The sequence below is a fragment of the Pseudomonas sp. LY-1 genome, assembly GCF_053502595.1.
On record NZ_CP094353.1, the window covers coordinates 172319 to 228763 of the forward strand.

Here is a 56445-nt window from a genome sequence, read left to right on the forward strand (position 1 = left end):
CGGCATCCTGCTCTCCTCGCTGATCGGCGCGGCGCTGTGGTGGACCACGCCGTTCAACCCGTGGCAGTCGTTCCTGATTGCGCTGCTGATCAACTTGCTGGGGTTTGCCGGCGGCATTGTGATGTCGGCGATCAAACGCGACCGTGGCGTGAAGGACTGGGGGCATATGATCGAGGGGCACGGCGGAATGCTCGATCGGCTGGATTCGGTGTGCTTTGCGGCGCCGATTTTCTTCCACCTCGTGCGCTACTGGTGGACCTGACCGACACCGCCCTCAAGCCCGACGAAGATCAACATGTGAGGGCGGGTTTGCTCCCGCACGCTCGGCATTGAGGTGACGTATCGACCTCATCTTTTGTCGCAAAGACGCGTGTAAGATACGCCGCATGTTGGCGCTGATGCCGAGTTGACCCAGTTGCCGAGATTTCACTGACCCAGTCTGACTCCTCGTGAATCATTGTCTGTGCTGGATTTTTACAGGTTTGGAAATGGGGCAGTCTTGCGTCGGCAACCGGGTCAACCCAGGGGCAGCGCCAATACCCTCATGTAGCATGCTTCCATACGGCGGCCGACGAACAGTCCAGTCCTTCACTAGACATCACCGGTGGTTCGCGCCTGGGTAGCCGAATGTGCGCTTTCGGACCAGACGCCACCTCGGTAAGCGTCTTGTTAAGTCGCCTTGATCTAAAGGATTGGCGGTGGCAAATCCAGCGAAGCTGACGTGATCTTTACCCCGGTCTGCCAGCTACGATATCCTTTTAAGCACTCCCTACCGCTCTAAGCCTTCGCCCTACAAGGATGTCTACCAATGCTTTGTTCGTAAGGGTACGACAAAGTCACCTACCCGATCCCAGCGATACCTGCCAGAGCTATGCAAGCTGACTCCAGCAGACGCTTACTCATGAGCTGTCAGGTTCACATATCGGTAGACCGGCTGTGTAACATCGCAAGTTCGGCAGAACAGGGAGTTGATATGGAAAACCCAGACAAACGAATCGTTATTGTCGGTGCAGGAATCGTAGGCGCGTCTCTGGCTTACCACTTGGCAGGTAAAAACGCCAAAGTCACCTTGGTCGAGGCTGAATATATAGCCTCCGGCGTGACTGGGAGCTCGTTTGCATGGATCAATTCTTCACACCCCGAACCAGACCCCATTGCGCAACTGCGCGGTGCTGCAATCGGAGAATACCGCCGGCTCGAGGCGCAACTGCCTGATCTTAAGATTCGCTGGACGGGTGCCTTATCCTATAGCGCCAGGTCAAATGAAATGCCGGCTTCAGGTCACCTGAAGTCGGCACATCTCGTGTCCAGATCGCAGATTCTAGACCTTGAGCCAAATCTCAAAAGTCCCCCTCAGTATGCGTTGTATGCGACAGCAGAAGGCGCGCTGGACGCAGTGGCAGCAACCTTTGCGTTGGTCGCAGGAGCCCAGGAAAATGGGGCGGAAATTCTCACCCACACGCGCGTTCTCGGCTTTACAACCCAGGGCAAAAAAGTCACGGGGATTGAAACCGCGATGGGCATCATCAATGCCGATATTGTCGTACTGGCGGCGGGTACAGGCATCACGAAGCTGACAGATATACTTGGAGTGTCCCTTCCTATAGAGGCCTCACCCGCCATTTTCATCCGTTACAAGTCACAACCCAACCTCGTACACACCTTGATTTCAAGCCCTGAAATGGAAGTCAGGCAAAGTTCGGACGGTGCGTTGCTGGCGGCCGAGGATTACGTGGATGACTCATTGCAAAACCAGCCAGCAGCGGTAGCACTACGAACGGCTAGAGCGATCCAGAACGAACTGCACGGGGCTGTTTCCATTGATCCGGAAATGACCTGCGTCGGCCTCAGACCAATGCCTGAGGATGGCGTCCCCATCATCGGTTATCTGTCAAAAATCGGCGGCGTATACGTTTGCGCCATGCACCCAGGCGTTACCTTGGCGGCAGTAGTGGGCCGTCTTGTCAGCGAGGAAATTATCGACCACAGGGCCTCCTCTGCCCTTGCTCCCTGTCGGCCCGATCGATTCTTCCAAGAGTAGGTGGCCTGATCGCGGATCGGCGCTCTTATTCTTCAAGTATCAGCCTAGTGCGGCAGCAACATGAGTCGAACAATATTGAATCTGCTCCAACTCAAGAGACCGATATGATCCGACCAGCCAAGGCAAACGATGACCCCGAGATCAGAGAGTGTGCCGAACAGGCCTATGCTCGTTATGTTCCAGTGATCGGGCGAAAACCCGCTCCGATGGTCGCAGATTTCAACCCCATGGCGTTCAAAGCCCAGGTCGCCCAGAAAGCGCAATGCGGCAAGGTGTGATTGCCGGACGCTTACCGCCGATAAGCGGAAAGCCCAAAAATAGTGGTTGCGCGGCCATTTTCGGTTAATATTTTCTGAGTGTTTGGCTCACATTTTAAGAAAATCTTGGCACGGTTAAGAAAATCTAGCCAACGACAGGGGAAAGAATGGGAAATCTAGTGGGTTACGCCCATTTGATCAATGCGATGGAGCTGAAGGCTATCAGGGTAAAGAAGCCTGCACTCGTTCAACCCGTCACCCGCATTGAGCAGATCAACGGCGCGCTCGCAGTTCCGCAGGCGGTTGCACCAGAGGCTGGTGATTTTCTCGCCCACATTATCTTTGCGCTCAAACATGAGGGCGTCAACCTCTCTATTTTGGCGCAGGCTTTGCCTCGCATTGAAGGTCGACTCCTTGTAGAGGCCATAACCCAATCTCCCAGCAGCGGCTATCTGCGCAAAGTCTGCTTTCTCTGGGAAGCCTATTCCGACCGTTCACTGGACTATACGGACAAGCCTCGGGGGCCCGGCGTCCTGCTTTTTGATCCAGAGCGGTACATCACGGGCCCATCGGTGCGAAACAACCGCTGGCGCGTGGACTTCAATGGGCTAGGGACACTCCAATATTGCGCGACTGTAGAACGTACGCCTGAGGTCCAGGCCCTGCTTGAATACGACATTTTAGGGCGTTCGAAAGAGTTTATTGCTTCCTTGCCTAAGGAAATGATGGATCGCGCCATCAACTGGGCGTACCTGAGCGAAACAGATTCCTCATTTGCGATTGAAAAGGAAGCACCGAGCCAGCAGAAGTCAGAGCGTTTTGTTCAGTTGCTGCGCCAGGCACATGACCGCCAGCCGCTTACCGAAGACTACTTGGTCTCTCTGCAAAACAATGCGATTTCCCAACCGCTTGAATGGGCGGTGGCCTTCCGGCATGAACAAAACCATCTGACCAACTCCTTTCGAGGAGCGGCGGGGGTCACCTATATCCCCCCTCCTCCAGATATTTGCCGGGAGCTGATGTTCGAACTCATGGCCTTCGCAAACCGTGCACCCTTGGAGCTTGACCCGCTGGTGGCCGCTGGCATTGCCTCGTTCGGGTTTGTCTTCTTGCATCCCTTTATGGATGGTAATGGCCGACTGTCGCGCTTCTTGATACACCAGGCATTGTGCTGCAGCGGTGCGCTGGAGAATGGTTTGTTACTTCCGGTCTCCGTGGCCATGAAACGAGAAGAGCAACGCTATCTTGAAGCTCTGCAGAGCTTCTCGAAACCTGCGCGGCAATTCTGGGACGTTCGTTGGATCGATGCCGACAACATGTCGCTTAACTTCACCGGCGACCCAAGCCTATATCGCTACTGGGATGCGACTGAGTGTGTGGCCTTCACGCTGGAAATGGCCAAGCGGGCATTGGAAGTCGAACTGAGGGAAGAAACCGAGTATTTGCAACGATACGACACGTTGCTCAAGGTGGTTAATGACAACTACGACGTGCGCGGCAGCCTCTTGAGTAAGCTGATTATGCAGTGCTTAGACCAGAATGGGGTCGTATCAAAGGGCCGGCGCAAGCAATACAACGGGTATATCCAAGAAGAGGTTTTCGACTTCCTCGAAGGTCACGCCCAGGCCCTTCTGGCAGAAGCCTACGCAGAGCCTGACGGCCAATAGTCCAGCGACCGTGGCGGTTGAATGGCCGGTGGCATATCCCTTGCCATGCCCATCTCAAAGTGTCCCCACAGGATTTCCTACCCAACACGTTAGCGGATGGTGTAAACAAGATGGATCGGAACGTTCGTAACCCTCAGCGGCTTTCGCAGAGTGCTTTCAACAAGATGCTAGCGATAGCGTAATTCAAATTCGAATTGGAGCTCTGCGTTTGTGGTGGGTGTCCTCGTGGAGACGCACAGTAAGCGTCCGCCAAACACACCTTACGCAATTGGCCGGCTGGGAACATCTTGAATCGTCAACCAAGGCGAATAATCAACGCCTTCGCCTCGGCCTCTCCCCTCTTTGAGGAACCTCTCGATTTTCGATTCGTCGATCTCGTATCTGCGACGCGACATCACTGGCCCTCAGAGCTTGCCGTGTCCTGAAGGGGTTTGACGTCCAGACCTGGACGTCGTGTCACGTACAAACTTTATTCCAAAGCAACAACAGGTGTGGGAGGAAAATAAAGTGTCATCCTAACTACAGGACCCTGCAACGTAGCAATTCCTGCAAAAATCCATTTAAAACAATGACTTATTTCAATTCTGCCATCTGCAAGCGTTTTGTGGGGATGGAGGCCGGAATCATTAAAGTATCATCCTAATTTTCGCTCAACCTTGGAAAATGCTGAGAATCGTAAAAATAAAGTTTCATCCTTTCCGCTACTAGTTCAAGGCTTTCTTCCGGCCGCCGGCAACAACGCTGCTTGGCTGAGGCGATCCACTTGCGCTACCGCTCACTGATCAGATCGAACTTGAACTCGACGAGCAGCCAACCATCAGGCCGAGCGTGATCGCCAAAAAAAACGGATCATGCGAAATCCTTCGTTGAGTTTGGCGCGGGTTTTAGCAAATCAGCTGGCCCGCGATCCGGTTGAGAGTGATCCGAAGCGGTCCTTGACGACCGGCACAAATCGGCCGATTCTGTTGAAAAAGTAGCTTTAGCGGCAGCCTGCCGATCAGGTGTGCCTGCTGTCGAAGTGGCTGCAAGCCACTTCAAGTTGCCTTCCGGCGTTTCACTGAGCGTCCTTGCTCAGGTTTAAGGGTTAATTTGAGGGTTTCTGCTCGTAGCAGGCATACCTATCCCGTCAGCGGTGGCCCTTGAGGCAAAAGCTTGGCCATGCGGCGCAGGTTCTGCACCATCGCAGCCAAGGTGAATTCGTCAGTGGCACCCGTTAGGCCACGCAGTCGTAAACGGTCGAGTTTCATGATCCGTTTGAGGTGGGCGAAAAGCATCTCCACCTTCTTTCGTTCGCAGCGAGAGACGAGGTACTCCGGTGTCTTGGCGATGCGTCGAGCCACGTCGCGGGCAGCCTCATGGATGCTGCGGACGATCTTCCGATTCGGCGTGTTGGGGCAGCATTTCGCTTTCAACGGGCAGGTGGCGCAGTCGGTTTGGCTGGAGCGGTAAATGACGGTTTTGGCCTTAGTTACCCGCGACCTTTGCTGGGTGAAGGCGCGCCATTCACTGCGTAGCGGTTTGCCGGCTGGGCAGCGATATTCATTGGCGTCCTGACTCCAGTGAAAGTCGTTACTGGAGAGGCTGTCGTCCTTGCGCTCGGTCTTGTCCCACACCGGCACATGCGGTTCGATGTCCTTTTCTTCGACCATCCAGGCCAGCATCGGGGCGGTGCCATAAGCGGTATCGCCGATAAGGCGTTCCGGTGTGAGATCGAACTGCGCCTCGACACGCTCGACCATCGTCCTAGTCGAATCGACTTCGGCGGTACGGTGCGCCGGGGTAGCTTCCACGTCCATGATCACACCGTGCTCAGTGTCGATCAGGTAATTCGTGGAGTAGGCAAAAAAGGCCGGGCCACCTGGCGCTGCTGTCCAACGGGACTGAGGATCAGTGAGCGAAATTTTCTTGGGAAGAGCCTCAGCCAGCGCCTCTTCATCAAGGGCTTCGAGGTACTCGCGCACTGCGCGGCTGCTGAGCTTTGGATCGTTCCAATCGACCTCATCTCCCGCCACCCCACGTTGCCGGCTGGCATCCGCCTTAATGATGCTGGCGTCGACGGCGAAACCTTCACCCTTGACTAGGCCGGCTGCCATGCAGCGCCGCAGCACCTCATTGAATAACCAGCGGAATAGATCGCTGTCACGAAAACGCCCATGGCGATTCTTCGAGAAGGTCGAGTGATTGGGGACTTCGTCTTCCAGACCCAACCGGCAGAACCAGCGATAGGCCAGGTTCAGGTGCACCTCTTCGCACAATCGCCGCTCGGAACGAATGCCATAGCAAGTAGCCGACGACCAGCATGCGCACCATCAACTCCGGGTCAATCGAGGGACGCCCGATGGGGCTATAGAAATCTGCCAGGTAGGCACGTAGATCACTGAGATCCAAGCACTGGTCGATGCTGCGCAGGAGATGTTGGGCCGGGACGTGATCTTCCAGATTGAACGAGTAGAACAGGCGCTGCTGTCCTCCCGGTAACTGTCCCATCATGCTGTTCGCCCCCACGCTCGCTGACAAAGCAATTTTGCCAACGGCATGGGGAGGCCGCTACTTTTTCAACAGAATCGGCCGCACACAGCCATTCGGCTCAACAGAACCCTGCCTTTACCCCACCAAACTCCGGAAACTCGCCCGGTAGTCCGTCGGCTTGAGATGCACATGTTGGCTGAGGTCGCCGGGTAGCGTGAACAGGCGCGGACCGTCCCGAAACTGGAACACGCGATACAGATGGAATTGATCGCCCGCCTCCTTGGAGAATTCGAGTTCGTTGTGGCTGACCAAGAAAGACGAGCCTACCCCGCCATTGGTGGTTTTCACCTCGATGAAGCGCTCATGGGCGTCCTCTTCGAACGACAGGATGTCGAACCCCGCACCGTCTCCCTGGGTGTCGGACACCCAATCCAGCCGCTGAAAAAGCTCTGGGTGGCCGAGCTCGGTCAGGCGTTGCTGTTCGTAGCCAATCACCCACTGCTCCCCTGCCCGGCCCAGCTTGCGGTTGGCTTCATCGCGAGCGGCATAATCGAACTTTCGCGGTAGGCGTTGCCGTAGAGATGCCGGGGTACGCACAAGCACTTCACGGGCGGGTGGTTCTACCAAAGCCGCTCGGTAGGTTTTGTCACCCGGAAGTTTTACCTCCTCCAGGGCATCGACAAGAGCGCCGACCGTCTGCTGATGTTCCAGAACGTAGGCGTGTACGGATTTACGCAGCAGCAGTTGGCTGTTGCCGCGTGGCTTGTAGCCGTTGATATAGGGCAGGCCCAGGGCATCGAGTACGGCGCTAATGTTCTGGTGCTTGAGCTCGACTGAAGACTTGCTGCGACCGTTCAGCAGTTGGCGCAGTGCCTGGTTGTGCTCGGACTTGTTGTACGGCTCCCCAGCCGCCTCGGCACGCAGCATGTCGAAATAGTCTTCGACCGTGGCCAGGACCTCTTCTTCGGACCAGTCTTCGCCGATGCGAATGATGCGAAACCCGAGCCGCGTCAGCGCCGGAACGACGGTCGCCTCGCCACCGGAGAAGCTGTCAGCAGTGAGCGGGCCCTGCTCGGGAAATTGCTTGCCGAAGGCCACACCGGCGATGGCCTTGGAATCGCAATCGGTGCCGGTCTTCGGATCACGTACCAGGAAGTCGCGGGACTTGCCGTAGCCGTGGCGCGCCAGGAATTTCGTGCGGCCCAGTTGCACGAACTCATCGATGGCAGCCTGCACGGCGGCGGGGCTTCGAAGCTGGGAGAGTTGAGACACAGGGTCCTTCCTTACTGTCATGGTGTGCCGGGAACCGCCGAGCCACGAGATTATGAGTAGCCCCTGAACAGAAACGTCACGATAAAAGCCGTGAACGCCACCAGGCCCATTAAATCCCTTGCGTATTTGCAGCCCGTGCTGTCCAAACCTGTACCAGGTCCGATCAACACGCTCCAACCATTGAGGTACGAAAACACCGCCTGACCGAACAAAAAATGCGTGATAGCCGCCGCAGCCATGACGCCGGAATCGTCAGACAGGCTGTAGCTGTTGACCATTGCCCTGTACGCCTGCATCTGAAATGGCTATTGCCCTGATGGGAGCCGGCTTTTCAGCCACCGACACCAGCGATGCCGTCAATATTCTTTACCCGATAACCATGACCGTACAAGCTAACAAGGCCTGGCAAGCCAGCGGACTTAAAAAGTCTTTTTTTCTACCATCCCACAAAAAAGTTCGTGGTGGAGAAAAGATAAGCTATGCAAGGCTTTAGGAGACGTGGTTTTTCAGGATGACGAAGAACGATTCGGCGCTAGGTGCAACATAGGTGCATCGCACGAGCGCTAGGAACGGCGAAAAAAGGCGGACGTGGCGAAATCGGTAGACGCAGCAGACTTTAAAATTGGAGTGCCCGCGGGGAAATCCGCGGAGTAGAACCGCTCAAAGTCGGGGAACGCTAACGGGCAATACCCTAAGCCAATCCCGAGCCAAGCCCCTTCGGGGGAAGGTGTAGAGACTGGACGGGCGGCGCCTAAAGCCTTCGGGCAATGGCGAAGGGACAGTCCAGACCACGAACGTCATCAGACGGCGGCGAAAGTCGAGGTGGTACGAAAATCTGCTTCTCTGTGAGAGTACGGGTTCGAGTCCCGTCGTCCGCACCACAAAGCCAAACATCCCTGCGATGATCGACCTCTGGGCGTTTGGTCGTGAGCCCGCCACCCTCGCGCTACGCTTTGCGCAGGCGTCGAAGGCGATCAGGTGCGCCCATCGATTCCGTCGAGCACCATCGCTGCGAGTTCATCGCTGGTGTGTGCACCACTATCGAGAACACGGGTTGTGCATGGAAGCCGTTCCCTTGCGGCCAAGCATCGGGCGACATTCGCTAATCGCCACTCTCGAATCTCCGCATTTCGATTCGGGTCAGGATGCATGGTCTGGTTCGCGATCCGGTGACGCAATAGGTCCTCGTTGAGCGTCAGAAAGATGTGCAGCAGCTGATCGTCGATCCGCCTTACCCCGTCGAGTATCTCAGTCAGATAGTCCGGGTGCACGAGCGTCATTGGGATGATGATGTCCTGCGAGTAATTCCTTCGAATCTCCCTGACCGCCGCGATCGTAAGTCCCCTCCACAAGGGGAGATCCTGATAGTCTCCGCTCGCTGGCATGGGGACCGTTTCTTTCACCACGAACCCGATTTCCTCGGGGTCAAAGATCAGCGATTTGGAACGCCGATCGCGCAGCCGCTTAGCGAGCGTCGTCTTTCCGGCGCCGAAAGGTCCGTTGATCCAGATTATCATTGTCGACGGCCTCTAACCTGAAGGCTCGCAAGAGCGCTCGACGGCCTCGTGCGGAGGCACGATCGGAGTGGTTCCGAAATGCTTCTCAAGATAGGTGACGCCGAACGTCACGATGTCCTGCGCGTCGAACAGGTAGCACTGAGCAAAGCCCACGACACCTTCTCGATGGCGACCGAGCTTCACGTAAGCATTTGCTATAGTTTCAACCGCATCCGGCTTTCCTTCGATAGCAAAGCAATCGAGAATGCCGTTTGAATCGTAATCCGATGCCGTTTTCCAGGCGACTTCACCGTCTCTTCCAAGCATCGGCATCTCATACGTCACCCACCGTTTGTTGGGGATATCGGCAACCGCCTCGGCGTAGTGCAATGCGGTAACGGAGTTTAGCGGCGCACCCAACAGCAGGGCCTTCCCGCCAAGGCGAACGAACCGCTCGACGGGCGATCCTTCCCCCAAGGCGTGACCGAGTTCGTGAGGCTCCGTCAGCGTTTCAGCCAGCGGACCAACCGCGACCATCGATGCATCGGGGTGCGCGCTGCGCCGCGCGCCGGGGGCTTGAACCAGAAATTGATTCAGCAGGCCGAACCCACGGTAAGTCCCGGCTGTTGCGGGATCGAACGGCAGCCAGGTACGGCGGGCTTCGTCATCCAGCCGAGCGCCATTCAGAGTCTCCTCGTAGGGTGATCGGTCCCACGACGCGTATCCCATCACAGTGCCAGTCGGCCCAACCGCGGAGCGTAACGCGGCAACGACCGTCTCCGCTCCTCCTTCGACCGGACCAATCGCTTTAAGTGAGGCATGCACCATCAAGAGGTCACCGGTTTGGACTCCGAGTTTTTGAAGCGCCTCCGTTATTGCCTTCCGCGTATGCATCGCGATATCTCCTCTAAACTGCAAAACACTATACCTATCGAGATATCACTCTACTATACCTATCGAGATATCACTCTACTATACCTATCGAGATATCACTCTACCTCTCGCTGCTTGACCGAGGTGGGGGACCGTCGCCGTTGGTGGCTTTTTGGCCAAGCGTTTATCCGCGTCGTCTCGCCGCCCGCTCCGCCTCCGCGCGAATAGCAAGCAGCGAAGGACCAAGAAGCTCACGCGCATGAGCGACCGTTTCGGCGGATGCCGTGTTTAGCGAGCCGCTGTCAAAAGGAGGCTTGGGATCGTATTCCATGATCAATTGCTGCAGGCGCGCGCGCTGCTCGCCACGTAGCTCTGCTGCGAGTTCAAGCCCAAAGTCGAGTCCTGCGGTAATCCCGCCGCCCGTAATTCGGTTTCGATCCTTGACGACGCGATCACTAACGGGCGTCGCCCCGAACACTGGAAGCATGTCGAGCGTGCCCCAGTATGACGCCGCCTTGTAACCTTTGAGGAGACCGGCAGCTCCGAGAAGGACGGAGCCGGTGCAAACGCTGGTGATGTATCGCGCACGTGATCCGCGATGAGACACGAAATCGAGAAGCCGATCATTCTGGAGCGCGGTCAATGTACCCTTCGGCCCGCCGGGAACAAAGAAGACATCCAGTTCGTCAGGACACTGTTCAAAAGTCATCGTCGGGACGATTGCCAGGTCGCTGTCCGACATCACCGGGCTTTGGCTCTCGGCGATCAGATGAACGACTGAATTCGGAAGTTTCGACATCACCAGCTGGGGCGCAACAAGGTCCAAGGCGGTCATATTCGGGAAGAGCAGAAGCCCACAGGTCAAGGGCTTTTCGGAGTCGCGGGCGACCAGCTGCGATTGATCCTTCGCCGCGGTTTGCGCGGCCGAATCGTTGGTTAGTAGTGCACTGGTTGTAGCAAACGTTAGCGCAGAAAAGACTTCGCGGCGGGTGAAGTTCAGGTCTCGATTCATAGGTGCCTCCGGTTTCGCCGGCAGCTTAGCGACCCTGGAGTCGTGTCGAATGACAAACCGGCATCAGTTTCGGCCAAGAGATCGTAGAGCTGTTTCGAATTCGGCCCGACAATTTGAGGTTTGCTGCTAACCTGCCGCCAGCGACTTTCTCCCATGGACGAAGAACCGACCGGCGGTGCCTCTGCCGATCAGTTCGTCACACGCATTCGACATTTCCTACGTCAGTTGTAGGGCGACCAGCACTGTTCGCGCGGACCGTCGTACGGCTGATAGGTGTTATCGTACGCACGATATGACCGATAGTGATCGAAGCACCACTCGATATGGGCGGCGGTCAGACGGCGCGCCGGTGGCACGGGATGGGCCAGCGTTCGGCCGACGATCACGCCGGCAGCGAAGGCTGCGGGCGGAAACCAGTATCCTCGATAGAAGCGGTAGCCAGGACGCGCGACGACAACACCGCGATATCCATTATAGTAGTGGACGCCGCGGACCACGTAGAAGCCGTGCCGGTGGGCGACTTCTTGCACGGGGCCCTCACTATCGATCGTTACCGACGATCGAACGAGAGGATTCGCCGATGCAGGAGCGGCATAGGAAAAAGGAGGAGCGCTGCGGCGCCCATGGAGGCAATAGTCTTTCTCATCGCGTTGTGTGTCCTGTTCTTTGAAAGCCTAGGTGACGATTAGCGTTGACGAAGCGACCTGAGTTCGGAGAGCGAAAGTGAACGGTCGCCGTTTGCATCGGCGCGCTGAAGCCGATCGGGAATGAATTGAGCGAATTCCGCTCTCGTAATTCGGCCGTCGCCGTTCGCATCCATCCGGCGAGCCTGCGTTTCCAGACCTTCCGCCGTTGCCATCTGGAGCCTACCGCCCTCGCTCACGCGCTTAAGGGCGGCCTGCGCCTCACCATTGTCGAGAACGCCATTTCGATTTGCGTCCAGCCGGTCGAACAAGGACGCACGCGCCGCCTGTATCTCGGTAAACTGAAGCGCTCGATCACCGTTTTGGTCCATTTGGCGGAAAGCCTGCCGGGCTCTTTGCCCGTCCGCCGCGCAAGCGCTGCTAGTCGCGAGGACAACCATCACGCAGGCCAGCAATTTCAACTTCATTATTCTCTCCCCTTCCTCGGGTGGGATTGGCATCAACGCGAGCTTCTACGCATGGGAACGGCAGCTCCTACGCGCCGCCGGGCATTTTTCTTTGCAAGGGGCGTCCGTCGACGGCCACCGCCAAGATGTCAGGAATCCTTGATTGAGCGCGTAGGAGATGAGCCAGCGGTTCGTATTGGTTCACGTAGCTGCCCATCGGCAGACGAAAACCAAAGAACCGAAGGAAGACACTCGATGAAAAAGGCTTCATACGCGCTGGTCTCAGCGCTGGTCGCCGCTCTCTCCCTGCCGGGGATCTCGGCTCACGCGCAAACGGTATCGCCGATTCTTCAGCGGCTCGATGCGAATAACGACGGCGCTGTCTCGCGCGACGAGATAGTCGCCGCGCGGGCGAAACTCTTCGCTCGCCTCGACGTGAATAGCGACGGAGTTATCGATGAAGACGAAACTGAAATGCTCCGCGATGCGATCATGGATCGCGCGACGGCCATGCAGGCGCGTCTCGGAAATCAGATGCGGCGGCTCGACACGAGCGGCGACGGAAAGGTGTCGAGGGACGAATTTCGTGCTCGCACGCTCTTCTTCGACCTTGCCGACCGGGATGGCGACGGGAAGCTGTCGGCCGCCGAGTTTCTCGTCATCCGCGGCATCATGTTCGACCGCTGAGGTTGACCGCAGCTCTGAGCAAGAATTGAATCAGTACTGAGGAGTTCAAGATGTTTATTTCCTGGAAGAGAACCTTCGCCGCGCTTGGTGTTGCCATGTTGCTTGGCGCGGCCCCGGCCATGTCGGCTGAATGGACGCGCGATACGCGGAATGGCGGCCAGATCACCCGTAGCGTGACGAGAGACGGCAACATCTATTCCGGCCAGACGACACGTGTCGGGCCGAATGGTGCGACCTACACGTCAAATTCGACCTGCCGCAACGGGTTCGTCGACCGGTGCCGGCGCAGCTATTCTGCAACCGGCCCGAACGGGCGGACCTACTCCGGGAACACCGTGACGGCGCGAGCCCCCATGGCGTGCGGTCCATCGGTGTTCACACCGGCCCGCGCGGAAATGTCGGCATCGGCTTTCGCCGCCACTGGAGGTAAGCCCGCGTGAGCCAAGCGCGTGCCCCGGAAATCGCAAGACTGCCGGAGCGCCTCGACGACGAGGTGCTGCTCGCCCGCGTGGCTGCGGGCGAGCAGCTTGCCCTTCGGCAGCTGATAGACAGGCACGGACGCGGTCTACGCCTCTTCGCCGGGCGCTATCTTGGTGGTTCCGATGAAGCCGAGGATGTCGTGCAGGACGTCTTCATTGCGGTCTGGAAGAACGCGAAGCGCTTCGATCGTTCGAAAGGACGCGCGACGACGTGGATCTATCGGATCGCTGCAAATCGATGCATCGACGTGAGGCGCTGGCGCAAATTCCGCATGTTCATCGGCTTCGAAGAGGCGCACGAAGGATTTCCTTCGGAAGACCCCGATGTCGACTCGTGGATGGGCGCTCGGCAGGAGTTGGCCATCGTTCGCGCCGGCCTCGAAAAACTGCCGGAACGACAGCGAATGGCGCTGCTCCTTCGAGCAGTCGCCGACCTCGACGTTCCCGCGATTGCCGAAGTGATGGATGCAAGCGCCGGATCAGTAGAGCAACTGCTTGTCCGAGCGAGGCGAACGTTACGCGCCCAGCTTTCGGAGGTCGGGAAGGCTGAACCACAAAATGGAAGGAAAACAAGATGAACAGGGGCGAATTTGAAGGTTTGAAAGTTCGATTTGGAGCCGATGTCGCATCATGGCCGGCACCGTTTCGCCGCGAGGCGTTGCTGTTTCTAGCGACTGATCGACGCGATACGATCAGCGAGGAAGAGCAACTCGACCGTCTCGTGCTTGAAGCAACGATCGAGCCGACTGACGAGCGTGCGCTTGCGCGCAATGTGTTGGCCAAAATCGCGCTGCCGAAGCGCCGACCCTTCAGCCTGCCGATCGGTCTCGGATCGTGGTCGATGCCGGCGACAGCCGCGAGCATGGCACTTGTTCTTACAGTGTCAGCGGTCGGTGGCTACGTGGCCGCCGGTGTGGAAACGCAGATATCGGACAATGCTCTCTTGGCGTTTGCTGTCGGTGTTCCGCCTTCTGAGCTTGCGGAGACCATTACTGTCACACGAAGCAACGGAGGCCGCCTGTGAAACGATTTTCATGGCTGCGAGCGCTTCTGTTCGCCGTCTTCGCAGCATCGCTGGTCGGAAACTTCTTCTCGCTCGGGTACGTAGTGAAAAGCCAGCGTGACGCACCGGCGATGTCTATCCTCGCCGAGAGTGCGTTCTCAGCTTACCCTGACGAGGTCCGCTCCGAATTCCGACGATTGCTCCGCGAGAACAGACCGCGGACTGTCGCGGCGCTCGGCAAGCTGAGAGAGGCGCGTCGCGAATTGGCCTCGGTCGCCGGTTCGTCCCCGCTCAACGAGGCGGATGTGACGAAGGCGATGACCGACGTGCGCAACGCGACAGATGCGCTCCAGCGCCTGATGCAGGACCTGCTTTTGGAGGCACTTCGCTCGACGGAACGCACAAGGTCGTCCTGATTGATTTGGAGTTGGACGCGCATCCGAGGGCGATATCTTCGTCCGGAAGGAGGCAGGTTTCCCTATCGAACCGAGGAATACTTCAGTCGTTTTCTGCATGATGGGTATAGGTGGGCGCGCTCCAGATGGTTCGAAAAATATTGCTGATCGCATACAACGGCGTTACCGCGCTTGACCTAGTTGGGCCGATGCAGGTCTTCTCAACTGCATCAGGTTATTCGAAGGCAACGACCGGCGTAGCGCTTTACGATCTCGCGGTGGCGTCCGTGGATGGCGGGGCCGTAGCAACGTCGACCGGCCTGCATATCCTCGCTCGGCCCTTCCGCGAAATCGGCCTCGAGCAGATCGACACAATCATCGTCCCGGGCGGCAGGCCGAATGACAACAGCGTCTTCGACACTAGGCTAGTCGCATGGCTGGCTGAGAATGGTCCACGCTCCCGCCGCGTATGCTCCGTGTGCGTCGGGGCGTTCCTCCTTGCAGAAGCGGGCTTGCTTGCTGGTCGCTTTGCCACGACGCACTGGGATTTCATAGAAACGCTAAAGCGCAAATGCGACGGCGCGACCATTCTTGATGGCCCAATCTTCGTACACGACGGCAACATCTGGAGTTCGGCCGGTGTGAGCGCAGGCATCGATCTTGCGCTGCATCTTGTCGAAGATGACCACGGCCGGAAGCTTGCAATGGATGTCGCGAAGATGTTGGTGGTATACTTTCGCCGCCCGGGAAATCAGCATCAATTCAGCACCAGCCTGTCGCTTCAGGCTTCGACGGACACCGATTTCTCCGATCTCCTCACCTGGGCCGCGGGCCATCTAAAGGAGAATCTCTCCGTTGAGGTACTGGCGAGCCGCTCTGGCATGAGTGTGCGTTCCTTTACCCGCAAGTTCCGTGTGGCCGTCGGATTAACCCCGGCTGCCGCAATCGAGAAGATGCGTTTTGAAGAGGCCAAACGTCTCCTGTCCGAGGGGGATCTACCCCTGAAGCGAGTTGCGAGCGTATGCGGTTTTAGAGATGAGCAAACGCTGCGTCGAGCCTTCCAGCGAATCGCGGACGTGTCACCCAGCGAGTATCGCCAGCGGTTCAGCTGATCGTAGGTCTGGCCGAAGTTGACGGTTGTTTGTCCAAGCGATGCGTCTAGCGGCGACTATCCTCATGAGGGCGAGGCTGCCCGAGACGCATCAGGGACAGGTCCGCTGGGTCTGATCGTCGCGCTAGCTGGCTACGTTCAGTGTCAGCCGCGTCACGACAGAGCAATCAGTTTTGGCTCGGCTATCGGCAAACGTAGCTGCAGCCCTGGAGGAGTTTGAATGCCGGTAATAAAATCAGACGAGATGCTCCGCGAGGAAGGGCCGCCCGACAATCCATGCGGTCCCAACGTAGTGTATTGGATCAGCGAGGTCGGTGGTTTGACGCAATTCGGTGCGTTTATCGAAGAATTACCGCCCGGTTCTCGTTCCTCGATCAAGCACTGGCACAGCGCCGAGGACGAGTTCATCTATGTGCTCGAAGGCTCGGTCACCCTGGTCGAGGGTGACGCTGAGGCCGTTCTTGCACCTGGCGACGCGGCGACATTTCGAGCCGGCGACGCTGTGGGTCACTACCTTGAGAACCGGAGTGCGTCGACGACACGATGCCTTGTTGTTGGCACAAGAGCCCCCGTCGACATAATCACTTACCCCGACTACGGCGTTGTCTGCCATCGGGACCGATCCCTTCCGGACGACATCTGGACCGACAGCAAAGGGAATCCGGCCCGAGCGCCTTATCAGTTCAGCGAGTAGGTGCTGACGCGGAGGTGGTCCGATGAGTCTGCACGAGAATATCGCGAGCACTCCAACACCGTTGCACGCGATTGAGGTCGCTAGAATTGGCAATGACCGACAGAACATAAGGGCGGAGCATTGCCGGGTAGACAGTCCACCGGCCGACGAAGCTATTGTCACCCTGACCCCGTGCTTCGGTTTGCGCCATATTCGCTATTTCGTCGTGGCCGCGGAGGTTGGAAGTTTCAGGAAGGCGGCGGCGGCTCTCTCGGTCCGCGAGTCAGCCGTGAGTCGCCGTATCCGCGATCTCGAAGATCAGATCGGCGCATCGCTTTTTCACCGCCACAGCTCCGGGGTTACGCTCACTTTTGCCGGCGAGCGATTTCTGCAGCGTGCTCGGAAGGGGCTCAAGGCCATTCATGACGGAACGCGCGACGTCGCGAAGATCGGTAGAGGCGAAGAAGGAACACTCCGCGTCGGAATCTTTTCGTCGCTTGCCTCGGGCTTCCTTTGGACCCTTTTCCGAACGTTTGGGGATCGCCATCCAGGCGTTAGAATTGATTTTGTCGAGGGCGAACCGCATTCCCACATAGGGGCCGTGCGCCAACTCCGGGTTGATGTAGCTTTTCTCACCGGAACGTCGCTTTGGGATGGCTGCGACACCGCACACTTATGGTCCGAGCGTGTTTTCGCCGTCCTGCCTGTCTCCCACCCACTGACATCCAAATCCGAAATCGACTGGCGCGACCTTGCTACATCCACATTCATCGTGAGCGACGTCGCGCCCGGACAAGAGATTCACGACTATTTGGTACAGCGCCTAGCCGACCTCGGCCGCCACCCCGAGGTTCAAGAACAGCGCGTAAGTCGGGACAATTTGCTATCACTCGTAGCGCTTGGCCGCGGCTTGACTGTAACAAGCGAGGCGATGACCGCGTCCCATTTTCCGGGAATCGTGTTTCGGCCGATCACGGCCGAGATCCTTCCATTCTCCGCCATCTGGTCGCCGCGCAACGACAATCCGGCCCTTCGCCGGCTCCTCAGCTTAGCCCGATCGATGGCGACCGATCTGAATCAGAGCCACCCTTCTGGTGAAAGCAACTGAGCGTCAGAGCGTGGTCGGATGTGATGAAATATGCGCGAGGATGATCTTATGGTAAGCGGGTAGGCCACCCCACGTAGCGGATTTTCGGTTTGAGGCTCATTTTCCTCGTGAATCACGAGGAGAGTCATATGAGCGACAAGGTGAGTCAGGTCCGAACGTTCGAGGTTTTGACGGCGACTGCGACTGCCGCTGGCAAACTGGTGTTCGGTATCTTTGCTGCGCTGGCCGAGTTCGAGCGGGCGTTGATTTCCGAGCGAACGGTTGCCGGGCTCGTATCGGCGCGCGCTCGCGGTAGGCAAGGGGGGCGCCCGTTCAAGATGACTGCCGCCAAGCTGCGTCTGGCGATGGCCAGCATGGGGCAACCGGAAACCAAGGTGGGCGATCTTTGCCAGGAACTCGGCATCACGCGGCAGACCTTGTATAGGCACGTTTCACCCAAAGGAGAGTTGCGCCCGGATGGGGCGAAGTTGCTGTCGCGAACATGATCTTTGCCAGAGAACGAATGGCTGTTGAAAGTACGCCGTGAGGAACAGGCTCGAAGCCGCACCGTTACTCCCAGGAAGCGCAAATGGACGACCGTAAGGTTTCATCGGACGAATCGCACCAGCCCTTGCCGGAAACGTCTCCCGGAGCGGCAGGGACAGTGCGCGAGCAATTGGAGGTGATCTACCGGACCGAGTCGCGCCGGCTGTTCGCGACGCTGATTCGCCTGCTCGGCGACTTCGATCTCGCGGAGGAGGCGCTGCACGATGCCTTTCGTGTCGCGCTCGAGCAGTGGCCGCGAGAGGGTGTGCCGGCCAATCCGCGCGCCTGGCTGGTGTCGACCGGCCGCTTCAAGGCGATCGACGGCCTGCGACGGCGGGCACGGTTCGATTTCGTTGACGACCTCGATGACCGGCCCGACCTGGCGAGCAAAGAGACCGACGACGACAGCGTCGAGGATGACCGCCTGCGGCTGGTCTTCACCTGCTGCCATCCGGTGCTGTCGCCCGAGGCGCAGGTGGCGCTGACGCTGCGCGAGGTATGCGGCCTCACCACCGAGGAGATCGCACGTGCCTTCCTCGTCGCACCGCCCGCGCTCGCGCAGCGCATCGTGCGCGCCAAGGGCAAGATCCGCGATGCGCGCGTGCCCTATGAAGTGCCGCAGCCGGCCGCGCTGCCGGCCCGGCTCGACAGCGTACTGCGCGTGATCTATCTGGTGTTCAACGAGGGCTACTCGGCCTCGGCCGGCGAGTCGCTGACGCGCGCCGACTTGTCGGCCGAGGCGATCCGGCTTGGCCGTCTGCTCGCCCAACTGCTCCCCGAACCGGAGTCCGTCGGGCTGCTTGCGCTGATGCTGTTGCAGGAGTCGCGCCGCGATACGCGCACGACCGCGGAGGGCGATCTGGTGCTCCTCGACGAGCAGGACCGTTCGCGGTGGAACCGGACGCTGATCGCCGAAGGCACGGCCCTGGTCGAGCACGCGCTGGTCTCGGGCCGCGCCGGCCCCTACGCGCTACAGGCGGCCATCGCGGCCGTCCATGCCGAGGCGCCCACCGCCGCCGCCACCGACTGGGCGCAGATCGTCGCCCTCTATGACCTGCTGCTGCGGCTCGAGCCGTCGCCGGTGGTGGAATTGAACCGCGCCGTTGCGGTGGCGATGCACCACGATCCCGCGGCGGGGCTGGCCGCGCTCGACGCGATCCTCGGCCGCGGCGAGCTGGCCGACTACCACCTCGCGCACGCCGCCCGCGCCGACCTGTGCCGACGCCTGGGGAGAACCGAGGAGGCGCGGGCGGCCTACCGATGCGCGCTGGCGTTGGTCCGGCAGGCGCCCGAGCGTCGCTTCCTCGAGCGGCGGCTCGCCGAGTTGTCCGGGTGATGTCGATCTCGCGAACTGCCATTCGACCAAGGGTACGGAAGCCGCAACCGAACACCATCGCGAAGGAGCAACGCAATGAAATACCTGTGCCTCGTCTACCTCGATGAACAACGCCTCGACGAGCTACCCGACGAAGACTGTGTCGCCTACGACACGGCGATCCGGTCAAGCGGCCACTGTCTCGCCTCGGAAGCGCTCCAATCGGTCCATACCGCCACCACGGTGCGCGTGCGTGGGGGCAAGGTGTCGGTCACCGATGGTCCCTTCGCCGAGACCAAGGAGCAGCTTGCCGGCTTCTACATGATCGAAGCGAAGGACCTCGACAAGGCGATCCGACTCGCGGCGGGAATCCCGCCAGCGCGTGTCGGCAGCATCGAAGTACGGCCGATCCGGCCGATCCGCGAAACCGTCGCCAGAGCTGACGTGCTGCGGCACGCGAACCCTGAAGACTGCTGAACGTCGTAGGGGTCGAATTTGGTTCCCATCAACCATTCACCAGGAGAACGAGCCATGAAATACCTGTGCCTGATCTGTGCCGAGAAGGTGATGGAGCAGATGCCGCGTGCCGATGCGGACAAGCACTTCGAGGAGTACCGCGAGTTCACCGACGCCATCCGGCAGAGCGGCCATTACCTCGGCTGCAACCGGCTGCTGCCGCCCGATGCCGCCAGCACCGTCCGGGTGCGCAACGGCCGGGTGTCGGTCACAGACGGGCCGTGGACCGAGACCAAGGACCAGCTCGGCGGCTACTACCTGATCGAGGCCCGGGATTTGAACGAGGCGATCCAGGTGGCGTCCCGCATCCCGGGAGCAAAGCTCGGCTGCGTCGAGGTGAGGCCGGTCGCGGAGGATGCGCAGACGCTACAGGCGCTCGGTTTCGCCGCGCCGGAAGCCACCCGCTGAACCGGAGGATCGAATGTCGATCTGGCTGCCCGCCGATCGACTAACCGGTACGCAGGACCGTTTCACCCACACGAAGGAGACCCGTCATGGACACCGCATCCACCCTCGCACGCACTGAAACAGAGCTTCGCAGCCAATTGGAAGACTGGGCGCACGCGGTTCGCGCCAAGGACATCGATCGCATCTTCGCCCACTACGCGCCGGACATCGTCGCCTTCGATGCGATCGCGCAACTGCAGTTCAAGGGCGCCGACGCCTACCGCAAGCATTGGGAAACCTGCATGACGATGTGCACCGGTCCGATGATCTTCGAACTCCATGAGCTGCAGATCACCGCCGGCGACGAACTCGCCTTCGCCCACGGCCTCAACCGCTGCGGCGGTACCGGACCGGACGGCAAGGAGATGTCCGGCTGGATGCGCATGACGGCCTGTTTCCGCAAGCAGCACGGCAAGTGGCAGGTCGTGCACGAACACTTCTCCGCCCCGTTCGACCCGCAGAGTTACAAGGCGCTGTGGCTCGAACCTTGAAGCATTCCAGCCCGAGGAGAACACCATGACCGACATCACCTCGACGACCCCGCCAGGAGCGCAGGTCCGCGACCTGATTCGCGCTTGGAAGAGAGCGCTCCAGACCGGCGACATGGCCAGCATTCTCGACTGTCACGCGGATGACGAGCTCATTCACGAAGCGACGAGAGGCCCATGGTCATGAGCGCGCAGCGCCCGACGCTAGTGCCTGCCCTCTGCTATCGAGATCCGAAGGCGGCTTTGAAATGGCTCGAAGCCGCGTTCGGATTCGAAACCGCCATGGTGATCACGAACGCCGAGGGCAGTCTCGAGCATTCGGAGATGCGCTTCGGCGACGGCATCATCATGGTCGGCACCGAATGGACGGCCGACCACACGAGCCCAGCCTCGATCGCCGGCAAGAATACGCAGACCGTTCACGTTCACCTGACCGAGGACATCGACAAGCACTGCGCGCGAGCGAAGGCGGCGGGCGCCGTCATCGTACAGCCCCCCCAGACCCAGTTCTATGGCGACCGGACCTATCGCGCACGCGATCCCGAAGGGCACATCTGGACGTTCGCGCAGACGGTGAAGGTGGTGACGCGCGAAGAGGCCGAGAAGGCCTCCGGTCTCAAGATCGAAGGCTGGGTGTGAGCCGTCGATTTGGCCACCCGCCGAACGACCAGCAGGTACCCGCAAACGTTTCACCCACCCGAAGGAGTACTGCCATGAGCGACGCACCCCACCCCGCCGACCCCGCCGTGATGAACGGCGTGATTCCCTACATGACCATGGCTGGCCGTGCCGCCGAAGCCTGCGACTTCTACGCCCGCGCCTTCGGCGCGAAGGAGCTGGGCCGCATGCCCTTCCCCGACGGCACACCGGGACTGATCCACGCCCAAGTCGAGATCAATCGCGGCGCGCTGATGATGACCGATCACGCCGGATGCGCCGACGGTAGCAACGCGGCGGCGCAGCGCGGCGAGTTCGGCCACCTGCAACTCGTGGTCGCCGACGGCCACGCCTGGTGGGATCGGGCGGTCGCCGCCGGCTGCAAGGTGCTCGCTCCTTACGAGCGCCAGTTCTGGGGCGACGACTGGGGGCTGCTGGAAGACCCGTTCGGCCTCAAGTGGGCGATCCTGCAACCCGGCGTGCAGGCGTAAGCGGCTGTCCCGCACACACGGCTTCGACACGAAAGGAGAGACCATGCACAAGAACACGATCTGCCTCTGGTTCGACAAGGACGCCGAGGAGGCCGCCCGCTTCTACGCCGCGACCTTCCCCGACAGCCGGGTGACGGCCGTCCATCGCGCGCCCGCCGATTACCCGTCCGGCAAGGCCGGCGACGTACTGACCGTGCAGTTCACCGTCGCGGGCATCCCGTGCCTCGGCCTCAACGGCGGCCCGGCGTACCCGCAGACCGCGGCCTTTTCGTTCCAGATCGCGACCGACGACCAGGAAGAGACCGACCGCTACTGGAACGCCATCGTCGGCAATGGCGGCGCAGAGAATGCCTGCGGCTGGTGCCAGGACCGGTGGGGCCTTTCCTGGCAGATCACGCCGCGCGTGCTGACCGAGGCGATAGCCGCGGGGGGCGAGGAGGCCAGGCGTGCCTTCGAAGCCATGATGACGATGCACAAGATCGACGTCGCGGCCATCGAGGCGGCCGTGGCGGGGCGCTGAGCGCGCTGCCCTTGACCCACCCTGTTTCGGTCGGAACCCACATGCCTCAACCCCCAAGGAGCATCCCATGAAACCCAATCCCGTCGTCTGGTTTGAGATCTACGTGCAGGACATGCCGCGCGCGCGCAAGTTCTACGAAACGGTGTTCCAGTGCCAGCTGGCTGAGCTGAAGTCGCCCGAGGGCGAAGCCCAGGACATGCAGATGCTGTCCTTTCCGATGGACATGCCCGGCCCGGGCGCAGGCGGCATGTTGGCCAAGATGGACGGGGTGCCCTCTGGCGGCGGTGGCACGCTGGTGTACTTTGGCTGCGAGGATTGCGCCGTCGAACAAGCGCGTGTCGAAATAGCCGGTGGCAAGGTGTTCAAGCCCAAGTTCTCGATCGGCGAGTACGGCCACTGCGCGCTGGTGACGGACACCGAGGGCAACTGCATCGGCCTGTATTCGATGGCCTGAATCCGTCGACCAGCCGCCGCCCCCCCCAAACTAGAACCCCCCTACAGGAGATCCCAGCATGTCCACCGGCACTGCCTCCACCGGCCTGTGGGCCGACGTTCGCGCCGCGCTGCGCGGCACGAACGCCGATTACACGCGCATTCCCCTGAAGCGCGCGGTGTTCCTGCTGGCCGTGCCGATGATGCTGGAGCTGGTGCTCGAATCGACCTTCGCGGTGGTCGACATCTTCTTCGTGGCCAAGCTCGGGCCGTCGGCGGTGGCCACCGTCGGGCTGACCGAAACCTATCTGTTCCTGCTGTATTCGATCGCGATCGGGTTGGCGATGGCGGTCACCGCGATCGTCGCCCGCCGCATCGGCGAGCATCGCGGCGAGGAGGCTGCGCTGTCCGCGGTGCAGGCCATCTTGGTGGCGGTGCTGGTCTCGCTGCCCTTCGCGCTGGCCGGAATCGTGTGGGCGCAGGAGCTGCTGCGGCTGATGGGGGCGGACGCCTGGGCCATCGAGCACGGCTATCGCTATACCCAGTGGATGCTCGGCGGCAATGTGGTGATCCTGCTGCTGTTCGTCATCAACGCCATCTTTCGCGGAGCGGGCGACGCAGCCGCGGCGATGCGCGTGCTATGGGTCGCCAATGCGCTCAACATCGTGCTCGATCCGATCCTGATCTTCGGCCTCGGGCCGATCCCGGCGCTCGGCATCGAGGGCGCGGCGATCGCGACCAACATCGGGCGCGGCGCCGGCGTGCTGATGCAGGTGTGGATCCTGGTGCGCGGCAGCGAACACCTGCGCATCCGCCGCGCCAGCCTGCGCTGGCATGGTGCGACGCTGCTGCAGATCGTGCGCACCTCGTTCGGCGGGATCGGCCAGATGATCGTGTCGATGACCGCCTGGATCTTCCTGATGCGCATCCTCGCCAGCGTCTCGACCGAGGCCGTGGCGGGGGCGACGATCACGATCCGCATCATGATGTTCACCCTGATGCCCGCCTGGGGCATGTCCAACGCCGCCGCCACGCTGGTCGGGCAGAACCTCGGCGCGGGTCAGCCCGCACGTGCCGAGGCGGCCGTGTGGCGCATCGGCTGGATGAACATGGCGTTCACCCTGGCGGTGTCGGTGGCCTTCTTCTTCCTGCATGACCAGCTCATCGCCCTGTTCACCGACGACGCGCAGGTGATCGCCATCGGCGGCGAGTGGCTCGCCATCCTCGCGTATTCCTATTTCGTGTACGGCTGGTGGATGGTGTCGGTGCAGGCCTTCAACGGCGCTGGCGATACGATGACGCCAACCTGGATCAACCTGGTGTTCTTCTGGCTGATCCAGATCCCGCTCGCCTGGGCGCTGGCCCTGCCGCTGGGTTGGGCGCACTCGGGGGTGTTCTGGGGCGTGTTCGTCTCCGAGGCCGCAGTCGGCTTATTTACGCTGTGGCTGTTCAGCCGCGGGCGCTGGAAGGCCGCACGGGTTTGATGGCGGCTATACGTGCTCGCATCCCTCGACTGGCGGTGACCGTCACTGAAGGAGCTCACACCATGGCCCGGCTTTCTCCCCGCCTGCAACAAATGCTCGACGCGCTGCCGCTGCGGCCCGGGCTGCGCGTGCTCGAAGTCGGCTGCGGTCCGGGTGCGCTCGCGCGGGCGATCGCCGCGCGCGTGGCACCGGGACAGGTGCTCGGCATCGACCGCTCTGCGCACGCCATCGAGCAGGCGATGGCCTCGTCCGGCGAAGCGATCGCAGCGGGGCATCTGTCCTTTCGTCAGGTCGCCGCAGAGGACTTCGTCCTGGGGCCTGGAGAAGCGCCCTTCGATCTGATCGTTGCGGTGCGCGTCGGCGCGTTCGACGGCCGACACCCGGATGCCGGCGCGCGCGCATGGCCGCGGATGGCGGCTGCGCTCGCGCCCGGGGGACGCCTCGCCATCGATGGGGTAGAGCAAATGATGGTCGCACCAGCCGACATGCATCGTGCGGGGGCCTGAGTACATTCCCAGATTTCGCGCCCGCTCGTGCATCCGACTCCTAACAACTCCCCGTCAGGTGTCCATTGCGCACGTGCCCATCGATGATGCAGATCGGCGCGCCGAGAAGTGATCGGGCATTCGACAGACGACGGCGTGCTGTCCAATGACAAGATCTCGCTCATCAACAAATCTGCGAACGGTGGCAAGAACGCTCACTGTTCAGCCTTCGCGTTAGGGGGCGTCGGGTCAGGGTCGGTAGCCATCATCTGCAAAGGAGCGTCCAGCGCATCACCGCCCCATCCGGGCGATCATATCGGGCCTAGTGAAGTCCACTCTTGACATACCGTGCGGTCGACTCCTGAAAACGACAGCAATTCCCACGCAAACTCGCATCGCGGGCATCCAACTACCGTCTCCATCTTTCAGCATCCGACTACACTGGACTATCGCTGAATAGTTGGATGGACGGCCATGTTGATTGGATATGCCCGCGTCTCGACCGACGACCAACTCCTCGATCTGCAACGCGATGCGCTGGCAACGGCCGGCTGCGAGCGCGTGTTCGAGGATACCGCCAGCGGTGCCAAGGCCGAGCGAGTCGGGCTGACTGCCTTGTTGGCCACGCTGCGCCGGGGCGACACCGTGGTGATCTGGCGCTTGGATCGCCTCGGCCGCTCACTGAAGGACCTGATCCGGCTGGTTGAGCAGTTGGACGCCGCCGGCGTCGGCCTGCGCAGCTTGCAGGAGAGCATCGACACCGCCTCGATTGGTGGCCGCCTGGTGTTTCACCTGTTCGGCGCCCTGGCCGAGTTCGAGCGCAACCTGATCCGCGAGCGCACTCAGGCCGGCTTGTCCGCCGCGCGGGCGCGAGGCCGCAAGGGCGGGCGCAAGAAACGGCTCGATCCGGCCAAGCAGGAGCTTGCCCTACGCCTCTACCACGAGCGGCAACATACCGTGGCGGAAATCTGCCGAATGATGGGCATCGGCCGCTCGACGCTCTACAACTACCTGACCGAGGCCGAGCGGGATGCCCAGCGGGCGGCGTAAAACCATTCCGACCGATTCGCTGATGCAGTTGCGGCAGCGGCTCGACCGCCTGCCGAAGAAAAGCCCCGAACGGACCGCCCAGGTAGCCGCGATAGCCGAACTGTACGGCGTGTCACCGAGCACCGTGTACCGGGCGCTGAACCTTCTCCATAAACCCCACGCGGCCCACCGCGCCGATCACGGTAGGCCGCGCGTGTTGCCGCAGGCCGAGTTGGAGCGCTACTGCGAGCTGATCGCGGCGCTGAAGCTGCGCACCACCAACAAGCAAGGCCGACACCTGTCCACCCGCCGCGCCATTGAGCTGCTGGAGGACTACGGGGTGGAAACCGAGCGGGGCTTGGTCAAGGCGCCAAAGGGGATACTGACCCGCAGCACAGCGAACGAATACCTCAGCCGCTGGCATCTGGATCAGTCACGACTGTTGCGGCAACCGCCCGCCACGCGTTTTCAGGCGGCACACAGCAACGACTGTTGGCAATTCGACCTGTCGCCCTCCGACCTCAAACACATCGACAAGCCGGACTGGATCGACCCGGCCAGGGGCGAGCCGACGTTGATGCTGTTCAGCGTAGTGGACGACCGCAGCGGAGTGGCCTACCAGGAATACCACTGTGTGTATGGCGAAGATGCCGAGTCGGCTCTGCGCTTCCTGTTCAACGCCATGGCACCGAAGGCCGACCCGACCTTTCCCTTCCAAGGCCGCCCCAAAATGATCTACCTGGACAACGGCCCGGTGGCCAAGCGCCGGGTCTTCCAGAACGTCATGGCGGCGCTGAGTATCGAATGGCAGACGCACATTCCGGCCGGCAAGGATGGCACCCGCACCACGGCCCGCTCGAAAGGCAAGGTGGAGCGACCATTCCGCACGGTGAAGGAGGCTCACGAGACGCTGTATCACTTCCATAAGCCGGAAACCGAGGCCCAAGCCAACGAGTGGCTGCTGAGTTACCTGGTGTGCACCTACAACACCCAGGAGCATCGTGCCGAACCGCATTCGCGGATCGAGGACTGGTTGGCCAACCTGCCAGCCGAGGGCCTGCGCGAGATGTGCACCTGGGAGCAGTTCTGCCGCTTCGCCCGCGAACCCGAGCGGCGCAAGGTCGGTGTCGATGCCCGTGTCACCATCGACGGCACGGCTTACGAGGTGGAGCCCGACATGGCCGGCGAAACCGTGGTGTTGCTCTGGGGCTTGTTCGATGACGAACTCTATGCCGAATTCGAGGGGGAGCGCTTCGGACCTTACTACCCCGTCTCCGGGCCAATCCCTGTGCATCGTTACCGCGCCTTCAAACGCGGCAAGGCGGATGAGCGTGCTGATCGCATCCGCGCGCTGGCCGACCAACTTGGCCTGCCCATCGCCGCATTGGCCGGCGACGACGTGCGGCTGGCACCTCCCGCCACGCCGATGGCACTGCTGCGCCAACCCTTCGATGCCGAGGCGCACGAATACCGGTTTCCCAGCGCCATCGCCGCCAAGCTCGCCATTGCCGATGACTTGGCGCAGCCGTTGGCTAAGCTCTCCGCCGACGATCAATCCTTCATCCACCAGGTGCTGAGCGAAACCCTGACACGCCGCATTGTATTGGAGCGTGTGCGGGGCTACTTCCGCCACAAGAAAGCAGGAGAAGAACATGCGGGCTGAAGTGATGCAGCACTACGGATTGGCGGTGCCACTGAACCAGGCAGGCTACTTTGAAACCGGCCACCATCAGCAGTTGATCAAGGACATCAAGGGGGCGATCTTCGAAGGGCGGCTGATTGCCCTGTGCGGCGTCATCGGCAGCGGCAAGACCGTGATGTTGCGCCGACTGCAACAGGCGATGGACGAGGAAAAGAAGATCACGGTCTCCAAGTCGCTGGCCATCGAGAAGCACAGCATCAAGCTGGCCACCTTCATCGCCGCGCTGTTCTACGACCTCTCCACCGAAAAGCAGGTGCGCATCCCCACCCAGGGCGAAAAGCGTGAGCGCGATCTGCGCGAGCTGGTGAGGAAGAACAAGCGCCCGGTTGCGCTGTTCGTCGATGAGGCCCACGACCTCAACGGCCATACCCTGACCGGTCTGAAACGCTTGATGGAACTGGTCGAGGACGGCAACGGCCGGTTGTCGATCGTGTTGGCCGGACACCCCAAGCTGCGTAACGACCTGCGGCGGCCGACGATGGAGGAAATCGGCTACCGCACCGACATCTTCTCGCTCGACGGCATCACCGGCAGTCAGCGCGAATACATTCACTGGCTACTGGACGCCTGCACCGAGGGTAAGCTCGAACCCGAGTCGATCCTGACCGAAGACGCCATTGACCTGCTGGCCACCAAGCTGCGCACGCCACTGCAAATTCAACTGCACCTCAGCCTGGCCCTGGAGGCCGGCTACCTGACCGGCGAGAAGCCTGTGTCGGCGGAACTCGTGCACTCGGTGCTGTCGCGACAGCTGGATGACCTGGAGCCGACCCTCACGCGCCACGGCTACCGCCTCAAGGACCTAGTGGAACAGTTCGACGCCAAGCCTACCGAGATCAAGGCGTTATTCAGCAACACGCTCGACCCGGCTCGGGCCGTCGAATTACGCGACAAGATGCTGGCAGCGGGTTTGCCGATCTGAGTCCCGACATTTGCAGCTAATGCTGGCTGGCGACAATGGAATGCAGGTCCGCACGGATCAATGCAGGTTCATTCGCAGCTAATGCTGGTTTGCTGGACCGGACAGTCGCAGTTAATTCCGGTCGAAAATCGCGTCGATTGCAGGTCGGGGTGTTTTCGTTTGCAGGTCGTTACAGCTAGTCGTAAATCTGCTGGTCAACGTTATTCATGAGCTGGGCAGGCATAGCGATGGAGACTTCGCCATCCGCATCCAGGGGCGTCAGTACCAGAAAGATGACAACCGCTCACCTTGGCAGTGCTGGCACGACTGGCGGACATCTCAGGAGCGCGATGAAGCTATCCGTCAGGCTTTGGAGTACTGCGGCTTCGAAGGCGAGGTGCTCAGCCTCCCATCTTTGCCGCACTACCGTCAGCTGCAACTGCAGTTGCGCTCCGGAAGGCAGCTGACCGTCCAGCTCGATCAGGGACTTTCATATTGGGAGGCCGAGCGTAGCGAGAAGTCCTACCTGCTCAGGTTCGACTTCGCAGCGCGTCAGTTAGGAGAGGAAATCATGGAGCGCATCCAGTGCAAGGTTGTAGCTACCGGTGATGAATGCACCCAGATTTTCATTTACGTGACCTAATAGCCCCCGCATCGCAAGGCCGGGTCCACCGGCCTTTTACTCCCGACTAAGACAGGCTTCTATACGCTGCTTCCATTCGAACACCTTGGCATGATTGACACCGAATGAGCTTTCTTTCGGGTGATGTACAGAGCGCAAAGGCTCACAGAACTTCGCCATAGTGTGCGGCCAGCGCAACGAACCTTTCACTGTCTGCCTCAAGATCCTGTCGATGCATTTCTCGGCCTCAACACCTGCTTTGAAGCCCATGATCCGTGTTGACATGGTCTTGCGGTTGTCTGAGGTGTCTATTTCTAGAAGGTAGCGCTGATTGCCGTTTGGCAGTTTGAATTTTGCCAGCAAATAACAGCGTGGTTTTTCGTGATCGAGCATGTGATAGCTGCAGCGCGGAACGGGTGGCAATGGTCTCACCTCCAGTGATACCAGCGTAATTCGAGGCTCCTGAGCGATCTGTTCAATGACCTCACGGAGCAACGAGAAGCGATTTGCAAACCGCTCATGCTCCTCCCTATCACCCTCGCCCAATTGCTGGAATTCCCCTGGCGCTATGCTGCCACCGCTCACAGGATCAGCCACGCCTAAGAGTTGGCCTTCTTTGCTCGGGCATTGCTCATCGTCGATCTTCTTGCCATGACCGCTGGCACGCTCCCCGTTGTAGGCAATCCTGGTGCTCAACTGAGCATCAAAAGTAATTCCCTCAACGGGTAGATGAATCAGCCTTGGTTCCTTGGCAGCAGTCGGCTCTTCGATAGCATCTACTTCCACCTCTTCAGCTCCCGATGGCACGGATACACAGCCAGTACCCTCTCCCCTCACTGGTTGCTTCAGGGCAGGATGGTGGAAAAAAATATCGCCTCGATGGCTGAAGCTGAGGCCTTGAAGCGCTTCGATTTCCCAGACCAGCAACTCGTTGCTTTTCGGATCAAAAGGGCCTCGCATATTCATGGTGGTACCCGCTAGGGAAATGGGTGCCATGAAGTCGAACTTCCACCTGGCATATGCCGACTCTTGCGATGTGCGCTCTTGCTCTTGGTTGAGGCTTTGCCAGATTGACTCGAAGGATCGCTTCACATCCTGATTCAGTAGCAGCCAACTGAAGTGGTCCCTATATCCCTTAATTTTGAGAAGCTGACTTGGCGCGCCCGTCTTCGTAGGCGTATGGATATGAACAGCATCGCCCTCTTTGTAGATTGTGAAAGCCATGTCTAGACCATTCGGCTCGAAGGCTGCACGGACTATGAAAGCTGCGTGGAAGAACAGTTTGCGTGCCAGCTCGAATTTCGGTAACCAGACGGTCAGACCGTCAACCTCGAACACAAAGCATCGCTGTCCAGATATCTCAGGATTTGCAGCCAGCCTTCTGGCGAGCCTTGGACAGTCACCCAATTGCCTTTCCCGCCAGCTATCTATTGGAGGCAGCACCACCGCCTTCTTGAAACCACTGGACCGGTAAGGGGCCCCTTCTTCGCCAGGAAACTCGCGACCAACCGCAAGGACACAGGACATTTCCAGTGGAAACCGCTTCAATTGCGACTGGCCATTACCCTCGAAGAGTGCCGCCAGTCGCCACTGCGCCCCAGGAGTAGGGGCTCTGAACAAGTTTCCAATAGCCAACAGCCTAGATCCGGTCTGGATCTGACGGAATAAGGTCCTATTCAATCCATCTTCCTATCAATCGAATGAACGCAGTGGTCAGCGGTGCCATACTGCTTTTTTCCAGCCCACAACGCTTTTCCAACTCCCAGCGCCTGGATGATATGCCGACCCGAATATCCTCCTGCATCGCTGCAGTCAGGCGGCGAATCTGAAACTCGCCGACGGACTCGGCATAGCGATTCAGGAAGGTGCGGCACAGAGGCATTTGATCGAGATGGTGCTCAATTGATGCCCGATGGGGTAGCTGCTGCAGGAACCAGTTGCGGCTCCTGCGTGGCAAGGTCAGGTCATCTTCGCTGTCTTTGCCAAGCCGGATCAGCAGACGTACTAGCTTCCTGTCGCGCGCTCGCCAATCGATGTGGCTGTTGTTGCCCTGTCGACGCTGCCTGGCTTGGTTCGCAGCCATCAGCCAGTGCCGATCATGACGATAGAGCCAGGCATAACACGCATCCCCGCCATTTTGTCGAGCTGCCTTGGCTCCACCGTGATTATCCAGTGCTTGCAGCCAAAGGGTACGGTACATCTGTGTTTGGCCTGCCCTTGCCGGAAGTTGCCTGGCAAACTGATCGGGAGAAACGTCGGCCTGGCGTGTCTTCGCCTCGCCGATCAGCTCGCCAGCATGCTGGCCGGGGCGCAGGCTAGTCCAGACGATCAGATGCTGCAGCGCACTGAATCCCTTGCGATGCTTCCTGAACATCGCCAGCAGCCAGGGCGGAGGCTCTTCGTGGGAAAGCAGACCATTCGTAGTAAGCCAATTCCTGCAGTGAGATTCCAGGATCTTTTCCCATATGACTTCAGCCCTAACTTGCCGGCCACGCCTGGCACCGCACTCTGTGGCCAGGTACCTGTACAGGTTGGTCCAGCGACCGTAGCCAGGCGATTGCGCCTCTTCAAGCGCCAGCAGTTGCGTGGCAGTCTTGGCGAGCCTGATAGCTTCTTCGCTCGCCGGGCTCGTGCGAGAGTCACAGGGCAGAAACAATGGCGAGGCCGGATGAAATTCATGCCGCTGCGCTCGACGGAACGGGATAGGTGAGTTCAGGAGCTGACAGCCATGCTCGGGACAGGCATCTACCCCTTTAATCTGCCAGCTTCGCCGCCAATAAGTCTCACCGAAACGGGCAGCCATTTCCTCAAAACAGACAGGGCAGTAACGCAGCCAGTCGGGCCACTTGACCAAAGCCGCCGAAGACCCAGCCAGACCGATGGTCGACCGGTCGGAAGCAAGCATGGCCTGGAACAGATCGTTACGCCGCTTCGCTGGAATGAAGGGGGCATAGAGCGGAAACAGCGTGTGATGCATGATCACGTTCGCCGTATCCAGCCCAGTGTTGTTCGCCAGAGCGGCCAAGTGCGTGGGCAGGTCGGTGATGGCGGCGACCTTGCTGTCACCGAACGCCATATGAAGCAGAGTTTTGTGATTGCTGATCCCCAGATGGACCCGGCAGCGAGCAATGCCGCTGTAGAGCAGCTCGTCCGGATAGAGCCTGGGAAAGTACACGTTAGCTCGCTCTCAGCAGAGGCCGCATATCGAGGATCAGACCAGCCTGCTTGAATCTGTCGTAGGCCTCACTTTCAGGCCCATCGGCATAACGTCGACGCAGATCCTCTTCGGATAGACATCGCCACTCCGTCCGCTTAACTCGGGAAACGCTGGGCCTCTTGGGAACGTCCTGTGCGAGGTAAGCTGTGGCCTTATGAATCAGGGCCGCCAGGGGGATATCCGGATACTCAACCACCAATTCATCGGCTATGGGAATGGCAATATCCCTCGGGATTTCCATCTCTTCGAGCAGTGAAGCCAGCCGCTTGGCCTTGTCGTCTGCCGGAAGTGCCGGCGCTTTCGGTTGGGGGAGGTTATCCAGAGAGCGACTCAGGGTCAGCAAACGTCCCTCGATCTCCGGCATCAGCAGATCGTCATATTTAGCGATCAGTTCGGGCCTGCCACTTCGCAAAGCCGCCAGCATCGGGTGGACCGGTTTGAACTCGTCCTCGAAAACCCTGCGCAGCAACAGCGGCTTGATGCACTCGACGCCTGTCACTATTGCCCTGATCTGCGCCAGCGCGAACAACTTGATGACGATGTCCATGACCCCTTGTGTGAGGTCGTACATGGTCGATTCCAACTCATCGTCCAGCGGCGCCGCATTTCGTAGCCACTGGTACTTCCAGAGTCGCTTCAACAGGCGCTTCCAGTGCTCGTCCCGAGGCAACCTGTCCCAGCGAATACTGCCCAGCCCGGAGACCCGACGCGCTGCCCGGAAGGTGCGCTGGAAGAACTTGCTGGCCCGGTGAGTACCGACCTGAATGATCGGAACGCCAATGGTATTCACCAACGACACGAAAAAATTGTGCATTTTTTCGGCACCACCGGAGCGTGCCTCGTTGAGGTTCTGAACTTCATCGATGATCAGCACTCCGAGTGCGTGCAGGTTGGCCACCTGGCACATGGATGCCATCAAACGTTTGGTACCCAGCTTCTTGCGTCCGTGGCTACGGCTGTAGTGGGTGCCCAGGATCTTGTCTACCTCGTTGAAGAAGCTGAGGCACAGCTCATCCAGGTCACCGTCAATGGGGCAGTCGACCTTCAGATAGACCAATTGAGTGATGTTGTAATCGGGGTGATGGAGAGCCTGGGGGTACATACCCAGAATCCGCTCCAGCGTGCGCGTCTTGCCGCAACCGGAGCAGCCGAACAGCGACAAACTGTTGGCTGTGGAGGTAACACTCTGGTACACCGCCGCATCAAGATCCTCCTCCTCCACCCGGCGATAGCCATTCTGCAGGTGTGCATACCAGGCACCGCTGGCCGGGTTCCGACCGATGTAGCCCTGACGGATCATCAGGCTGATCTTGCTCTCCAGCTCCAAGTGGTGGCTGAGTGGCTGAAAGAAGCCGTGCAACAGACGGGCAATGGCATGAGCCCGGAGCCGACCATCCAGAAGCGCCTCCTGCGGCTCGAAACTGGGAAGTTGCTGCATCAGGCCGACCACTTCCTGCAGATCAGGAATCGGAGGTAATGCACTGATGAGTGGATTGTCCTGATACTCGGGAAGCTGCTGCTCATGATAACGCGCCAGGGGAATCACTCCGCGCTGTAATTCTTCAGTCATCTTCTTCCTCCTTGAATATCAGGTCACTGAGATCCGGAAAGGCATAATCTTCCTGCTTCTCGCCCCGCAGTGGGATCACCTCCGCGGGTTTCGCCCGCTGTGCTTTCTCAGGTTTAAATGCTGTTTTCAGGCGCTCCTGGCGCTTTTCCTGCTGCTTGTTCTCGCGGATCTGGGTGCCCAGATCTTTCTTGCTAATGCCAGTTTTGAGCGGACTGGCGTTCTCTGCCTGGGCAACAATCGACTCGATCTGCTCCAGAAGCTTGCCTCTTTCCGCCAAGGCTTTTGACGCCGCATTGACATCGCTCCGCCGTTCCTCTCTGGACAGTATCCAGACATCCCAGAAGGTCATCCCCCTGAAACGTCGACTACGGTCGGCAAGATCGCAAACCCAGTAATCCTTGAGACTATTGGACGGCCGCAAGTAGATATGGTCCGCACTACGCGGGTCGTATGCGACCGTTACCCCTGTCGGCCGACGCCCCTGGCCTCGGTGAAACCAACCCTCCCTGATTGCTTCCGGGCAACTGTAGAAGCAGCCGAATAGCCTGATTCCCAGCTCCGAAACCGTGGCCGACTCATGGGGCAAGAGATTGATCCACACCAGTTCCTCCGGCGCAGTGCGCAACCGACCGGTCAAGCTGGCCAAGCCCCAGTTCCACAGCATGACTGGAATCGCCGGCAGATCGCCCGGCATTCCCGCAGCCCTGTCGTATTTGCTCAGGGTGTGGAAATTGTTGTGGTGGAGGATGCCGGCAATGATGATTTTCGTGAATTCGGGCAAGGTCAGACTGGCATCAAGCCTGTAGTCGTGGCCACCTCGCTTCCGGCTGGTAGTGTCCTCGACCACACCGCTGGCGTAAGGCTTGAAACGCTCCTGCACCGTTCGAAAATAGCGCTCGACGATGCCCTTGGCATCACCTCGCCTGGCCGGTGCGTTCTCGATGCGGACGCCGAAGGCTTGGGAAAATGCCTCAACCTTGGTGCCGTTCAGTTCGCCCTTATCGGCCAGTATCACATCCGGCAAACCCTTGACCGGCCAATCGCTGGCATCGATCTCCAAACCATACTGGCGACAATACTCGACCTTGTCGGCGACCGTGTTGGCCAATGCCACCATGGCACTGACCCAGGAGGGCCCCTCGAATCCGACGTACATACCAACGACCATGCGGCTGAACACGTCGAGCACCATGTAAACGACAGGCCTGCCGACGATAAGGCTGCGGTCATGCTCTGAAACCAGATAAATATCTGCGATGGTGGCATCTATTTGGTAACGGTATCCTGGACCCAGGGTCTCAGTCGTCGATGTGCTGTTGAGCGGCCGGAAGTCCTTGGCAAAGTCCACTGCGGACATCCTGCGCGGCAAGGTGTCGGTGAAATGATATTCGCGCCCATAGAAGTACCGGAACTGCCCCAATGTAGGCAGTTCGGAGGTCGGCAGCTCCGGCTGAACAGCACGGAGCAGGTTCAGCCCGGAGGCGTAGGCATCAGGAATGGACGGATGTTTTTCCTTGAGCAAGCGTTCCTCGATGACCCGGCGAAAAATGCGCTCGATATCCGGCGTGACATTACGCCCTTTCCCCGCCATCACCACTCTTGGCCTGCCCAGCTTGGCTCTGTTCGGCTTTCGGCGCTTGCCACGGGCACCCGAGTTGACATAGTCCGGCAAGAGGGCGTTCCTACACATGCCTCGTTGCCAGTAGCGCCTCAGTAATCTGTACACCGTCTGTTTGGTGACACCATGGCGTTGCATGATGCTTCCGACAATGAGCCCTCTGGGGCGCCGCACGAAAAGCTGGGGATCGTGCATATAATCCGCCAGCATCGCCCACGCCTCATCACGTTTCAGCTGGTCAGGGGAGCCTGCCTCCACCTCCCGAAGGACCGTCTCCTCGAAGGGATCGCCAATGCTCTCCAGCTCACCCTCAATAATCAGACGCTCCAGCTCTGCAACCGATATCGATTCGGGCAGCGCCGTGTCCAAATCGATATCAATCCAGACAGCCTGCTCGGTACCGGACCAGAGCAGGCGCTTTCGGAGCTCTCCCATACGGAACACCTGATTAACGGACAACACTGATCAGCTCCTGATGAATCTGATGAGGGTTGGCAGCTAGATCCTTCGGCTTCAGCACGCGGTAAGGGGTGTCAAGATCGAAGAGAAACCAGTGCCGAGCCAGCAGCTGGCGTAGCCAATAGAGTGCTTGACCAGCCTCCAGTTGGCCGGAAGTATCCATTTCCTGGGCAATGGCGGTCAGCTTCCGGTCTGGGTGACGCTGAAACTCGAGCAAGAACAGCTGCTGATAGTGTGCGAGATCATCCTGTGCAATGTCGTCTTCAGCATGGGCCGGATAGAGCCATTGGATATTGGCAAATGCCTCTCTGGATACCTCGCGCTCCGTGATGATGAACCAGGGAATCCCTTTTTCCTGCCAGTAGCGCCTTTCAAGTTCAAGTCTCTCGATGACTTCCGGCTTCTGCAGATCGGCACTGTACTTGGCCTGGATCGCGACGGATGGGCGCTGGGGGTCATCAAAATCCACCAGGAAATCGCTGGTCAGAACCTGAGGGATTCCTTTGTAGCGACCGTGAGCAAGGCCAAGTTCCTCGGCGATGCGCACCGTATCTTCGGCCCGCATCGGGAACTGCTCACGGATATCAGTGACCTGGGGAGACCGATCCAAGGTCAGGAAAATGGCCAGTTCAAGATCGGATAAAAGATGGTGCAGACGCCGGGTCTTGCTGCCAGGCAGGCGGTGGGAGCGCCCCAACGAGGACACATCCCTGGTGTAGATGAACGGCTTGTAGTCCCGTCCCTGGCCTTGGCCACGCCCCTCCTTGAGCCTTCTATCAATCTGTGCCTGGGTCAGGCCCTTGAATGTTCCAGACATGAAAAAGCCTGCATCCACCGTGTCGATGACCTCAACATAGCGGATACAGGCTTAGGATGAAACTTTATTTGTAAGGATGATACTTTATTTGTACGGATGAAACTTTATTTGCATCCCACAACAGGCCTTCCGGCGCCAGCCGTATTACTCCACCGTCACCGACTTCGCCAGGTTGCGCGGCTGGTCAACGTCGGTGCCCTTGAGCACGGCGACGTAGTACGACAGCAATTGCAGCGGGATGGTGTAGAGGATCGGCGACAGGGTGTCGTGGATGTGCGGCATGTTGATGACGTGGGTGCCTTCGCCATTGACCATGCCGGCTTTCTCGTCGGCGAAGACGATCAGTTGGCCGCCGCGGGCGCGCACTTCCTGCAGGTTGGACTTGAGCTTCTCCAGCAGTTCGTTGTTCGGCGCGACGGTGACCACCGGCATGTCGTCATCCACCAGGGCCAATGGGCCGTGTTTCAGTTCGCCGGCCGGGTAGGCTTCGGCGTGGATGTACGAAATTTCCTTGAGCTTCAGGGAGCCTTCCATCGCCACCGGGTATTGCGCGCCACGGCCGAGGAACAGGGTGTGGTTCTTGTCGGCGAACAGCTCGGCGACTTTTTCTACGGTGCTGTCCATCGCCAGCGCTTCGCCGAGGCGGGTCGGCAGGCGGCGCAGTTCTTCCACCAGGGTGGCTTCGACGCCGGGGGCCAGGGTGCCGCGTACTTGGCCCAGGGACAGGGTCAGCAGCAGCAGGCCGACCAGTTGGGTGGTGAAGGCTTTGGTGGAGGCCACGCCGATTTCGCGACCGGCCTGGGTCAGCAGGGTCAGGTCGGACTCACGCACCAGGGAGCTGATGCTGACGTTGCAGATCGCCAGGCTGGCGAGGAAGCCCAGCTCTTTGGCGTTACGCAGGGCGGCCAGGGTGTCGGCGGTTTCGCCGGACTGCGAGATGGTCACGAACAGGCTGTCGGGCTGCACCACCACCTTGCGGTAGCGGAATTCGCTGGCGACTTCGACCTGGCACGGGATGCCGGCCAATTCTTCCAGCCAGTAACGCGCAACCATCCCGGCGTGGTAGCTGGTGCCGCAGGCCACGATCTGGACATTGCGCACCTTGGCGAACAGCTCGGCGGCTTGCGGGCCGAAGGCGTTGACCAGCACTTGCTTGTCGCCAAGGCGACCTTCCAGGGTGCGTTGCACCACGGCCGGTTGCTCGTGGATTTCCTTGAGCATGAAGTGGCGGAACGCGCCCTTGTCGGCCGCTTCGGCGCCGTCGCGGTATTGCACGGCTTCGCGCTCGACGGAATTGCCGTTTACGTCCCAGATCGCCACGCTGTCACGGCGGATGTCGGCAATATCGCCTTCTTCCAGGTACATGAAGCGGTCGGTGACCTGGCGCAGGGCCAGTTGGTCGGAGGCGAGGAAGTTTTCCCCCAGGCCCAGGCCGATCACCAGCGGGCTGCCACTGCGTGCGGCAACCACGCGGTCGGGTTGGCTCGCGCAGATCACGGCCAGGCCGTAGGCGCCGTGCAGTTCCTTGACCGTGGCCTTGAGGGCGGCGGTCAGGTCGCTGTGGTCCTTGAGCTTGTGGTCGAGCAGGTGGGCGATGACTTCGGTGTCGGTGTCCGAGGTGAACACGTAACCCAGGCTCTTCAACTGTTCACGCAGCACTTCGTGGTTTTCGATGATGCCGTTGTGTACCACGGCCACGTCGCCGGAGAAGTGCGGGTGGGCGTTACGTTCGCACGGCGCACCGTGGGTGGCCCAACGGGTGTGGGCGATGCCCAGGCGACCGACCAGCGGTTCGCCGGCCAGGGCCTGGTCCAACTCGCTGACCTTGCCCGGACGACGCAGGCGCTCCAGCTTGCCGGCGTTGGTGAAGACCGCCACACCGGCGCTGTCATAGCCGCGGTATTCCAGGCGTTTGAGGCCTTCGATCAGGATGGGGGTGATGTTACGTTCAGCGACTGCGCCAACAATGCCACACATGGTGTTTCTCCTAGATGATTGCCGCGCATATCAGCGTAATGCCGCGGGCTTGGATCTGGTCGCGGGCCTCATGCGGCAGGCGATCATCGGTAATCAGGGTATGGACGCTGCTCCAGGGCAGTTCCAGGTTGGGAATCTTGCGGCCGATCTTGTCGGATTCGACCATCACCACCACTTCACGGGCGACCTCGGCCATCACGCGGCTCAGGCCCAGCAGTTCGTTGAACGTGGTGGTGCCGCGTTGCAGATCGATGCCGTCGGCGCCGATGAACAGTTGATCAAAGTCGTAGGAACGTAGCACCTGCTCGGCAACCTGGCCCTGGAACGAGTCCGAATGCGGGTCCCAGGTGCCGCCGGTCATCAACAGCACCGGCTCGTGTTCCAGCTCGCTCAAGGCGCGGGCCACGTGCAGGGAGTTGGTCATCACCACCAGGCCGGGCTGGTGGCCCAGTTCGGGGATCATGGCGGCGGTGGTGCTGCCGCTGTCGATGATGATGCGTGCGTGTTCGCGCAGGCGCATCACGGCGGCACGCGCGATGGCGCGCTTGTAGACCGAGATCGGCTGGGCAGGGTCGCCGACGAGCTCCTGAGGCATGGTGATCGCGCCACCGTAACGGCGTAGCAGCAGGCCGTTGCTTTCGAGGGCGGCCAGGTCCTTGCGGATGGTGACTTCCGAAGTTTCGAAACGCTTGGCCAATTCATCCACGCTGACTTCGCCCAGTTGATTGAGCAAAGTCAGGATGTTGTGGCGTCGTTGGGGTGTATTTCGTTTCGACATGGTGATTTTATGTTTCGTTTCGAAAGATAACGAAGGCAATAAAAACCTATTGGCGAAAGATCGTCAAGCAGCATGCCGCAAATTTTTGAAACTGGCGAAGGGCTAATGTGGGAGGGGGCTTGCCCCCGATAGCAGTGCGTCAGTCATTAAGTGCTTTGACTGGACCGTCGCCATCGGGGGCAAGCCCCCTCCCACATTGGCTATTTGTTGCTGATAAGACTGTGGATAACTCAGCTCTTTTTGATTTTCACCGGGCGTTTCCAACCGTCGATGTTGCGCTGACGGGCGCGGGCTACCGCGAGCTGTGACTTATCCACATCCTGATTGATGGTTGAACCCGCGGCAGTGTTTGAGCCATCACCGATGGTTACAGGTGCAACCAGCGAGTTATTGGAGCCGATGAATACATCTTCACCAATCGTCGTCTGATACTTGTTGGCACCATCGTAATTGCAGGTGATGGTGCCGGCGCCGACGTTGGTCCGCGCGCCGATCACCGCATCGCCCAGGTACGTCAGGTGGCCGGCCTTGGCGCCTTCGCCCAGATGGGCGTTTTTCAGTTCGACAAAGTTACCCACATGGGCCTTGGCTTCCAACACGCTGCCGGGACGCAGGCGCGCAAATGGGCCGGCATCGCTGCCCTCGCCCATCACCGCACCGTCGATATGGCTGTTGGCCTTGATCACCACGCCCTTGCGCAGGGTGCTGTCCTTGATCACGCAGTTCGGCCCGATCACCACGTCGTCTTCGATGATCACACGGCCCTCGAGGATCACATTGATGTCGATCAGCACATCCCGGCCCACGGTGACTTCACCGCGCACATCGAAGCGCGCCGGGTCGCGCAGGGTCACGCCCTGGGCCATCAGGCGGCGGCCTTCGCGCAGTTGGTAGTGACGCTCCAGTTCGGCGAGTTGCTTGCGGTCGTTGGCGCCCTGCACTTCCATCGGGTCGTGGGGCTGTTCGGTGGCGACCAGCAAGCCATCGTTGACGGCCATTTCGATCACGTCGGTCAGGTAGTACTCGCCCTGGGCGTTGTTGTTGGACAAACGGCTCATCCAGTCCGCCAGGCGATTGGCCGGCACTGCGAGAATCCCGGTGTTGCCTTCGGTGATGGCGCGTTGGGCGTCGCTGGCGTCCTTGTGCTCGACGATAGCGGCGACCTTGCCGTCGGCGTTGCGCACGATGCGGCCGTAGCCGGTAGGGTCATCCAGTTCGACGGTGAGCAGGCCCATCTGGCCGGGCACGACGTGCTTGAGCAGGCGCTGCAGGGTTTCCACTTCGATCAGGGGCACGTCGCCGTAGAGGATCAGCACCGTGTCGGCTTTGATGAACGGCACGGCTTGGGCGGTAGCGTGGCCGGTGCCCAGTTGCTTGTCTTGCAATACGAAATTCAGGTCATCCGCGGCCAGGCGTTCACGCACCACATCGGCACCGTGGCCGATGACGACGTGGATGCGTTGCGGGGCCAGTTGCCGAGCGCTGTGGATAACATGGCCAAGCATGGAGTTACCGGCCACCGGGTGCAGCACTTTGGGTAAGGCCGACCGCATGCGGGTGCCCTGGCCAGCGGCGAGAATGACGATTTCTAGAGACATGAATGGCTACCAATCCTGGGCGGTCCGGCTTCAGACCAGAGAAGTGTTTTGCAAAAAAAGAAAAAGGGTAGCCGAGGCTACCCTTTTTAATCAATCACGCATGAGGCGTAACGGCTTAGCCGCCAAACTTCTTGCGGATCTGCTGGACGGTACGCAGCTGAGCTGCGGCCTCGGCCAGACGAGCGGCAGCAGAACCGTAGTCGAAATCTGCGCCTTTTTCGTTCAGGGCCTTCTCGGCGGCCTTGACGGCTGCCTGAGCGGAGGCTTCATCCAGGTCAGCAGCACGTTGCACGGTGTCGGCAAGTACCTTGACCATGTTCGGCTGAACCTCGAGGTAACCACCAGAGATGTAAAACACCTCCCGGTCCCCGCCTTGCTTGGTCAGAGTGATCGGACCTGGCTTCAAACTGGTGATCAATGGCGCGTGGCCCATGGCAATACCCAGGTCACCGAGTTCGCCGTGTGCAATCACCATTTCTACCAGACCGGAGAAGATTTGCCCTTCCGCGCTGACGATATCGCAATGGACTGTCATAGCCATCTGATTGCCTCAACCTGATGAGCGCCCGTTGCCGGGCGCCGGGATTACAGTTTCTTGGCTTTCTCGATCGCTTCTTCGATGCCGCCGACCATGTAGAACGCTTGTTCTGGCAGGTGGTCGTAGTCACCGTTGAGGATGCCTTTGAAGCCAGCAATGGTGTCTTTCAGGGAAACGTATTTACCCGAGGCACCGGTGAAGACTTCAGCCACGAAGAACGGCTGCGACAAGAAACGCTGGATCTTACGAGCGCGGGATACCAACTGCTTGTCGGTTTCCGACAGCTCGTCCATACCCAGGATCGCAATGATGTCCTTCAGTTCTTTGTAACGCTGCAGCACGTACTGAACGCCGCGAGCGGTGTCGTAGTGCTCCTGGCCGATCACGTTCGGGTCCAGCTGGCGCGAAGTCGAGTCGAGTGGATCGACCGCTGGGTAGATACCCAGGGAAGCGATGTCACGGGACAGAACGACGGTGGCGTCCAAGTGGGCGAAGGTGGTCGCTGGCGACGGGTCGGTCAAGTCATCCGCAGGTACGTATACCGCTTGGATCGAAGTGATCGAACCTTCCTTGGTCGAAGTGATACGTTCTTGCAGAACGCCCATCTCTTCAGCCAGGGTCGGCTGGTAACCTACTGCCGAAGGCATACGGCCCAGCAGTGCGGATACTTCAGTACCGGCCAGGGTGTAACGATAGATGTTGTCGACGAACAGCAGAACGTCGTTACCTTCGTCACGGAACTTCTCGGCCATGGTCAGGCCGGTCAGTGCTACGCGCAGACGGTTTCCCGGCGGCTCGTTCATCTGACCGTAAACCAGTGCCACTTTGTCCAGAACGTTGGAGTCCTTCATCTCGTGGTAGAAGTCGTTACCCTCACGAGTACGCTCACCCACACCGGCGAACACGGAATAACCGCTGTGCTCGATGGCGATGTTACGGATCAGTTCCATCATGTTTACGGTCTTGCCTACACCGGCACCACCGAACAGACCGACTTTACCGCCCTTGGCGAACGGGCAAACCAGGTCGATAACCTTGATGCCGGTTTCCAGCAGGTCGTTGCCGCCAGCTTGTTCCGCGAACGAAGGTGCTGGACGGTGAATGCCCCAGCGCTCTTCGGTGTCGATCGGGCCAGCTTCGTCAATCGGGTTACCCAGAACGTCCATGATCCGGCCCAGGGTCGCTTTACCGACCGGTACGGAGATGGCAGCGCCAGTGTCCAGGACACCCAGACCGCGCTTCAAGCCCTCGGTGGAACCCATTGCAATGGTACGAACCACGCCGTCGCCCAGCTGCTGCTGAACTTCCAGAGTGGTGCCTGCATCGCTTTGTACTTTCAAAGCGTTGTAGATGCTCGGTACGCTGTCGCGTGGAAATTCCACGTCGATAACGGCGCCGATGATTTGAACGATACGTCCGCTACTCATAGCTGGATCCTCTGAATATTTGAACCGTTAAACCGCGGCAGCGCCGCCGACGATTTCCGAGATCTCTTGGGTGATCGCAGCCTGACGCGCCTTGTTGTAGATCAGCTGCAAATCGCTGATCAGATCACCGGCGTTATCGGTAGCGTTTTTCATCGCGATCATCCGCGCCGCTTGTTCAGCTGCGTTGTTCTCGACCACCGCCTGGTACACCTGCGACTCCACGTAGCGCACCATCAAGCCGTCAAGCAGCTCTTTGGCGTCTGGTTCGTAGAGGTAGTCCCAGTGGTGCTTGAGTTCCTGATCCGGAGTCGCCACCAGTGGAATCAATTGCTCCACGGTAGGCTGCTGGGTCATGGTGTTGATGAACTTGTTGGATACCACGGACAGGCGGTCAATCCGGCCTTCCAGGTACGCATCCAGCATCACCTTCACACTGCCGATCAAATCATTGATCGACGGCTCTTCACCCAGGTGGCTGATAGCTGCAACGACGTTACCGCCGAAGTTGCGGAAAAAGGCCGCACCCTTGCTACCAACTACACACAGATCGATCTCGACGCCGTTTTCGCGGTTTACCGCCATGTCCTTGACCAGGGCCTTGAACAGGTTGGTATTCAAACCACCGCACAAACCACGGTCACTGCTCACTACCACATAACCCACACGCTTAACTTCGCGGTCGATCATGAACGGGTGGCGGTATTCCGGGTTGGCGTTGGCCAGATGCCCAATTACCTGGCGGATACGCTCCGCATAAGGACGGCTAGCCGACATACGCATTTGTGCCTTGCGCATTTTGCTGACCGCCACTTTTTCCATGGCGCTGGTAATTTTTTGCGTGCTTTTGATGCTCGCAATCTTACTGCGAATCTCTTTTGCGCCTGCCATGTAACACCTATCAGGTTAGCAAGCGGGAGCCTTGCGGCTCCCGCTGCGGCTTACCAGGTTTGGGTGGCCTTGAACTTCTCGATACCGGCTTTCATGCCAGCGTCGATATCGTCATTGAAGTCACCCTTCACGTTGATCTTCGCCATCAATTCGGCGTGATCGCGGTTGAAGTAAGCAATCAGCGCTTGTTCAAAGCTGCCGACCTTGGCGATTTCAACGTCGGTCAGGAACCCACGCTCAGCGGCATACAGCGACAACGCCATGTCAGCGATCGACATCGGGGCGTATTGCTTCTGCTTCATCAGCTCGGTAACGCGCTGACCATGCTCAAGTTGCTTACGGGTCGCTTCGTCCAGGTCAGAAGCGAACTGGGCGAATGCCGCCAGTTCACGGTACTGAGCCAGAGCGGTACGGATACCACCGGAGAGCTTCTTGATGATCTTGGTCTGAGCGGCACCACCCACACGGGATACCGAAACACCGGCGTTCACTGCAGGGCGGATGCCCGAGTTGAACATGGCCGATTCCAGGAAGATCTGACCGTCGGTGATGGAAATCACGTTGGTCGGAACGAACGCGGAAACGTCGCCAGCCTGGGTTTCGATGATCGGCAGTGCGGTCAGGGAACCGGTTTTGCCGGTCACTGCGCCGTTGGTGAACTTCTCTACGTATTCTTCCGAAACGCGGGATGCGCGCTCCAGCAGACGGGAGTGGAGATAGAACACGTCGCCTGGGTAGGCTTCACGGCCTGGTGGACGGCGCAGCAGCAGGGAAATCTGGCGGTAAGCCACTGCTTGCTTGGACAGATCGTCATAAACGATCAGCGCGTCTTCACCGCGGTCGCGGAAGAATTCACCCATGGTGCAACCGGAGTACGGTGCCAGGAATTGCAGCGCAGGAGATTCCGAAGCACTGGCAGCCACGATGATCGTGTTGGCCAGGGCGCCGTTTTCTTCCAGCTTGCGAACCACGTTGGCGATGGTCGATTGTTTCTGACCGATGGCTACGTAGACGCAGAAAATGCCGCTGTTCTTCTGGTTGATGATCGCGTCGATCGCCAGAGCGGTTTTACCGATCTGACGGTCACCGATGATCAGCTCACGCTGGCCACGGCCGACTGGGATCATGGCATCGACAGCCTTGTAGCCAGTCTGTACAGGCTGGTCTACCGACTTACGCCAGATCACGCCTGGAGCAACTTTCTCGACCGCATCGGTCTCGGTGTTGTTCAGCGGACCTTTGCCGTCAACTGGGTTACCCAGTGCGTCGACTACGCGACCCAGCAGTTCCTTACCAACCGGAACCTCCAGGATGCGGCCGGTGCACTTGGCGCTCATGCCTTCAGCCAGACTGGTGTACGCGCCCAATACAACGGCACCTACGGAGTCTTGCTCCAGGTTGAGGGCCATACCGTAGACGCCGCCCGGAAACTCGATCATCTCGCCGTACATGACGTCGGCCAGACCGTGAATCCGCACGATGCCGTCAGATACGCTGACGACAGTGCCTTCGTTACGGGCTTGGGAGGTCACATCGAGCTTGTCGATGCGGCCCTTGATAATTTCACTTATTTCGGAAGGATTGAGTTGCTGCATTGCTCTGCTGCCCCTTCAAACTCAAGATTTCAATGCTTCGGCAAGGCTCGCGAGTTTGCCGCGAACCGAGCCATCGATAACCAGGTCGCCGGCGCGAATGACAATGCCCCCAATGAGGGATTTGTCTTCCGCAACTTGCAGGCGCACTTCCCGGTCGAGTCGTGCACTGAGAACCTTGGCGAGTTTGTCTTGCTGTTCTTGGTTCAATGCAAAAGCACTGGTCACTTCAACGTCTACCGACTTCTCTTGCTCGGCCTTGAACAGGTCGAACAGAGCGGCAATCTCCGGCAGAAGCGGGAGACGGTCGTTTTCGGCAACGACGTGAATGAAGTTCTGCACTTTCACATCGAACTTGTCGCCGCACACGTCAATAAACGTGGCGGCCTTGTCTGCGCTCGTCAGGCGCGGGGCCTTGAGCACGCGCTGCATGGTGTCGTCTTGCGACACTGCTGCAGCCAGGCCGAGCATGGCTGACCAAGAGGCCAGCTGCTGGTGGGCCTGGGCGTGCTCGAAGGCTGCCTTAGCGTAAGGTCGGGCCAACGTGGTCAGTTCTGCCATGATCGCCCTCGCTTAAATTTCAGCAGCCAGTTTATTAACCAGCTCCGCGTGCGCGTTTTGATCGATTGTGGCACCGAGGATCTTCTCGGCACCGCCGACCGCCAGAGCACCCAGTTGGGCACGCAGCGCGTCTTTGACGCCGTTCAGTTCCTGTTCGATCTCGGCATGAGCCGAAGCCTTCACACGATCAGCTTCGACGCGGGCTTTTTCAACAGCCTCTTCGACGATCTGGTTGCCGCGCTTCTTGGCTTGCTCAATGATTTCAGCTGCCTGTGCTTTAGCATCGCGCAGTTGATGACCCACTTTCTCTTGGGCCAACTCCAGGTCGCGAGCTGCACGGCTGGCAGCGTCCAAACCATCCGCGATCTTCTTCTGACGTTCGTGCAAAGCCGCGATGACCGGAGGCCACACGAACTTCATGCAAAACACTACAAAAATGAAGAACGCAACGGATTGGCCAATCAGGGTTGCATTAATGTTCACGCCAACACCTCGCTCATTCGTTGTCCATCACCCCAATCAACTCGAAAATTCGAGTGATTAGCCAGCGAGTTGACCAACGAAGGGGTTCGCGAAGGTGAAGAACAGAGCGATACCAACGCCGATCATGGTCACGGCGTCGAGCAGGCCGGCGACGATGAACATTTTAACTTGCAGCATTGGAACCATTTCTGGCTGACGCGCTGCGCCTTCCAGGAATTTGCCGCCAAGCAGGCCGAAACCAATGGCAGTACCCAGGGCGCCCAGGCCGATCAACAGTGCAACAGCGATAGCGGTTAGACCAACTACAGTTTCCATCTTTCCTCCCGACTTTTACGTCGTATGGTTTAGGTTTTTTAGATTTTAAAGCGGTAAAACAAATCGTTTCATAGCCCTTTCAGGCCACCTTCCCGTTTTACCGGGAAGGACATCAGACTAGTCGAGACTGGCCTTAATGGTTCTCTTCGTGCGCCATCGACAGGTAGACGATGGTCAGCATCATGAAGATAAACGCCTGCAGGGTGATGATCAGGATGTGGAACACAGCCCACGCCCACTGCAGAACAACGCCCAGGCCGCTAAGCCAGAGCAGACCGCTGCCGAACATCACAGCGATCAGAATGAACACCAGCTCGCCGGCATACATGTTGCCGAACAGTCGCAAGGCCAGGGAGATCGGCTTGGCGACCAGGGTCACGAATTCCAGCAGGAAGTTCACCGGGATCAGCAGGGCTTGAACGAAGATGTTCTTGCTGCCGAACGGGTGCAGGGTCAGTTCGCCGATGAAGCCGCCGATGCCCTTGACCTTGATGCTGTAGAAAATGATCAACGCGAACACCGACAGGGCCATGCCCAGGGTGGCGTTAGGGTCAGTGGTGGACACCGCACGGAATGGAATGTGGTGATCGCCAGTGATCAGGATGGCCAGCTGAGGAATCCAGTCGACCGGAATCAAGTCGACAGCGTTCATCAGGAACACCCAGACGAAGATGGTCAGTGCCAGCGGTGCAATCACCGGGCTACGGCCATGGAAGCTGTCTTTCACGCTGCCATCGACGAATTCGACCAATACTTCAACGAAGTTCTGCAGGGCACCCGGTTGACCGGAAGTCGCCTTCTTTGCCGCCATGCGGAAAATCAGGACGAAAATCAGACCCAATGCGACCGACCAGCCCAGAGTATCCAGGTGGAAAGCCCAGAAGCCCATTTCTTTGGCTTCTGCTGCGGTGTGGGCGAAGCCCCAGCCGCCGTTGGGAAGCTGACCGAAGGTCAGGTTCTGCAAGTGGTGCTGGATATAGCCCGAAGCGGTTGTTTCTGCCATGGTTGCCTCAAACGCCCTAAGGTTTCGAAAGTCTTGTTTTCATTAGCAGGGGAGCGAACCAGCTGACCAGTTGGGTCAACACGAAGACGCTGAATACAGCCAGCGGCGCCAATGGCTTCACACCTGCAAAGGTCAGTGCAAACAGCACTGCCGTCAAAATCAATTTCCCCGCCTCGCCGGCATAAAAAGACCGGACGATGGCCTGGGCTGCTCGGGCGCCGGAAAACCGAAAGGCCCTGTGAGCAAAATACATATTGGGCAGCAAGGCTATCAGGCCTCCGCAGAGTCCCGAGTATCCCGCTACGACTCCATGCCAATACCAAAGCGCCAGTGCGGCGATCAGCAAAATGACAAATTGCGCCAATAGAACCGGGAAAACGGCCAAGCGATGGAACGACGACGTGTTTGGCGTGCGGGTTTCCACCACTCTTGCTCCTCAATGGTCGGCTGCCGGAAATCAATAACTTGGCATAATTTGTGCCGACAAAATGCGCGCAGAGTATAGGGGCGGTTCTGCCCCTATTCAACTGTCAGGTAGTGATTTCCGATCACACGCTACATAAGCAATTGTTTCAGCGGATGTGGGCAAGAACACCCTGAAGCTCATCTAGCGAGTTATAGCCGATGACCAGTTGGCCTTTACCCTTCTTGCCATGCCGAATTTGCACCGCAGAGCCCAGGCGCTCGGCCAGGCGCTGTTCGAGACGCGCGATATCCGGATCAGTTTTGACCGCTTCGACCGGTGCAGGTTTACCACTGAGCCACTGTCGAACCAGGGCCTCGGTCTGACGAACGGTTAGGCCTCGTGCGACAACGTGTCGCGCCCCTTCAACCTGTTGATTTTCCGGTAAACCGAGCAAAGCACGCGCATGCCCCATTTCGAGGTCGCCATGGGAAAGCATCGTCTTGATGACTTCCGGCAGTGCGATCAGGCGCAGCAGGTTGGACACGGTCACGCGGGATTTACCCACGGCATCGGCCACTTGTTGCTGGGTCAACTGGAATTCCTGCTGCAAACGCTGCAAAGCGATCGCTTCTTCGATCGGATTGAGGTCTTCGCGCTGGATGTTCTCGATCAACGCCATGGCGATGGCGGTTTCATCCGGCACATCGCGCACCATCGCCGGGATGGTTTCCTTGCCGGCCTGTTGGCTCGCGCGCCAGCGGCGTTCGCCGGCGATGATTTCAAAGCGGCCGGCGCCAATCGGGCGGACCACGATCGGCTGCATCACGCCCTGGGCCTTGATCGAGTTGGCCAGTTCTTCCAGCGCCTGCGGGTCCATGTCCCGGCGCGGCTGGTATTTGCCGCGCTGGATCAGGTCCAGCGGCAAGTGCTGCAGCTCGCGCTCGTCGGCCTGTACCGCTTGTTCTTCAAGGGTCGTGACAGTCGGACCACTCAGCAGTGCATCCAGTCCACGTCCGAGACCTCGTTTCTTGACGGCCATGGGGTTTCCTTAAGTTGGCTGGGCTGCAGCGGTACGGGAGTTGCGGCGTTGACGACGAACCATCTCGCCGGCCAATGCCAGGTAGGCAATGGCGCCACGCGAGGACTTGTCATACGCCAGCGCGGGCATGCCATAGCTTGGCGCTTCGGCCAGGCGGATGTTGCGTGGGATCACGGTGTCGTACAGCTGATCGCCGAAGTGTTCCTTGAGCTGCGCCGACACATCGTTCATCAGGCTCAGGCGCGGATCGAACATGGTCCGCAGCAAGCCTTCGATCTGCAGGTTCGGGTTGAGCAGTTCGGCGATGCGCTTGATGTTATCCACAAGGTCGCTCAAGCCTTCCAGTGCGTAGTACTCGCACTGCATGGGGATAATCACGCCATCGGCGGCCACCAGCGCATTGAGCGTCAGCATCGACAGCGACGGCGGGCAGTCGATCAAGATGTAATCGTAATTCTCGCGGATCGGCGCCAAGGCGCTGCGCAGACGGCTTTCTTTCATCTGCATTTCCAGCAGCACCACTTCCGCCGCCGTCAGGTCGCGGTTGGCCGGCAGCAGTTGATAACCGCCGTGTTCGGAATAGTGCATGGCCTGGGCCAGGTCGCACTCGCCAATCAGCAAGTCGTAGACCGAGTTTTCCAGGCCGTGTTTATCCACACCGCTACCCATGGTGGCGTTGCCCTGTGGATCGAGATCGATCAACAGCACCCGGCGCTTGGTCGCGACCAGGGATGCTGCGAGGTTGATGCAGGTGGTGGTTTTACCCACGCCACCTTTCTGGTTCGCTATCGCGAATACCTTAGCCATTCTTGCTTGTGTTCCCAATCATGCCGTGCGGCGCAGTATCAGCAGATGGCGTTGGCCTTGGCAACCGGGTACGGCCAAGGCGTGTTCGCTATCGAGGTGGAAGTCTGCCGGCAATGCTAACAGCTCGTCGCTTGGATGAACGCCCTTCATTGCCAGCCAACGTGTGTCGCGGTCGCCTAAGTGGCGGGTCCAGTTGCTGAAATTCTCCATGCTGCTGAAAGCCCGGGAAACAATTCCGTTGAAAGGCTGCGGCGGCGTGAAGGCTTCGACGCGACTGTGGATAACTTGCAGGTTGTCCAGCTTCAGTTCGAGTTTGACCTGGGTCAGGAAGCGGGTCTTCTTGCCGTTACTGTCCAGGCAGGTCACTTGCGACTCGGGAAACAGGATAGCGAGCGGAATGCCGGGCATCCCGCCGCCGCTGCCGACGTCGAGCCAGCGGCCGTTTTCGATGAACGGCATCACGCTCAGGCTGTCGAGCAAGTGGCGCGAGACCATTTCGTCGGGGTCGCGCACCGCCGTCAGGTTGTAAGCCTTGTTCCATTTGATCAACAGGGCCAGGTAGCCGAGCAGCAACTCGTGCTGGGCGGGGCTCAGGTCGACACCCAACTGGCGTGCTCCTGTGGATAACTCTTCGGCGTGTTGCGAGGTGACCAACGAACTCAAGCGCTTTGCTCCAACTGACGGCCCGCGCCGCGTTTTTTCAAATGAATCATCAACAGCGAAATGGCTGCCGGGGTGACACCAGGGATCCGTGAAGCCTGACCCAGGGTTTCCGGGCGAGTTATCCCCAGCTTGCTTTGGATTTCTTTCGACAGCCCGGAAATCCCGGTGTAATCGATATCCACAGGCAGCTTGGTGTCTTCACTGGCGCGCAGGCGAGCGATCTCGTCCTGCTGGCGATCGATATAACCGGCGTACTTGGTTTTGATCTCGACCTGTTCGGCGACCTGCGGATCGTCTGCGCCGCCGCCGGTCACTTCAATCAGACCAGCGTAGTCGATTTCCGGACGGGACAGCAGGTTCAGCAGGTTGTACTCGTGGGTCAGCGGCGTGCCGAATTTTTCGGCGATCGCGTCGCCCTGCTCGGTACCCGGGCGAACCCAGGTGCTTTTCAGGCGCTGCTCTTCCAGGTCGATACTTTCGCGTTTCTTGCAGAAAGCCGCCCAACGCGTGTCATCCACCAGACCCAACTCGCGGCCTTTTTCGGTCAGGCGCAGGTCGGCGTTGTCTTCGCGCAGGATCAGACGGTATTCCGCCCGCGAAGTGAACATCCGGTACGGTTCCTGGGTACCCAGGGTGATCAGGTCGTCGACCAACACACCGATATACGCTTCATCGCGACGCGGGCACCAGCTGTCTTTGCCCTGCACGCGCAACGCGGCGTTGGCCCCGGCCAGCAAACCTTGGGCGCCGGCTTCTTCGTAACCGGTGGTGCCATTGATTTGCCCGGCGAAGAACAGACCGCCGATCACTTTGGTTTCCAGGCTGTATTTCAGGTCACGCGGGTCGAAGTAGTCGTACTCGATGGCGTAGCCGGGACGCACGATGTGCGCGTTTTCCATGCCGCGAATCGATTGCACGATCTGGATTTGCACGTCGAACGGCAGGGAAGTGGAAATCCCGTTCGGGTACAGCTCGTGAGTGGTCAAGCCTTCGGGCTCGATGAAGACCTGGTGGCTTTCCTTGTCGGCAAAGCGGTGGATCTTGTCTTCGATCGACGGGCAGTAACGCGGGCCGATGCCTTCGATCACCCCGGAATACATCGGCGAACGGTCGAGGTTCGCGGCAATGATTTCGTGGGTACGCGCATTGGTGTGGGTAATCCAGCAGCTCACCTGTTTCGGGTGCTGCTCTTTCGAACCCATGAACGACATCACCGGAATCGGCGTATCGCCGGCCTGCTCGGTCATCACCGAGAAATCCACCGAACGCCCATCGATCCGCGGCGGCGTACCGGTTTTCAGGCGACCGACGCGCAGCGGCAGTTCGCGCAGGCGTTGTGCCAGGGCAATCGACGGCGGATCGCCGGCGCGGCCACCGGAATAGTTCTGCATGCCGATGTGGATAAGTCCACCGAGGAACGTGCCGGTGGTCAACACCACGGATTCAGCGAAGAAACGCAGGCCCATCTGGGTGACAACACCGCGGACCTGGTCTTGTTCGACGATCAGGTCATCGGCTGCCTGTTGAAATATCCACAGGTTCGCCTGGTTTTCCAGGGTTTCGCGTACCGCCGCCTTGTACAGGATGCGGTCGGCTTGTGCCCGGGTCGCACGCACGGCTGGGCCTTTGCGGCTGTTCAGCACACGAAATTGAATACCCCCTTTGTCGGTGGCCATGGCCATCGCGCCGCCAAGGGCGTCGATTTCCTTGACCAGATGGCTTTTGCCGATGCCGCCAATGGCAGGGTTGCAACTCATGGCACCAAGGGTTTCCACGTTGTGCGTCAGCAACAGGGTTTTTGCACCCATGCGTGCTGAGGCCAGTGCTGCCTCGGTACCGGCATGACCGCCGCCGATGACGATCACTTCAAAACGGGAAGGGAAATCCACCACGCACCTCGTGCCTGCTTATGTAGGTAATTAGGAATTGATTGATTGAGCTGGTTTTAGAGCTTTGGCGGCCAGTATAGGGACTTAGCCCTTCCTAAAGAACCCTTTGCACAAAATTTAACCAGCTGTGGATGAATCACAGACAATAGAAATTAAAAGAGAGAAAGATATTAAATCTTTGTTTTTATGTTTATTTATACTGAGCCTACTTTCTGTGGATAGATTGCTACAGCCCTTTATTTACGTAATGTACAGAGATTCAAAAGTCTGTGGTCATGTGTCCATGAGCGGCGTGGATAAGTGCTTTAAGCCTGTGGATTAAACAGACTGTTATCCACAGAGGGGTTTTCGCTCAGGTTTCAAGCCCTGTTATCAACCGGGCACAGCCGCGGTTATTCACAGGGCTTAATCCACAGAAATTGCTGCGCCAACGCAAATCGCGCCCACGGCGAGGCCACCAATGGCTGGGTCAGGAGTGCAAAAAGAGAGGAAATCGGCTGAAACAAGAGAAACAGACAGGCACGAATGGCCTGTCTGTGGACAACGAAGGTCTATTTACCGATACAGAAGCTGGAAAAGATCCGCCCCAGCAGGTCATCCGAGCTGAATGCCCCGGTGATCTCGCCCAATAGCTGCTGCGCCTGGCGTAAATCCTCAGCCAGCAGCTCACCGGCGCCTGCCAAGGTCAGCTGCGCCCGACCATGCTCCAAGGCCGCGCTGGCATGGCGCAGCGCCTCCAGGTGCCTGCGACGGGCGCTGAAGCTGCTTTCCGACGTCTGCTCATAGCCCATGCAGGCTTTGAGGTGTTCGCGCAGCAACTCCAGGCCATCCCCGGCCGACTTGGCACTCAGGCTGATCGTGACGTGGCCATCCTCGCTGGTTTCCATGGCAATGGCTTCGCCGGTCAGGTCAGCCTTGTTGCGGATCAAGGTGACTTTGGCCGGGTCGGGCCGTTGCTCGAGGAATTCCGGCCATAGGGCGAAAGGGTCCACCGCCTCGGGCGCGGTGGCGTCTACCACCAGCAGCACGCGGTCGGCTTCGCCGATGGCCTTGAGGGCGCGTTCCACGCCGATCTTTTCCACCTGGTCGTCGGTGTCACGCAGCCCGGCCGTATCGACGACGTGCAGCGGCATGCCGTCGATGTGGATATGTTCGCGCAGGATATCCCGGGTGGTGCCGGCAATCTCGGTGACGATCGCTGCTTCACGGCCCGCCAGGGCATTGAGCAGGCTGGATTTGCCCGCATTGGGGCGCCCGGCAATCACCACGGTCATGCCGTCGCGCAACAACGCGCCCTGCCCGGCTTCGCGCAGTACTGTGGATAACTCGTCGCGGGCTTTATCCAGCATCGCCAACACATGGCCATCGGCGAGGAAGTCGATTTCTTCTTCCGGAAAATCAATCGCCGCCTCCACATAGATGCGCAGGCTGATCAGTTGCTCGGTCAAGTTATGCACGCGCAGGGAAAACGCGCCCTGCAGTGAGCGCAAGGCGTTGCGCGCCGCCTGTGCAGAACTGGCCTCGATCAAATCGGCAATGGCTTCGGCCTGGGCCAGGTCGAGTTTGTCGTTGAGGAATGCACGCTCGCTGAATTCTCCCGGCCGGGCCAGGCGACAGCCCAGTTGCAGGCAGCGCTGCAGCAGCATATCCAGCACGACGGGGCCGCCGTGGCCCTGCAATTCAAGGACATCTTCACCGGTAAAGGAATTCGGCCCCGGGAAATAGAGGGCCAGACCTTCGTCCAGCACCTGGTTATCCGCATCCAGAAACGCGCCGTAATGGGCGTAGCGCGGTTTCAACTCACGACCGCTGATGGCCTTGGCGGCCATGCCGGCGAGCGGCCCGGAAATTCGAACGATACCGACACCGCCGCGACCTTGGGCGGTAGCGACAGCAGCGATGGTTTCACGAGGAGCGCTCATCAGCAGGTTCCAGAACAAAAGTGACGGAAAGCAAAACGCCCCACTAGGGGGCGTCTTGAGTGGTTATCCACAGAGTAAGTTACGCCGCGGCTTTTTTGGTAGCCGCTTCGATCTTACGTGTGATGTACCACTGTTGAGAGATCGACAACACGTTGTTGACCACCCAGTACAGCACCAGACCAGCCGGGAACCACAGGAAGAAGAAGGTGAAGATGATTGGCATCATTTTCATTACCTTGGCCTGCATCGGATCCGGCGGAGTCGGGTTCAGGCGCTGCTGGATGAACATGGTCGCGCCCATGATGATCGGCAGGATAAAGAACGGGTCTTTGATCGACAGGTCAGTTATCCACAGCATGAACGGTGCCTGGCGCATTTCCACGCTTTCCAGGAGTACCCAGTACAGCGACAGGAATACCGGCATCTGCACCAGAATCGGCAAGCATCCACCCAGCGGGTTGATCTTCTCTTTCTTGTACAGCTCCATCATGGCCTGCGACATTTTCTGCCGATCGTCGCCATGTTGTTCTTTCAGCGCGGCCAGTTTCGGGGCCACGGCACGCATGCGCGCCATCGACTTGTAGCTGGCGGCCGACAGTGGGAAGAAGATCCCCTTGATCAGCATCGTCAGGAAGATGATCGAGAAGCCCCAGTTGCCGACGATGCTGTGGATATGTTGCAGCAGCCAGAAGATCGGCTGGGCAATGAACCACAGGATGCCGTAATCCACAGTCAGTTCCAGACCTGGGGATAACTCTTTGAGCACTGCCTGGCTTTTCGGGCCGGCGTACAGGGTCGCGCTGGTTTCAGCCTTGGCGCCTGGGGCAACGGTCAACGCCGGGCCAGTAAAGCCGATGATGTAGTTGCCCTGGCTGTCCTTGCGGGTCTGAACCAGGTTGGCTTCACCCTTGTTCGGGATCCACGCGGTCACGAAGTAGTGTTGCAACCAGGCAACCCAACCACCCTGCACGGTTTCTTTCAGCGCGCCCTTGTCGATATCTTTCATCGACACTTTTTTGTACGGCTCGTTACTTGTCCACAGGGCGGCGCCCAGGTAAGTCGCGGTGCCGGTGGCAGTGCTGGAAGAAGGATCGGAGCTGCCATCACGCTTGAGCTGGGCAAACAGGTTGCCGCTCCACGGTTTGTCGCTTTCGTTGTCGATCAGGTAAGTGACCTTCAAGTCGTACAAACCGCGGGTGAAGCTGAAGCGTTTGATGTAATTGACGCCGTCGAGGCTGAATTTCAGGTCGACGTTCAACTGGTTCTGGCCGTCAGCCAGTTGATAAGTCTTCTGTTCGGTCGAATAAACCGGACGACCGGTAGCACGCGCATCCGGACCGTTGGTGCCGGTCAGGCCGCTTTGTGCCAGATAAACGCGTTCGCCGCCGTTATCGAACAGCTGGAACGGAACATCCGGATGGTCTTGGCGACGTGGATACAGCGGCAGTTTCAGCTGCGCGATATCACCACCTTGTGGATCGATAGCCAGGTCGAGCACATCCGTTTTCACATGGATGAGGTCTTTATTGGTGACAACTGGCGTTTCTACAGGGGCGCTTGTCTCGCCATTCGCGCTGGGAACATCGGCACTCGCGGACGCATTGTTACCCAGCGGGGTGTCCGGAATAGCC

The 56445-nt window shown here is 59.3% G+C and carries 57 protein-coding genes and 2 pseudogenes (2 of these 59 only partly in view); 28 read left to right on the top strand and 31 right to left on the bottom strand.

Annotated elements, in window-relative coordinates; translation table 11 throughout:
* From MOQ67_RS00770 to MOQ67_RS00785, 4 genes are all read left to right on the top strand, one after another.
* Positions 1–262, top strand: the 3' portion of a protein-coding gene (locus tag MOQ67_RS00770; RefSeq protein ID WP_017850067.1) for a phosphatidate cytidylyltransferase. 671 nt of this gene lie to the left of the window's left edge; 262 of the gene's 933 nt are visible here — the last part of the coding sequence; its start codon lies off the left edge, out of view; the stop codon is at positions 260–262.
* Between the two features lie 711 nt (positions 263–973).
* Positions 974–2041, top strand: coding sequence for an NAD(P)/FAD-dependent oxidoreductase (locus MOQ67_RS00775; RefSeq protein WP_126589438.1), 1068 nt, complete (start codon positions 974–976; stop codon positions 2039–2041).
* Between the two features lie 104 nt (positions 2042–2145).
* Positions 2146–2319 carry a hypothetical protein gene (locus MOQ67_RS00780; protein WP_017850069.1) on the top strand — a complete coding sequence of 58 codons (174 nt, stop codon included), beginning with the start codon at positions 2146–2148 and terminating at the stop codon, positions 2317–2319.
* A gap of 146 nt (positions 2320–2465) precedes the next feature.
* Positions 2466–3965 carry a Fic family protein gene (locus MOQ67_RS00785; RefSeq protein ID WP_126589437.1) on the top strand — a complete coding sequence of 500 codons (1500 nt, stop codon included), beginning with the start codon at positions 2466–2468 and terminating at the stop codon, positions 3963–3965.
* Positions 3966–5083: 1118 nt separating this feature from the next.
* Here the strand turns inward: MOQ67_RS00785 and MOQ67_RS00790 are convergent.
* From MOQ67_RS00790 to MOQ67_RS00800, 3 genes and pseudogenes are all read right to left on the bottom strand, one after another.
* A pseudogene (locus MOQ67_RS00790) lies at positions 5084–6455 on the bottom strand (IS1182-like element ISCfr1 family transposase).
* 114 nt (positions 6456–6569) lie between these two features.
* A complete protein-coding gene (locus MOQ67_RS00795; RefSeq protein ID WP_000080860.1) occupies positions 6570–7706 on the bottom strand; it encodes a DUF3883 domain-containing protein in 1137 nt (378 codons plus the stop codon).
* 50 nt (positions 7707–7756) lie between these two features.
* Positions 7757–7984: a hypothetical protein gene (locus tag MOQ67_RS00800; protein ID WP_000248278.1), complete on the bottom strand. Its 228-nt coding sequence runs from the start codon at positions 7982–7984 to the stop codon at positions 7757–7759.
* A gap of 23 nt (positions 7985–8007) precedes the next feature.
* Here MOQ67_RS00800 and MOQ67_RS00805 point away from each other — a divergent pair, with 23 nt between their 5' ends.
* The gene (locus tag MOQ67_RS00805) at positions 8008–8199 is read left to right on the top strand and encodes a hypothetical protein (protein WP_000951934.1); all 192 of its coding nucleotides are present in this window, start codon (positions 8008–8010) and stop codon (positions 8197–8199) included.
* Between the two features lie 481 nt (positions 8200–8680).
* Here the strand turns inward: MOQ67_RS00805 and MOQ67_RS00810 are convergent, their stop codons facing one another.
* The 5 genes from MOQ67_RS00810 to MOQ67_RS00830 form a co-directional block, all read right to left on the bottom strand.
* Positions 8681–9223, bottom strand: a complete 543-nt coding sequence (locus MOQ67_RS00810) for an AAA family ATPase (protein WP_000587837.1) — start codon at positions 9221–9223, stop codon at positions 8681–8683.
* Positions 9224–9235: 12 nt separating this feature from the next.
* Positions 9236–10096, bottom strand: a complete 861-nt coding sequence (gene aac(3)-IId, locus MOQ67_RS00815) for an aminoglycoside N-acetyltransferase AAC(3)-IId (RefSeq protein ID WP_000557454.1) — start codon at positions 10094–10096, stop codon at positions 9236–9238.
* A 163-nt stretch (positions 10097–10259) separates the two neighbouring features.
* Positions 10260–11087, bottom strand: a complete 828-nt coding sequence (locus MOQ67_RS00820; RefSeq protein WP_021263998.1) for a DJ-1/PfpI family protein — start codon at positions 11085–11087, stop codon at positions 10260–10262.
* A gap of 221 nt (positions 11088–11308) precedes the next feature.
* Complete coding sequence (locus tag MOQ67_RS00825; protein ID WP_196494983.1) at positions 11309–11617, bottom strand: BA14K family protein; 309 nt, start codon at positions 11615–11617, stop codon at positions 11309–11311.
* Between the two features lie 155 nt (positions 11618–11772).
* Complete coding sequence (locus MOQ67_RS00830; protein WP_021263996.1) at positions 11773–12198, bottom strand: EF-hand domain-containing protein; 426 nt, start codon at positions 12196–12198, stop codon at positions 11773–11775.
* Between the two features lie 234 nt (positions 12199–12432).
* On the opposite strand from MOQ67_RS00830, the gene MOQ67_RS00835 reads away from it, so the two are divergent.
* The 23 genes and pseudogenes from MOQ67_RS00835 (at position 12433) to MOQ67_RS00945 (ending at position 28646) form a co-directional block, all read left to right on the top strand.
* Positions 12433–12864, top strand: coding sequence for an EF-hand domain-containing protein (locus MOQ67_RS00835; protein WP_021263995.1), 432 nt, complete (start codon positions 12433–12435; stop codon positions 12862–12864).
* Between the two features lie 50 nt (positions 12865–12914).
* Complete coding sequence (locus tag MOQ67_RS00840; protein ID WP_021263994.1) at positions 12915–13304, top strand: hypothetical protein; 390 nt, start codon at positions 12915–12917, stop codon at positions 13302–13304.
* A complete protein-coding gene (locus MOQ67_RS00845; RefSeq protein ID WP_046127927.1) occupies positions 13301–13921 on the top strand; it encodes an RNA polymerase sigma factor in 621 nt (206 codons plus the stop codon). The genes MOQ67_RS00840 and MOQ67_RS00845 overlap by 4 nt, the downstream gene beginning before the upstream one ends.
* Positions 13918–14367 (top strand): hypothetical protein, encoded by a 450-nt coding sequence (locus MOQ67_RS00850; RefSeq protein ID WP_021263992.1) that lies wholly within the window; start codon positions 13918–13920, stop codon positions 14365–14367. The genes MOQ67_RS00845 and MOQ67_RS00850 overlap by 4 nt, the downstream gene beginning before the upstream one ends.
* Positions 14364–14762 (top strand): periplasmic heavy metal sensor, encoded by a 399-nt coding sequence (locus tag MOQ67_RS00855; protein WP_021263991.1) that lies wholly within the window; start codon positions 14364–14366, stop codon positions 14760–14762. Before MOQ67_RS00850 ends, MOQ67_RS00855 begins: the two co-directional genes overlap by 4 nt.
* 110 nt (positions 14763–14872) lie before the next feature.
* Positions 14873–15853, top strand: coding sequence for a GlxA family transcriptional regulator (locus tag MOQ67_RS00860; RefSeq protein WP_021263990.1), 981 nt, complete (start codon positions 14873–14875; stop codon positions 15851–15853).
* Between the two features lie 219 nt (positions 15854–16072).
* A complete protein-coding gene (locus tag MOQ67_RS00865) occupies positions 16073–16546 on the top strand; it encodes a cupin domain-containing protein (RefSeq protein WP_021263989.1) in 474 nt (157 codons plus the stop codon).
* 22 nt (positions 16547–16568) lie between these two features.
* Complete coding sequence (locus tag MOQ67_RS00870) at positions 16569–17633, top strand: LysR family transcriptional regulator (RefSeq protein WP_021263988.1); 1065 nt, start codon at positions 16569–16571, stop codon at positions 17631–17633.
* A 176-nt stretch (positions 17634–17809) separates the two neighbouring features.
* Positions 17810–18118, top strand: a pseudogene (locus MOQ67_RS00875) (recombinase family protein); the annotation flags it as partial.
* A gap of 83 nt (positions 18119–18201) precedes the next feature.
* Positions 18202–19494: an RNA polymerase sigma factor gene (locus tag MOQ67_RS00880; protein ID WP_079398510.1), complete on the top strand. Its 1293-nt coding sequence runs from the start codon at positions 18202–18204 to the stop codon at positions 19492–19494.
* Between the two features lie 75 nt (positions 19495–19569).
* On the top strand, positions 19570–19950 hold the full coding sequence (locus tag MOQ67_RS00885) for a YciI family protein (protein ID WP_021264030.1): 381 nt from the start codon (positions 19570–19572) through the stop codon (positions 19948–19950).
* Positions 19951–20004: 54 nt separating this feature from the next.
* Positions 20005–20397, top strand: a complete 393-nt coding sequence (locus MOQ67_RS00890; protein WP_021264031.1) for a YciI family protein — start codon at positions 20005–20007, stop codon at positions 20395–20397.
* 86 nt (positions 20398–20483) lie between these two features.
* The gene (locus MOQ67_RS00895; RefSeq protein ID WP_021264032.1) at positions 20484–20927 is read left to right on the top strand and encodes a YybH family protein; all 444 of its coding nucleotides are present in this window, start codon (positions 20484–20486) and stop codon (positions 20925–20927) included.
* A 25-nt stretch (positions 20928–20952) separates the two neighbouring features.
* Positions 20953–21111 carry a hypothetical protein gene (locus tag MOQ67_RS00900; RefSeq protein ID WP_021264033.1) on the top strand — a complete coding sequence of 53 codons (159 nt, stop codon included), beginning with the start codon at positions 20953–20955 and terminating at the stop codon, positions 21109–21111.
* A complete protein-coding gene (locus MOQ67_RS00905; protein ID WP_047472104.1) occupies positions 21108–21563 on the top strand; it encodes a VOC family protein in 456 nt (151 codons plus the stop codon). Before MOQ67_RS00900 ends, MOQ67_RS00905 begins: the two co-directional genes overlap by 4 nt.
* 74 nt (positions 21564–21637) lie before the next feature.
* Positions 21638–22072, top strand: coding sequence for a VOC family protein (locus MOQ67_RS00910; protein ID WP_021263845.1), 435 nt, complete (start codon positions 21638–21640; stop codon positions 22070–22072).
* Positions 22073–22115: 43 nt separating this feature from the next.
* Entirely contained in the window at positions 22116–22592 is a 477-nt protein-coding gene (locus MOQ67_RS00915) for a VOC family protein (protein WP_021263844.1), read from the top strand.
* A gap of 67 nt (positions 22593–22659) precedes the next feature.
* Positions 22660–23046 carry a VOC family protein gene (locus MOQ67_RS00920; RefSeq protein WP_021263843.1) on the top strand — a complete coding sequence of 129 codons (387 nt, stop codon included), beginning with the start codon at positions 22660–22662 and terminating at the stop codon, positions 23044–23046.
* Positions 23047–23104: 58 nt separating this feature from the next.
* The gene (locus tag MOQ67_RS00925; RefSeq protein WP_021263842.1) at positions 23105–24508 is read left to right on the top strand and encodes an MATE family efflux transporter; all 1404 of its coding nucleotides are present in this window, start codon (positions 23105–23107) and stop codon (positions 24506–24508) included.
* A 62-nt stretch (positions 24509–24570) separates the two neighbouring features.
* Positions 24571–25014 (top strand): class I SAM-dependent methyltransferase, encoded by a 444-nt coding sequence (locus MOQ67_RS00930; RefSeq protein ID WP_021263841.1) that lies wholly within the window; start codon positions 24571–24573, stop codon positions 25012–25014.
* A gap of 453 nt (positions 25015–25467) precedes the next feature.
* Complete coding sequence (locus tag MOQ67_RS00935) at positions 25468–26043, top strand: recombinase family protein (protein WP_021263840.1); 576 nt, start codon at positions 25468–25470, stop codon at positions 26041–26043.
* 4 nt (positions 26044–26047) lie between these two features.
* Positions 26048–27685: a DDE-type integrase/transposase/recombinase gene (locus MOQ67_RS00940; protein ID WP_202820957.1), complete on the top strand. Its 1638-nt coding sequence runs from the start codon at positions 26048–26050 to the stop codon at positions 27683–27685.
* Entirely contained in the window at positions 27675–28646 is a 972-nt protein-coding gene (locus MOQ67_RS00945; RefSeq protein ID WP_017781032.1) for an ExeA family protein, read from the top strand. The genes MOQ67_RS00940 and MOQ67_RS00945 overlap by 11 nt, the downstream gene beginning before the upstream one ends.
* Positions 28647–29304: 658 nt before the next feature.
* On the opposite strand, the gene MOQ67_RS00950 is transcribed toward MOQ67_RS00945, so the two are convergent.
* From MOQ67_RS00950 to yidC, 23 genes are all read right to left on the bottom strand, one after another.
* Positions 29305–30927 carry a Tn7-like element transposition protein TnsE gene (locus MOQ67_RS00950; protein ID WP_017781030.1) on the bottom strand — a complete coding sequence of 541 codons (1623 nt, stop codon included), beginning with the start codon at positions 30925–30927 and terminating at the stop codon, positions 29305–29307.
* Positions 30920–32422, bottom strand: coding sequence for a TnsD family Tn7-like transposition protein (locus MOQ67_RS00955; RefSeq protein ID WP_017781029.1), 1503 nt, complete (start codon positions 32420–32422; stop codon positions 30920–30922). Before MOQ67_RS00955 ends, MOQ67_RS00950 begins: the two co-directional genes overlap by 8 nt.
* A 1-nt stretch (position 32423) precedes the next feature.
* Positions 32424–34034, bottom strand: a complete 1611-nt coding sequence (locus MOQ67_RS00960; RefSeq protein WP_017781028.1) for an ATP-binding protein — start codon at positions 34032–34034, stop codon at positions 32424–32426.
* Positions 34027–36087 (bottom strand): Mu transposase C-terminal domain-containing protein, encoded by a 2061-nt coding sequence (locus tag MOQ67_RS00965; RefSeq protein WP_017781027.1) that lies wholly within the window; start codon positions 36085–36087, stop codon positions 34027–34029. The genes MOQ67_RS00960 and MOQ67_RS00965 overlap by 8 nt, the downstream gene beginning before the upstream one ends.
* A gap of 13 nt (positions 36088–36100) precedes the next feature.
* Positions 36101–36928 carry a heteromeric transposase endonuclease subunit TnsA gene (locus MOQ67_RS00970; RefSeq protein WP_017781026.1) on the bottom strand — a complete coding sequence of 276 codons (828 nt, stop codon included), beginning with the start codon at positions 36926–36928 and terminating at the stop codon, positions 36101–36103.
* 144 nt (positions 36929–37072) lie between these two features.
* Positions 37073–38905: a glutamine--fructose-6-phosphate transaminase (isomerizing) gene (gene glmS, locus MOQ67_RS00975; RefSeq protein ID WP_126589310.1), complete on the bottom strand. Its 1833-nt coding sequence runs from the start codon at positions 38903–38905 to the stop codon at positions 37073–37075.
* A gap of 10 nt (positions 38906–38915) precedes the next feature.
* A complete protein-coding gene (locus MOQ67_RS00980) occupies positions 38916–39683 on the bottom strand; it encodes a DeoR/GlpR family DNA-binding transcription regulator (RefSeq protein ID WP_026140274.1) in 768 nt (255 codons plus the stop codon).
* Positions 39684–39913: 230 nt separating this feature from the next.
* Positions 39914–41281: a bifunctional UDP-N-acetylglucosamine diphosphorylase/glucosamine-1-phosphate N-acetyltransferase GlmU gene (glmU, locus tag MOQ67_RS00985; protein ID WP_057004919.1), complete on the bottom strand. Its 1368-nt coding sequence runs from the start codon at positions 41279–41281 to the stop codon at positions 39914–39916.
* A 115-nt stretch (positions 41282–41396) separates the two neighbouring features.
* A complete protein-coding gene (locus MOQ67_RS00990) occupies positions 41397–41822 on the bottom strand; it encodes a F0F1 ATP synthase subunit epsilon (RefSeq protein WP_017848931.1) in 426 nt (141 codons plus the stop codon).
* 44 nt (positions 41823–41866) lie between these two features.
* Positions 41867–43246 carry a F0F1 ATP synthase subunit beta gene (gene atpD / locus MOQ67_RS00995; RefSeq protein WP_010565871.1) on the bottom strand — a complete coding sequence of 460 codons (1380 nt, stop codon included), beginning with the start codon at positions 43244–43246 and terminating at the stop codon, positions 41867–41869.
* A 27-nt stretch (positions 43247–43273) separates the two neighbouring features.
* Positions 43274–44134 carry a F0F1 ATP synthase subunit gamma gene (gene atpG / locus MOQ67_RS01000; RefSeq protein WP_017848932.1) on the bottom strand — a complete coding sequence of 287 codons (861 nt, stop codon included), beginning with the start codon at positions 44132–44134 and terminating at the stop codon, positions 43274–43276.
* A gap of 50 nt (positions 44135–44184) precedes the next feature.
* On the bottom strand, positions 44185–45729 hold the full coding sequence (gene atpA / locus MOQ67_RS01005; protein ID WP_017848933.1) for a F0F1 ATP synthase subunit alpha: 1545 nt from the start codon (positions 45727–45729) through the stop codon (positions 44185–44187).
* Between the two features lie 21 nt (positions 45730–45750).
* Positions 45751–46287: a F0F1 ATP synthase subunit delta gene (locus tag MOQ67_RS01010; RefSeq protein WP_017848934.1), complete on the bottom strand. Its 537-nt coding sequence runs from the start codon at positions 46285–46287 to the stop codon at positions 45751–45753.
* A gap of 12 nt (positions 46288–46299) precedes the next feature.
* A complete protein-coding gene (locus MOQ67_RS01015) occupies positions 46300–46770 on the bottom strand; it encodes a F0F1 ATP synthase subunit B (RefSeq protein WP_015886647.1) in 471 nt (156 codons plus the stop codon).
* 57 nt (positions 46771–46827) lie between these two features.
* Complete coding sequence (gene atpE / locus MOQ67_RS01020) at positions 46828–47085, bottom strand: F0F1 ATP synthase subunit C (RefSeq protein WP_002555987.1); 258 nt, start codon at positions 47083–47085, stop codon at positions 46828–46830.
* A gap of 133 nt (positions 47086–47218) precedes the next feature.
* On the bottom strand, positions 47219–48088 hold the full coding sequence (gene atpB, locus MOQ67_RS01025; protein ID WP_017848936.1) for a F0F1 ATP synthase subunit A: 870 nt from the start codon (positions 48086–48088) through the stop codon (positions 47219–47221).
* Between the two features lie 16 nt (positions 48089–48104).
* Positions 48105–48512, bottom strand: a complete 408-nt coding sequence (locus tag MOQ67_RS01030) for a F0F1 ATP synthase subunit I (RefSeq protein WP_026140275.1) — start codon at positions 48510–48512, stop codon at positions 48105–48107.
* A 148-nt stretch (positions 48513–48660) separates the two neighbouring features.
* The gene (locus tag MOQ67_RS01035) at positions 48661–49533 is read right to left on the bottom strand and encodes a ParB/RepB/Spo0J family partition protein (protein WP_017848938.1); all 873 of its coding nucleotides are present in this window, start codon (positions 49531–49533) and stop codon (positions 48661–48663) included.
* Positions 49534–49542: 9 nt separating this feature from the next.
* On the bottom strand, positions 49543–50340 hold the full coding sequence (locus MOQ67_RS01040) for a ParA family protein (protein WP_016978715.1): 798 nt from the start codon (positions 50338–50340) through the stop codon (positions 49543–49545).
* Between the two features lie 18 nt (positions 50341–50358).
* Positions 50359–51003, bottom strand: coding sequence for a 16S rRNA (guanine(527)-N(7))-methyltransferase RsmG (rsmG, locus tag MOQ67_RS01045; RefSeq protein WP_026140276.1), 645 nt, complete (start codon positions 51001–51003; stop codon positions 50359–50361).
* Complete coding sequence (mnmG, locus tag MOQ67_RS01050; protein ID WP_126589312.1) at positions 51000–52892, bottom strand: tRNA uridine-5-carboxymethylaminomethyl(34) synthesis enzyme MnmG; 1893 nt, start codon at positions 52890–52892, stop codon at positions 51000–51002. Before mnmG ends, rsmG begins: the two co-directional genes overlap by 4 nt.
* 551 nt (positions 52893–53443) lie before the next feature.
* Positions 53444–54814, bottom strand: a complete 1371-nt coding sequence (gene mnmE, locus MOQ67_RS01055; protein WP_126589313.1) for a tRNA uridine-5-carboxymethylaminomethyl(34) synthesis GTPase MnmE — start codon at positions 54812–54814, stop codon at positions 53444–53446.
* A gap of 79 nt (positions 54815–54893) precedes the next feature.
* Positions 54894–56445, bottom strand: partial view of a membrane protein insertase YidC gene (yidC, locus tag MOQ67_RS01060; protein ID WP_126589314.1) — the 3' portion only. It continues 131 nt past the right edge of the window; only the last 1552 of its 1683 coding nucleotides appear in the window; its start codon lies off the right edge, out of view; the stop codon is at positions 54894–54896.

Bases quoted from the DNA above. Each gene is read 5' to 3' on its own strand.
- MOQ67_RS00775 (WP_126589438.1), top strand. From the start codon at position 974: ATGGAAAACCCAGACAAACGAATCGTTATTGTCGGTGCAGGAATCGTA.
- MOQ67_RS00780 (WP_017850069.1), top strand. From the start codon at position 2,146: ATGATCCGACCAGCCAAGGCAAACGATGACCCCGAGATCAGAGAGTGT.
- MOQ67_RS00785 (WP_126589437.1), top strand. From the start codon at position 2,466: ATGGGAAATCTAGTGGGTTACGCCCATTTGATCAATGCGATGGAGCTG.
- MOQ67_RS00800 (WP_000248278.1), bottom strand. From the start codon at position 7,984: ATGGTCAACAGCTACAGCCTGTCTGACGATTCCGGCGTCATGGCTGCG.
- MOQ67_RS00805 (WP_000951934.1), top strand. From the start codon at position 8,008: ATGGCTATTGCCCTGATGGGAGCCGGCTTTTCAGCCACCGACACCAGC.
- MOQ67_RS00810 (WP_000587837.1), bottom strand. From the start codon at position 9,223: ATGATAATCTGGATCAACGGACCTTTCGGCGCCGGAAAGACGACGCTC.
- MOQ67_RS00820 (WP_021263998.1), bottom strand. From the start codon at position 11,087: ATGAATCGAGACCTGAACTTCACCCGCCGCGAAGTCTTTTCTGCGCTA.
- MOQ67_RS00830 (WP_021263996.1), bottom strand. From the start codon at position 12,198: ATGAAGTTGAAATTGCTGGCCTGCGTGATGGTTGTCCTCGCGACTAGC.
- MOQ67_RS00835 (WP_021263995.1), top strand. From the start codon at position 12,433: ATGAAAAAGGCTTCATACGCGCTGGTCTCAGCGCTGGTCGCCGCTCTC.
- MOQ67_RS00840 (WP_021263994.1), top strand. From the start codon at position 12,915: ATGTTTATTTCCTGGAAGAGAACCTTCGCCGCGCTTGGTGTTGCCATG.
- MOQ67_RS00850 (WP_021263992.1), top strand. From the start codon at position 13,918: ATGAACAGGGGCGAATTTGAAGGTTTGAAAGTTCGATTTGGAGCCGAT.
- MOQ67_RS00865 (WP_021263989.1), top strand. From the start codon at position 16,073: ATGCCGGTAATAAAATCAGACGAGATGCTCCGCGAGGAAGGGCCGCCC.
- MOQ67_RS00870 (WP_021263988.1), top strand. From the start codon at position 16,569: ATGAGTCTGCACGAGAATATCGCGAGCACTCCAACACCGTTGCACGCG.
- MOQ67_RS00880 (WP_079398510.1), top strand. From the start codon at position 18,202: ATGGACGACCGTAAGGTTTCATCGGACGAATCGCACCAGCCCTTGCCG.
- MOQ67_RS00885 (WP_021264030.1), top strand. From the start codon at position 19,570: ATGAAATACCTGTGCCTCGTCTACCTCGATGAACAACGCCTCGACGAG.
- MOQ67_RS00890 (WP_021264031.1), top strand. From the start codon at position 20,005: ATGAAATACCTGTGCCTGATCTGTGCCGAGAAGGTGATGGAGCAGATG.
- MOQ67_RS00895 (WP_021264032.1), top strand. From the start codon at position 20,484: ATGGACACCGCATCCACCCTCGCACGCACTGAAACAGAGCTTCGCAGC.
- MOQ67_RS00900 (WP_021264033.1), top strand. From the start codon at position 20,953: ATGACCGACATCACCTCGACGACCCCGCCAGGAGCGCAGGTCCGCGAC.
- MOQ67_RS00905 (WP_047472104.1), top strand. From the start codon at position 21,108: ATGAGCGCGCAGCGCCCGACGCTAGTGCCTGCCCTCTGCTATCGAGAT.
- MOQ67_RS00910 (WP_021263845.1), top strand. From the start codon at position 21,638: ATGAGCGACGCACCCCACCCCGCCGACCCCGCCGTGATGAACGGCGTG.
- MOQ67_RS00915 (WP_021263844.1), top strand. From the start codon at position 22,116: ATGCACAAGAACACGATCTGCCTCTGGTTCGACAAGGACGCCGAGGAG.
- MOQ67_RS00920 (WP_021263843.1), top strand. From the start codon at position 22,660: ATGAAACCCAATCCCGTCGTCTGGTTTGAGATCTACGTGCAGGACATG.
- MOQ67_RS00925 (WP_021263842.1), top strand. From the start codon at position 23,105: ATGTCCACCGGCACTGCCTCCACCGGCCTGTGGGCCGACGTTCGCGCC.
- MOQ67_RS00930 (WP_021263841.1), top strand. From the start codon at position 24,571: ATGGCCCGGCTTTCTCCCCGCCTGCAACAAATGCTCGACGCGCTGCCG.
- MOQ67_RS00935 (WP_021263840.1), top strand. From the start codon at position 25,468: ATGTTGATTGGATATGCCCGCGTCTCGACCGACGACCAACTCCTCGAT.
- MOQ67_RS00945 (WP_017781032.1), top strand. From the start codon at position 27,675: ATGCGGGCTGAAGTGATGCAGCACTACGGATTGGCGGTGCCACTGAAC.
- MOQ67_RS00960 (WP_017781028.1), bottom strand. From the start codon at position 34,034: ATGACTGAAGAATTACAGCGCGGAGTGATTCCCCTGGCGCGTTATCAT.
- MOQ67_RS00965 (WP_017781027.1), bottom strand. From the start codon at position 36,087: ATGGGAGAGCTCCGAAAGCGCCTGCTCTGGTCCGGTACCGAGCAGGCT.
- MOQ67_RS00970 (WP_017781026.1), bottom strand. From the start codon at position 36,928: ATGTCTGGAACATTCAAGGGCCTGACCCAGGCACAGATTGATAGAAGG.
- glmS (WP_126589310.1), bottom strand. From the start codon at position 38,905: ATGTGTGGCATTGTTGGCGCAGTCGCTGAACGTAACATCACCCCCATC.
- MOQ67_RS00980 (WP_026140274.1), bottom strand. From the start codon at position 39,683: ATGTCGAAACGAAATACACCCCAACGACGCCACAACATCCTGACTTTG.
- glmU (WP_057004919.1), bottom strand. From the start codon at position 41,281: ATGTCTCTAGAAATCGTCATTCTCGCCGCTGGCCAGGGCACCCGCATG.
- MOQ67_RS00990 (WP_017848931.1), bottom strand. From the start codon at position 41,822: ATGGCTATGACAGTCCATTGCGATATCGTCAGCGCGGAAGGGCAAATC.
- atpD (WP_010565871.1), bottom strand. From the start codon at position 43,246: ATGAGTAGCGGACGTATCGTTCAAATCATCGGCGCCGTTATCGACGTG.
- atpG (WP_017848932.1), bottom strand. From the start codon at position 44,134: ATGGCAGGCGCAAAAGAGATTCGCAGTAAGATTGCGAGCATCAAAAGC.
- atpA (WP_017848933.1), bottom strand. From the start codon at position 45,729: ATGCAGCAACTCAATCCTTCCGAAATAAGTGAAATTATCAAGGGCCGC.
- MOQ67_RS01010 (WP_017848934.1), bottom strand. From the start codon at position 46,287: ATGGCAGAACTGACCACGTTGGCCCGACCTTACGCTAAGGCAGCCTTC.
- atpE (WP_002555987.1), bottom strand. From the start codon at position 47,085: ATGGAAACTGTAGTTGGTCTAACCGCTATCGCTGTTGCACTGTTGATC.
- atpB (WP_017848936.1), bottom strand. From the start codon at position 48,088: ATGGCAGAAACAACCGCTTCGGGCTATATCCAGCACCACTTGCAGAAC.
- MOQ67_RS01035 (WP_017848938.1), bottom strand. From the start codon at position 49,533: ATGGCCGTCAAGAAACGAGGTCTCGGACGTGGACTGGATGCACTGCTG.
- MOQ67_RS01040 (WP_016978715.1), bottom strand. From the start codon at position 50,340: ATGGCTAAGGTATTCGCGATAGCGAACCAGAAAGGTGGCGTGGGTAAA.
- mnmE (WP_126589313.1), bottom strand. From the start codon at position 54,814: ATGAGCGCTCCTCGTGAAACCATCGCTGCTGTCGCTACCGCCCAAGGT.